60 protein-coding genes, 1 tRNA gene and 1 riboswitch (2 of these 62 cut by a window edge) are annotated in these 57,671 nt (G+C 32.1%); of the genes, 48 read left to right on the top strand and 13 right to left on the bottom strand.

Annotated features, from left to right (window positions below; all coding sequences use genetic code 11):
- The 13 genes from B5D14_RS12335 to B5D14_RS00525 all read left to right on the top strand — a co-directional run.
- Positions 1-3,092, top strand: partial view of a beta strand repeat-containing protein gene (locus B5D14_RS12335; RefSeq protein WP_078710647.1) — the 3' end only. Its footprint begins 6,298 nt before the window's first position; only the last 3,092 of its 9,390 coding nucleotides appear in the window; the start codon falls outside the window, past its left edge; the stop codon is at positions 3,090-3,092.
- Positions 3,093-3,549: 457 nt separating this feature from the next.
- Positions 3,550-3,623 (top strand) — tRNA-Gly (locus B5D14_RS00580).
- A 141-nt stretch (positions 3,624-3,764) separates the two neighbouring features.
- Positions 3,765-4,274 (top strand): hypothetical protein, encoded by a 510-nt coding sequence (locus B5D14_RS00575; protein WP_078710646.1) that lies wholly within the window; start codon positions 3,765-3,767, stop codon positions 4,272-4,274.
- Between the two features lie 82 nt (positions 4,275-4,356).
- Positions 4,357-5,268, top strand: a complete 912-nt coding sequence (locus B5D14_RS00570; protein WP_078710645.1) for a transglutaminase family protein — start codon at positions 4,357-4,359, stop codon at positions 5,266-5,268.
- A 12-nt stretch (positions 5,269-5,280) separates the two neighbouring features.
- A complete protein-coding gene (locus tag B5D14_RS00565) occupies positions 5,281-6,312 on the top strand; it encodes a type II secretion system F family protein (RefSeq protein ID WP_078710644.1) in 1,032 nt (343 codons plus the stop codon).
- A gap of 2 nt (positions 6,313-6,314) precedes the next feature.
- Positions 6,315-6,620, top strand: coding sequence for a hypothetical protein (locus B5D14_RS00560; protein WP_078710643.1), 306 nt, complete (start codon positions 6,315-6,317; stop codon positions 6,618-6,620).
- 4 nt (positions 6,621-6,624) lie between these two features.
- A complete protein-coding gene (locus tag B5D14_RS00555) occupies positions 6,625-7,068 on the top strand; it encodes a DUF4860 domain-containing protein (protein WP_078710642.1) in 444 nt (147 codons plus the stop codon).
- Between the two features lie 2 nt (positions 7,069-7,070).
- The gene (locus tag B5D14_RS00550; RefSeq protein ID WP_078710641.1) at positions 7,071-7,442 is read left to right on the top strand and encodes a hypothetical protein; all 372 of its coding nucleotides are present in this window, start codon (positions 7,071-7,073) and stop codon (positions 7,440-7,442) included.
- 1 nt (position 7,443) lies between these two features.
- Positions 7,444-7,881 carry a hypothetical protein gene (locus tag B5D14_RS00545; protein ID WP_078710640.1) on the top strand — a complete coding sequence of 146 codons (438 nt, stop codon included), beginning with the start codon at positions 7,444-7,446 and terminating at the stop codon, positions 7,879-7,881.
- A 13-nt stretch (positions 7,882-7,894) separates the two neighbouring features.
- Entirely contained in the window at positions 7,895-8,959 is a 1,065-nt protein-coding gene (locus B5D14_RS00540; protein ID WP_078710639.1) for a type IV pilus twitching motility protein PilT, read from the top strand.
- A complete protein-coding gene (locus B5D14_RS00535; RefSeq protein ID WP_078710638.1) occupies positions 8,956-10,131 on the top strand; it encodes an AfsR/SARP family transcriptional regulator in 1,176 nt (391 codons plus the stop codon). Before B5D14_RS00540 ends, B5D14_RS00535 begins: the two co-directional genes overlap by 4 nt.
- Positions 10,132-10,201: 70 nt before the next feature.
- Positions 10,202-11,422: a GGDEF domain-containing response regulator gene (locus B5D14_RS00530; protein ID WP_078710637.1), complete on the top strand. Its 1,221-nt coding sequence runs from the start codon at positions 10,202-10,204 to the stop codon at positions 11,420-11,422.
- Positions 11,423-11,424: 2 nt separating this feature from the next.
- A complete protein-coding gene (locus tag B5D14_RS00525) occupies positions 11,425-11,775 on the top strand; it encodes an Hpt domain-containing protein (protein ID WP_078710636.1) in 351 nt (116 codons plus the stop codon).
- Here B5D14_RS00525 and B5D14_RS00520 read toward each other — a convergent pair.
- Positions 11,772-12,656 carry a LysR family transcriptional regulator gene (locus B5D14_RS00520; RefSeq protein WP_078710635.1) on the bottom strand — a complete coding sequence of 295 codons (885 nt, stop codon included), beginning with the start codon at positions 12,654-12,656 and terminating at the stop codon, positions 11,772-11,774. The two genes, B5D14_RS00525 and B5D14_RS00520, sit on opposite strands and share 4 nt — an antisense overlap.
- A 110-nt stretch (positions 12,657-12,766) precedes the next feature.
- Between B5D14_RS00520 and B5D14_RS00515 the strand changes: the two genes are divergently transcribed.
- The 9 genes from B5D14_RS00515 to B5D14_RS00475 all read left to right on the top strand — a co-directional run bounded on the left by B5D14_RS00515 (position 12,767) and on the right by B5D14_RS00475 (position 22,507).
- On the top strand, positions 12,767-13,357 hold the full coding sequence (locus B5D14_RS00515; protein WP_078710634.1) for a chromate transporter: 591 nt from the start codon (positions 12,767-12,769) through the stop codon (positions 13,355-13,357).
- The gene (locus B5D14_RS00510) at positions 13,354-13,929 is read left to right on the top strand and encodes a chromate transporter (protein ID WP_200804725.1); all 576 of its coding nucleotides are present in this window, start codon (positions 13,354-13,356) and stop codon (positions 13,927-13,929) included. Before B5D14_RS00515 ends, B5D14_RS00510 begins: the two co-directional genes overlap by 4 nt.
- Before the next feature lie 84 nt (positions 13,930-14,013).
- Complete coding sequence (locus B5D14_RS00505; RefSeq protein WP_078710633.1) at positions 14,014-15,675, top strand: sensor histidine kinase; 1,662 nt, start codon at positions 14,014-14,016, stop codon at positions 15,673-15,675.
- Position 15,676: 1 nt separating this feature from the next.
- Positions 15,677-16,456 (top strand): response regulator transcription factor, encoded by a 780-nt coding sequence (locus B5D14_RS00500; protein WP_078710632.1) that lies wholly within the window; start codon positions 15,677-15,679, stop codon positions 16,454-16,456.
- Positions 16,457-16,565: 109 nt separating this feature from the next.
- The gene (locus B5D14_RS00495) at positions 16,566-17,609 is read left to right on the top strand and encodes an ABC transporter substrate-binding protein (protein WP_078710631.1); all 1,044 of its coding nucleotides are present in this window, start codon (positions 16,566-16,568) and stop codon (positions 17,607-17,609) included.
- Between the two features lie 24 nt (positions 17,610-17,633).
- Positions 17,634-18,740 carry an ABC transporter ATP-binding protein gene (locus B5D14_RS00490; RefSeq protein ID WP_078710630.1) on the top strand — a complete coding sequence of 369 codons (1,107 nt, stop codon included), beginning with the start codon at positions 17,634-17,636 and terminating at the stop codon, positions 18,738-18,740.
- Positions 18,730-20,382 carry an ABC transporter permease gene (locus B5D14_RS00485; RefSeq protein WP_078710629.1) on the top strand — a complete coding sequence of 551 codons (1,653 nt, stop codon included), beginning with the start codon at positions 18,730-18,732 and terminating at the stop codon, positions 20,380-20,382. The genes B5D14_RS00490 and B5D14_RS00485 overlap by 11 nt, the downstream gene beginning before the upstream one ends.
- Positions 20,383-20,505: 123 nt before the next feature.
- Positions 20,506-21,006: a flavodoxin family protein BilS gene (gene bilS, locus B5D14_RS00480; protein ID WP_159443668.1), complete on the top strand. Its 501-nt coding sequence runs from the start codon at positions 20,506-20,508 to the stop codon at positions 21,004-21,006.
- Positions 21,007-21,124: 118 nt separating this feature from the next.
- Positions 21,125-22,507, top strand: coding sequence for a polysaccharide deacetylase family protein (locus B5D14_RS00475; protein WP_078710627.1), 1,383 nt, complete (start codon positions 21,125-21,127; stop codon positions 22,505-22,507).
- A gap of 27 nt (positions 22,508-22,534) precedes the next feature.
- Here the strand turns inward: B5D14_RS00475 and B5D14_RS00470 are convergent, their stop codons facing one another.
- Complete coding sequence (locus tag B5D14_RS00470; RefSeq protein WP_078710626.1) at positions 22,535-23,068, bottom strand: hypothetical protein; 534 nt, start codon at positions 23,066-23,068, stop codon at positions 22,535-22,537.
- Positions 23,069-23,206: 138 nt separating this feature from the next.
- On the opposite strand from B5D14_RS00470, the gene B5D14_RS00465 reads away from it, so the two are divergent.
- The 5 genes from B5D14_RS00465 (at position 23,207) to B5D14_RS00445 (ending at position 27,785) form a co-directional block, all read left to right on the top strand.
- The gene (locus B5D14_RS00465; RefSeq protein ID WP_078710625.1) at positions 23,207-24,493 is read left to right on the top strand and encodes a patatin-like phospholipase family protein; all 1,287 of its coding nucleotides are present in this window, start codon (positions 23,207-23,209) and stop codon (positions 24,491-24,493) included.
- The gene (locus B5D14_RS00460) at positions 24,493-24,999 is read left to right on the top strand and encodes a dCTP deaminase/dUTPase family protein (RefSeq protein ID WP_200804724.1); all 507 of its coding nucleotides are present in this window, start codon (positions 24,493-24,495) and stop codon (positions 24,997-24,999) included. Before B5D14_RS00465 ends, B5D14_RS00460 begins: the two co-directional genes overlap by 1 nt.
- Positions 25,000-25,085: 86 nt before the next feature.
- Entirely contained in the window at positions 25,086-26,390 is a 1,305-nt protein-coding gene (locus B5D14_RS00455; RefSeq protein ID WP_078710623.1) for a M18 family aminopeptidase, read from the top strand.
- Positions 26,391-26,394: 4 nt separating this feature from the next.
- Entirely contained in the window at positions 26,395-27,258 is an 864-nt protein-coding gene (locus tag B5D14_RS00450; protein WP_078710622.1) for a methionyl aminopeptidase, read from the top strand.
- Between the two features lie 11 nt (positions 27,259-27,269).
- A complete protein-coding gene (locus B5D14_RS00445; protein WP_078710621.1) occupies positions 27,270-27,785 on the top strand; it encodes a nitroreductase family protein in 516 nt (171 codons plus the stop codon).
- On the opposite strand, the gene B5D14_RS00440 is transcribed toward B5D14_RS00445, so the two are convergent.
- Both B5D14_RS00440 and B5D14_RS00435 read right to left on the bottom strand, forming a co-directional pair.
- Positions 27,778-28,080: an AzlD domain-containing protein gene (locus B5D14_RS00440; protein ID WP_200804723.1), complete on the bottom strand. Its 303-nt coding sequence runs from the start codon at positions 28,078-28,080 to the stop codon at positions 27,778-27,780. The genes B5D14_RS00445 and B5D14_RS00440 overlap by 8 nt on opposite strands.
- Entirely contained in the window at positions 28,073-28,774 is a 702-nt protein-coding gene (locus tag B5D14_RS00435) for an AzlC family ABC transporter permease (RefSeq protein ID WP_200804722.1), read from the bottom strand. Before B5D14_RS00435 ends, B5D14_RS00440 begins: the two co-directional genes overlap by 8 nt.
- A gap of 120 nt (positions 28,775-28,894) precedes the next feature.
- On the opposite strand from B5D14_RS00435, the gene B5D14_RS00430 reads away from it, so the two are divergent.
- From B5D14_RS00430 to B5D14_RS00365, 14 genes are all read left to right on the top strand, one after another.
- A complete protein-coding gene (locus B5D14_RS00430) occupies positions 28,895-30,526 on the top strand; it encodes a putative manganese-dependent inorganic diphosphatase (protein ID WP_078710618.1) in 1,632 nt (543 codons plus the stop codon).
- Positions 30,527-30,703: 177 nt separating this feature from the next.
- Positions 30,704-32,344, top strand: coding sequence for a peptide ABC transporter substrate-binding protein (locus B5D14_RS00425; protein WP_078710617.1), 1,641 nt, complete (start codon positions 30,704-30,706; stop codon positions 32,342-32,344).
- 61 nt (positions 32,345-32,405) lie between these two features.
- Positions 32,406-33,341 carry an ABC transporter permease gene (locus tag B5D14_RS00420; RefSeq protein WP_078710616.1) on the top strand — a complete coding sequence of 312 codons (936 nt, stop codon included), beginning with the start codon at positions 32,406-32,408 and terminating at the stop codon, positions 33,339-33,341.
- Position 33,342: 1 nt separating this feature from the next.
- Entirely contained in the window at positions 33,343-34,359 is a 1,017-nt protein-coding gene (locus B5D14_RS00415; RefSeq protein WP_078710615.1) for an ABC transporter permease, read from the top strand.
- Between the two features lie 13 nt (positions 34,360-34,372).
- Positions 34,373-35,467 carry an ABC transporter ATP-binding protein gene (locus tag B5D14_RS00410; RefSeq protein WP_078710614.1) on the top strand — a complete coding sequence of 365 codons (1,095 nt, stop codon included), beginning with the start codon at positions 34,373-34,375 and terminating at the stop codon, positions 35,465-35,467.
- The gene (locus B5D14_RS00405) at positions 35,460-36,386 is read left to right on the top strand and encodes an ABC transporter ATP-binding protein (RefSeq protein WP_078710613.1); all 927 of its coding nucleotides are present in this window, start codon (positions 35,460-35,462) and stop codon (positions 36,384-36,386) included. The genes B5D14_RS00410 and B5D14_RS00405 overlap by 8 nt, the downstream gene beginning before the upstream one ends.
- 130 nt (positions 36,387-36,516) lie before the next feature.
- A riboswitch (cobalamin riboswitch) is annotated at positions 36,517-36,689 on the top strand.
- A gap of 112 nt (positions 36,690-36,801) precedes the next feature.
- On the top strand, positions 36,802-37,302 hold the full coding sequence (locus B5D14_RS00400) for a hypothetical protein (RefSeq protein ID WP_078710612.1): 501 nt from the start codon (positions 36,802-36,804) through the stop codon (positions 37,300-37,302).
- A 22-nt stretch (positions 37,303-37,324) separates the two neighbouring features.
- A complete protein-coding gene (locus tag B5D14_RS00395) occupies positions 37,325-37,786 on the top strand; it encodes a hypothetical protein (RefSeq protein WP_200804721.1) in 462 nt (153 codons plus the stop codon).
- A gap of 1 nt (position 37,787) precedes the next feature.
- Positions 37,788-38,216 carry a DUF4430 domain-containing protein gene (locus B5D14_RS00390; RefSeq protein WP_078710610.1) on the top strand — a complete coding sequence of 143 codons (429 nt, stop codon included), beginning with the start codon at positions 37,788-37,790 and terminating at the stop codon, positions 38,214-38,216.
- Between the two features lie 107 nt (positions 38,217-38,323).
- On the top strand, positions 38,324-40,579 hold the full coding sequence (locus B5D14_RS00385; RefSeq protein WP_078710609.1) for an anaerobic ribonucleoside triphosphate reductase: 2,256 nt from the start codon (positions 38,324-38,326) through the stop codon (positions 40,577-40,579).
- Positions 40,566-41,066 carry an anaerobic ribonucleoside-triphosphate reductase activating protein gene (gene nrdG / locus B5D14_RS00380; RefSeq protein WP_078710608.1) on the top strand — a complete coding sequence of 167 codons (501 nt, stop codon included), beginning with the start codon at positions 40,566-40,568 and terminating at the stop codon, positions 41,064-41,066. The genes B5D14_RS00385 and nrdG overlap by 14 nt, the downstream gene beginning before the upstream one ends.
- Before the next feature lie 49 nt (positions 41,067-41,115).
- Positions 41,116-42,171, top strand: coding sequence for a low-specificity L-threonine aldolase (gene ltaE / locus B5D14_RS00375; protein ID WP_200804720.1), 1,056 nt, complete (start codon positions 41,116-41,118; stop codon positions 42,169-42,171).
- Positions 42,171-42,785 (top strand): HAD family hydrolase, encoded by a 615-nt coding sequence (locus B5D14_RS00370; RefSeq protein WP_078710607.1) that lies wholly within the window; start codon positions 42,171-42,173, stop codon positions 42,783-42,785. Before ltaE ends, B5D14_RS00370 begins: the two co-directional genes overlap by 1 nt.
- A 28-nt stretch (positions 42,786-42,813) precedes the next feature.
- On the top strand, positions 42,814-43,791 hold the full coding sequence (locus tag B5D14_RS00365; protein ID WP_078710606.1) for a PHP domain-containing protein: 978 nt from the start codon (positions 42,814-42,816) through the stop codon (positions 43,789-43,791).
- A gap of 22 nt (positions 43,792-43,813) precedes the next feature.
- Here the strand turns inward: B5D14_RS00365 and B5D14_RS00360 are convergent, their stop codons facing one another.
- Complete coding sequence (locus B5D14_RS00360) at positions 43,814-45,040, bottom strand: pyridoxal phosphate-dependent aminotransferase (RefSeq protein ID WP_078710605.1); 1,227 nt, start codon at positions 45,038-45,040, stop codon at positions 43,814-43,816.
- A gap of 119 nt (positions 45,041-45,159) precedes the next feature.
- Between B5D14_RS00360 and B5D14_RS00355 the strand changes: the two genes are divergently transcribed.
- Positions 45,160-45,495, top strand: a complete 336-nt coding sequence (locus B5D14_RS00355; protein ID WP_078710604.1) for a hypothetical protein — start codon at positions 45,160-45,162, stop codon at positions 45,493-45,495.
- Positions 45,496-45,530: 35 nt separating this feature from the next.
- Here the strand turns inward: B5D14_RS00355 and B5D14_RS00350 are convergent, their stop codons facing one another.
- Positions 45,531-46,163 (bottom strand): YggS family pyridoxal phosphate-dependent enzyme, encoded by a 633-nt coding sequence (locus B5D14_RS00350; RefSeq protein ID WP_078710603.1) that lies wholly within the window; start codon positions 46,161-46,163, stop codon positions 45,531-45,533.
- 58 nt (positions 46,164-46,221) lie between these two features.
- Here B5D14_RS00350 and B5D14_RS00345 point away from each other — a divergent pair, with 58 nt between their 5' ends.
- Together B5D14_RS00345 and B5D14_RS00340 are read left to right on the top strand one after the other, a co-directional pair.
- Complete coding sequence (locus tag B5D14_RS00345) at positions 46,222-47,100, top strand: PHP domain-containing protein (RefSeq protein WP_159443667.1); 879 nt, start codon at positions 46,222-46,224, stop codon at positions 47,098-47,100.
- A 29-nt stretch (positions 47,101-47,129) separates the two neighbouring features.
- Positions 47,130-48,248 (top strand): CapA family protein, encoded by a 1,119-nt coding sequence (locus tag B5D14_RS00340; RefSeq protein WP_078710601.1) that lies wholly within the window; start codon positions 47,130-47,132, stop codon positions 48,246-48,248.
- On the opposite strand, the gene B5D14_RS00335 is transcribed toward B5D14_RS00340, so the two are convergent.
- Positions 48,241-48,801: a folate family ECF transporter S component gene (locus tag B5D14_RS00335; RefSeq protein WP_078710600.1), complete on the bottom strand. Its 561-nt coding sequence runs from the start codon at positions 48,799-48,801 to the stop codon at positions 48,241-48,243. The two genes, B5D14_RS00340 and B5D14_RS00335, sit on opposite strands and share 8 nt — an antisense overlap.
- A gap of 279 nt (positions 48,802-49,080) precedes the next feature.
- Between B5D14_RS00335 and B5D14_RS00330 the strand changes: the two genes are divergently transcribed.
- Genes B5D14_RS00330 through B5D14_RS00315 form a run of 4 tightly spaced genes read left to right on the top strand, consistent with a single transcriptional unit; the run spans position 49,081 to position 53,657 of the window.
- Entirely contained in the window at positions 49,081-49,968 is an 888-nt protein-coding gene (locus B5D14_RS00330) for a peptidase U32 family protein (protein WP_078710599.1), read from the top strand.
- Positions 49,969-49,975: 7 nt separating this feature from the next.
- Complete coding sequence (locus B5D14_RS00325) at positions 49,976-51,181, top strand: peptidase U32 family protein (RefSeq protein ID WP_078710598.1); 1,206 nt, start codon at positions 49,976-49,978, stop codon at positions 51,179-51,181.
- Between the two features lies 1 nt (position 51,182).
- Positions 51,183-51,914 carry a TrmH family RNA methyltransferase gene (locus B5D14_RS00320; RefSeq protein ID WP_078710597.1) on the top strand — a complete coding sequence of 244 codons (732 nt, stop codon included), beginning with the start codon at positions 51,183-51,185 and terminating at the stop codon, positions 51,912-51,914.
- Between the two features lie 36 nt (positions 51,915-51,950).
- Positions 51,951-53,657 (top strand): hypothetical protein, encoded by a 1,707-nt coding sequence (locus tag B5D14_RS00315; RefSeq protein ID WP_078710596.1) that lies wholly within the window; start codon positions 51,951-51,953, stop codon positions 53,655-53,657.
- Between the two features lie 14 nt (positions 53,658-53,671).
- Here the strand turns inward: B5D14_RS00315 and B5D14_RS00310 are convergent, their stop codons facing one another.
- The 6 genes from B5D14_RS00310 to B5D14_RS00285 all read right to left on the bottom strand — a co-directional run.
- Entirely contained in the window at positions 53,672-54,136 is a 465-nt protein-coding gene (locus B5D14_RS00310; RefSeq protein WP_078710595.1) for a GNAT family N-acetyltransferase, read from the bottom strand.
- 53 nt (positions 54,137-54,189) lie between these two features.
- Positions 54,190-54,525, bottom strand: a complete 336-nt coding sequence (locus B5D14_RS00305; RefSeq protein WP_078710594.1) for a hypothetical protein — start codon at positions 54,523-54,525, stop codon at positions 54,190-54,192.
- Positions 54,526-54,811: 286 nt separating this feature from the next.
- Positions 54,812-55,558, bottom strand: coding sequence for a hypothetical protein (locus B5D14_RS00300; protein ID WP_078710593.1), 747 nt, complete (start codon positions 55,556-55,558; stop codon positions 54,812-54,814).
- A gap of 29 nt (positions 55,559-55,587) precedes the next feature.
- On the bottom strand, positions 55,588-56,109 hold the full coding sequence (locus tag B5D14_RS00295; protein WP_078710592.1) for a hypothetical protein: 522 nt from the start codon (positions 56,107-56,109) through the stop codon (positions 55,588-55,590).
- Between the two features lie 233 nt (positions 56,110-56,342).
- Entirely contained in the window at positions 56,343-57,611 is a 1,269-nt protein-coding gene (locus B5D14_RS00290) for a GHKL domain-containing protein (RefSeq protein WP_078710591.1), read from the bottom strand.
- Positions 57,608-57,671, bottom strand: the 3' portion of a protein-coding gene (locus tag B5D14_RS00285) for a LytR/AlgR family response regulator transcription factor (protein WP_078710590.1). It continues 638 nt past the right edge of the window; the window shows 64 of its 702 coding nt (coding positions 639-702); its start codon lies off the right edge, out of view; its stop codon occupies positions 57,608-57,610. Before B5D14_RS00285 ends, B5D14_RS00290 begins: the two co-directional genes overlap by 4 nt.

The following is a 57,671-nucleotide window of genomic DNA, read 5'->3' as shown; positions in this document are numbered from 1 at the left end:
CTGATGTTGGAACATATGAAATATCATATGTCGCAAAGCAACCAAATCATAACGATAAGATGGGTATTGCAACGATTAAAATATTACCTAAAGAAATTGAAGCTACAGCAGATTCTATTAATAGTAAGGTTTATGATGGAGCAGTAAATACTACAGGCACATTGAAACTAATAGGTGTTCTTTCTAAAGATGAAGCAGATATTCGTGTTGAAGGAGCAATTGAATTTGTTGACAAGAATGTTTCAACAAATAAGAATGTGAATTTAAAAAATTTAGTTTTAAGTGGTAATCAATCATCAAATTATGTATTAGAAGAAACAAATAAGAATGATGTGGCTACAACCGCAAGTATTACTCCTCTTGAAGTTTCGTTGGTTTGGAGTAATTATACTAGTCGAATTTATGATCAAAGTTCAAGTAATGTAATGGCTAGTATAGATAATCAAATTGCAAATGATGATATTGAAGTTGTGGTAACCAATGGTAATAGAATCCATGCTGGAACATACAAAGCGATTGCAGTAGATTTAGATGGAGATGATAGTAATAATTATGTGCTACCATCAAATCCGAATCAAGAATATACAATAGTACCAAAAGAGTTAACCTTATCTTGGGAAAATACAGAGAATTTAATTTATAACGGATTAGAAAAAAATGTAGTAGCAGATGTAACAGGTGTAATAACAAATGACACAGTCAACGTAACAACCAAAGATGGAAATCAAGTTCATGCAGGAATTTACAGTGCTAGTGCAAGTATTGATAACCAAGACTATAAATTACCAACAGCAAATACAAAAACTTACACAATTGGTAAAGCACCTTTGCAAGCAAAATATGATGGCGAAACAATTACTTATGGAAATAATCCAACATTCCATATAACTGTTACAGGATTTGTAAATGGTGAAGAACCAGGATCAAATGATGAAGATAAGCGGCCATTAGATTACTTACAACCTGTTATCATAAATAACAACACAAACGTTGGAACTTATGTGCTTACCCCTCAAGATGGAAGTGCAGCGGATTATGAATTTACTTATCAAAGTGGTAATCTCGTTATTCAAAACGCAACATTATCAGTATTAATTACTGGCTATAACGATGTTTATACAGGTGAGAATCATGGACTAAATACTCAAATACCATCTGATGCACTGATTATGTATGGTACTACAGATGGAACTTATGATTTAGTAGATTCTCCAACTTTGAAAAATGCTGGTTCAATTACAGTGTATTACAAAGTGACTAAAAACAATTATGAAGATTTAATGGGAAGTGCAGTGATAACTGTTGGAAGGAAAACAGTAAACCCTACTGTATTCACTGTTGATGATAAAACATATGATGGCTCAACTACTACAAAGGGTTCTATATCTTTAACAGGAGTAGTTTCAGTGGATGAAGTTAAGGCATCAGGAGTAATTAACTTTGCAGATAAAAATGCGGGTGAAAATAAAACAGTTCATGTAAATAATATTCAATTAAATGGTGTTGATAAAGATAACTATACATTGAGTACCACGGAATTATTAAATCAAGTTTCAACAGCACAAATTCATAAGAAAGAAATTTCGTTGTTATGGAATAATAATGAAAGTCTATCATATGATGGAACAGAACATCAATTTACTCCTACATCAATAGATTTTGTAGAATCTAATGATGCATATCTTGAAGTGTTAGGTGATAAAGGAACTCATTCTGGATCTTACAATGTAATTGTGAATGATATTAAAGGGAATGATAAAGATAATTATGATTTACCAGCGAGTACAGTGAAAAACTATACAATTGCAAAAGCAGTTCTAAACGCAAACTATATTAATGAAACTGTAGTGTTCAATGGAACTCCAAAATTTGAAGTAAGTGTAAGTGGTTTTGTGAATAATGAGACACCATCAACTATCAATGGTTATGTGAAACCAACTGTTTCAATTAATGATTGGAATGCAGGAATGACATATCAATTAACTCCTTCTGGTGGAAATCCAGGAAATGATTATTCATTTGCTTATGGAACAGGTGTATTAACCGTTACATACGCTAACATGAATGATGCGGTAGAAGGAAAAGATGTTGAAGTAAAATATGATGGAAACTCACATACTATAGATATTTTAGCACCTGAAGATAGTACAATAACTAGAGCTTATTATACTGAACCAGGAACTTATTCAATCAATTGGAAAGTAGAGAAAGAGGATTATGAACCAGTAATTGGAACAAATACGTTAACAATCTTAGCGAATACGCCAACACCGACAGTAATCCCAACAACAGAACCAACATCAACACCAACACCAAATCCTACTTTAGCACCAACAAAAAAACCAACAGTAACACCATCGGGAAGTACTGCAACACCTACAACTACACCGAATGCAAGTAATAAAACACGTATGGGTTCAATACAAGGAGGTGCATTCTATTTCAATGATCCAAATCAAGTAATTGAAGTAAAAGATGATTTGAAAATCGAATTGGATCAAGGCGAGATTATGTTACTGATGAATCGTGGTAATTTGAAGAATACATCAATAGACAATGGTGAAGATTTGATTAATGATTTATTTAGTCAAGAACAATTAAATAAAATTGCAAAAGGCTCGAAAGCTGAAGTCATGATTGAAATTGAAGCAAAGGATTACCAAGAAGTAGAAATGATGCAAAATTTCAATAATCAGTTGCAAGAAGAAGATATGGAAATATGCAATGTCTTGGAAGTTGAATTCAATGTTCGACTTGACGATGAAGAGTGGCAATCAGTTACAAGTTTTAATGATCAATATTCCATTAATCTACAGATTGATATTTCAAAGATATTACCTAGTTATGAAGAATTTAGAATATGGAAAATTAATGACTCATCATTAATTGAACTAACTCAGTTTAAACAAACCGATGATATAATTGAGCTTAAGATTAATGAACCAATGACAATTCTCTTTACATGCGATACCAATTTAATCGTTAAAGAAGAGAAATCAACGATAGACTATTCTTGGATATTAATTCCAATTGGGATTATTATCATTGGAGGAGTAATTGTTCTTATAGCTAAGAGAAGAAAATCTAATTAGCTTAATTATAAAAAGTGCTATTAAATTTTAAGAGCCTATATCCATTGGATATAGGCTTTCTTTTACCAGAACAAAGACAAGGTAATCATACTTATAAAAAAGGTAGTTTATCTTCTCTAACTACTTAGAACATGGTGAGAGAATTAAAGGGTAGTTCACATATACTTTGGCATCTAGTGTAGAGGAAGCCAAAATAAATTACACTTGTTTTTGAAGATAAAGATACACATCCAGTGTTGGGTTGTTTTGTAAGGATACGTTAATTGAAATTATCGGAGGTATATTAATAAATCACGTTTCAATTTACCCAAAAAGAAGATGTAAACTAAAGCAGTTAAGAGGAAAAGATAGTACTAACTTCCAGTACTGTTTTTTAATAAAAATTATAAAAAAATTAGAAAATCACCTTGTTTCGATTTAGAAAATATGCTAGAATACAAAAGCAGTAAGTTGCTATGCAGATGTAGTTCAATGGTAGAACGCGACCTTGCCAAGGTCGACACGAGGGTTCGATTCCCTTCATCTGCTCCATTTATCAAATAAACCGAATTATCGGTTTTTTTTATGTGTTTTTAGGGAAAAGTACTATTGATGCAATAAAATGATGCGTTTATGGATTTATAACCATGATATAACCGCTTTGATACATACTAATACCATGAGGTAAAGATTATGAAGAAATTGTTGGTAGTATTATTTTTGGTTATTGGAGCAATGTTTTCAACAATATCTCCACTAGCTGAAGAAAAAGCAGAGGTTGTTGAGATTGAAGATGAACAAACACCAGAAGCTTATCGTAGAAAGAATGAACAAGATTTAATCGTGAAGTTTGCGATTTTTAGTGGCTTTGTAATTGTCGTTGGGGCAATCGTAATAAGTTATCGTAATAAAAAGGCATTTAACCTTTATGCTACAGAAATGAATGATGATGGAAGCTTTACAATTACAGTTCGGAGTAGAGAAATTAAAAAAATGATACAGAATCCAGATGATGTTCATGTCATCATTCGCAGAGGAAGTTGCATCTTTCTTAAAAAACTAGACTTTTCTAACACCAAATTGACTAAAAATGATGACTTGTTTGTTGCGGTTGTAAACCGTAAGAGTATTATTGAATTTATCTATAAAGATGAATCATTAGTAGTTGATGGAGAAAAAATTCAGTCGTCTACTGTAAAATAAAGAAAAGGCGCTGCATTTGTAGCGCCTTTATACATAGTATTATAACAGAAAATTGTTTATAATTAGTAATATAGGTGGTGCCATGAAGTTAATTAAATGTTTGGTGACTTTACTCTTATTATTAGTTGGATGTTCACAAACTAACCCAAGTAATGACAAAGCTAAATATCCAATTATCGAGCAATCAGAAGAAGTAAAAATCCCTACTCAAGAAGATATTAAAATACCAGAATCTCCTGGTATTTTGGTAATGGAAAATGATTTAGTTAGTATCGATTATTCGAATTCAAACCTAGGGTACATCATGGTAAAGACTCTAAAAGATGATCATAAGCGAATAAAAGTACAAATTATAAAAGATGATGAAACCTACAATTATGATCTATCAAAAGATAATGAATACATTTCCTACCCATTAAATATGGGAGATGGAAAATATGATATTCAGGTTAGAGAGAGTGTTAAAGATAATACGTATGCATTTGTTTTAGGACAAGAAATTGATGTTAAACTGGATGATCCTAACTATCCTTATCTCTATCCAAATCAGATTATTGACTATGATTTACAAACTGCTGCAATAAGTAAGTCATTTGAACTTTGTGAAGGTGCGACAACTGAACTAGAGCGAGTTTATCGCATTTACACTTGGATTGTAGAAAATATTGATTATGATTGGGATAAAGTTGAAGAAGTCCAAAATAAGTTTGTTGTTCCAATTATCGATGAAACATTGGAGATCAAATCAGGAATTTGTTTCGATTATGCAGCACTCATGACGTGTATGTTGCGTGTACAGCAAATCCCAACAAAATTAATTACAGGGTATGTTGAAGAAGGATATCATGCGTGGGTGGAAGTATACATTCATGATGTGGGGTGGGTAGATCCCAATATTTACTTTAATTCAGAAGAATGGAAGTTAATGGATCCAACATTTGCAGCTGCAGAACAAAACTACAAAGGCTCTTATGAGTCGAAATATAATTATTGAGGAGGAAGTCATATGATTACATACCATGAAACATCATTATTTTGTGAACAATTAAGTATGATTTTAGATTCGGGATTGACACTTCAAGAAGGTTTAGAAGCAGTAGTTGAAGAAATTGATAATCATGAATTTAAACAAGCTGTATTAAAGATGAAAGAAGAGATATCTGTTGGAGAGAGTTTCTACCATGCTGCAAACTCAGTAGGAATCTTTGATTCATATTTTTTAGAAATGATCCAAGTTGGGGAGAAAACAGGATATTTAGATCAAGTTATGAATCAATGTGCTATCTATTATAATCGAATTGATTCAATGCAAAATAAAGTGAAAGATGCACTGTTTTATCCAACTATTTTATTAGTCATGATGATTTTACTAATGGGAATCTTGGTTATTAAAATATTACCTATCTTCAGAGAAGTGCTCAACAGTATGGGTGTTGACTTATCCGCTACCTCATTAGTTCTAATGCAAGTCGGTCAGTTTTTAGCTCAGTATGGTTTTATTGCACTCTTAATTGTTGTGGTAATTATTTTCATTGTCTATTTATATTACAAAGTAAAATTCAAAAATAATGCGATTACAGAATTCTTAACTGCTTTTCCACTTACGAAAAAATTAATGATTAACATAGAAACAAGCAAAGTGGCTTTTGCACTTAGTCTATTGATAAATAGTGGAATGAACTTGAAAGAATCCTTTGCATCTTTACATAATCTTATTCATCAATCAGATATGATAAAGAAAATTAATGAATGTAGTAAACTGATTGAAGAGGGTCAAGATACAATGGATGTAATTGTTAACTCAACTATTCTAAAACCGGTATACACGAAAATGCTTCGTTTGGGGTTAAAGTCTGGTAAATTAGATGAAACTATGTCAAAGGTAGCTAGAGAATATGAAATAGAATCTTCAAATTCGATTAATAAATTCTTAAATGCGATTGAACCAATCATGATGATGAGTTGTGTATTCATTGTAGGAATTATCTTATTATCAGTTATGTTACCATTAATGAGTATCATGAGTAGTTTGGGGTAATTATGATTAAGAAGAGAAGAGAAGTAAGTCGTATTCTCTACTTGGTAATATTCTTTGTTGTTGCGGGATGGATGATTATTTCATTAACACAACTACAAAGTAAGTTGAATCAAGAAGGAGCCAAACGATTAGAAGAAGCATTGGGACGAGCTGCTATTTCGTGCTATAGCATGGAGGGAATTTATCCATCATCATTAGAGTATTTGCAACAAAATTATGGAGTCTACATTGATGAGCAAAAATACCACGTATTTTACGAAGTAATTGGAGAGAACATCAAACCAGAAATAAAAGTATATCAAAGGTAAAAATATGAAAAAAACAAAAGTTATTGAAATTCTATGGACTTTAACTTTACTTGCATGTGTTGTTGTAAGTTGTTTTTACTTGCTCTTATTAGGTGGGAAATGTTATCAGTCAGTTATCAACAATACAAATCAAGCGGAGGATCAAAGAATTCCAATTTCATTCATTGCCACTTCCATAAGACAATCAAATAAAAATCAAGTGAGTATTCAAAAAGTTGGTGGTGTAGAGTGTTTAGTCATCTCCTATGATGATTATTCAAAATATATTTACGCTTATCAAGGGGAATTAAAAGAGATGGTTTCATTACCTGATACTGAGTTTAAATTGGCAAGTGGTGAATTGATTGCGAGTGTAGATTCTATTGATTTTGAGTTAATAGACAATGAATTAAATTATCAAATTAATATAAATAATCAAAGTTATGATATGAAGATCGTGATGAGGTAAATATGAAAGTTGAAAGAAAATCAAAATTTTATATATTCTTAATTGAAATTTTGTGGGGAATTCTTTTCTTTGCGCTTTCAAGTATTGTTTGTGTTAATTTTTTTGTTAAGAGTAATCAATATTCACAAGAAACAATTCAAAAAAACAAGGCAATGTTAATTGGTGAAAGTGTTGCGGAATCAATGAAAAAGTATGATGGTAACCTTGAAGGATACAATAAGATTGCTGAAAACCAATATATGACCAACATAGATGATTATGTGGTTCAAGTTACATCAGAAAATCTTGAATTAGATTATATGATGCATCATATTCAAATTTCATACTATGAGAATGTATTGATTGAATTTGATGTTATGTCAGGAGGTAACTAAAATGCGTAATTCGAAGAACTTTGGGTTATCTGTAGGTTATTCATCAATTTTAATCGTATTTGTTATTTTAGTATTTGTATCTTTTTCTACTCTTAGTTATAAACAAGCTGAAACAAGTTTAAACCGTGTAAATAAATCGATAGCGATTTTAACAGAGAATTATGATGCGGATACAAAAGCAATGGAAGTTCGCTATGAGATTGATCAAATACTAGCAAGGTCAAATAGCATGGATGAAGCAAAAATAATACTAACAAATACATTGGATAATATAAATTTATTGGATAATACGGTCGATTATACTATAATGATAAATGATAATGCTCGTCTTGAAGTAAAATTGAATTTAAATGTAGAAGAGATGAATAGTGAAATTCTATCATGGATAGTGGTTACTAATAATGAGGGTGATTATTCACAAAAAGGTTTTAATTTCTAATGGGAGGAATGCTATGTTGATTCAAGAGATTCTTCAAAAAGCTGTAGAAAAAAATGTATCGGATATTTTTATCATTGCGGGAAGCCCAATATCATTTAAAATAAATGGTAGTGTGACACAAATGGACACAAATGTAATACGTCCAGATGAGGCGCGTACAATTATTGATGAAATCTATAGTCTAAATAAGAATAGATCGTTTGATCGTGTAAATGAAATGGGTGATGACGATTTCTCTTTTTCTATTTCTGGCTTAGGAAGATTTAGAGCAAGTGTCTATTTTCAACGTGGATCACTATCTGCAGTGCTAAGATTTGTAAAACCAGATTTACCAAATCCTGCGGAATTATCAATTCCAAGTACGGTGATTCAATTTTCAAAATTGCTAAAAGGTTTGGTTCTAGTTACAGGTAGTGCGGGCTGTGGAAAATCAACAACGCTTGCTTGTATAATTGATGAAATAAATAAAACAAGAAAAGCACATATTGTTACAATCGAAGATCCTATTGAATATTTACATCGACATAAACAATCAATTGTTTCACAAAGAGAAATTGGAAATGATGCAAGAGATTATGCTCAAGCACTTCGAGCAACATTGCGTCAAGCTCCAGATGTAATCTTGGTTGGAGAAATGCGAGATTATGAAACAATAAAAATTGCATTATCAGCAGCAGAAACTGGACATTTAGTGCTATCAACACTCCATACATTAGGGGCGGCTGAAACAATAAATCGTATTATTGATGTTTTTCCACCAGAACAACAACGACAAATTCAAATTCAACTTTCTACTGTGTTACAAGCAATTGTTTCTCAACAATTATTACCAACAGTAAATGATGAATTAATTCCAGCTTTTGAAATCTTACTATCAAGTAATGCAATACGAACCCAAATAAGAGATGGTAAGACCTATCAAATCGACAATTATATTGCAACTGGAAAACAAGATGGAATGATATCCATGGATGAATCAATTTATACGTTATTTAAGGAAGGTAAGATCTCTAAAGAAACTGCGATAACTTATGCAGTGAATACTGAAATTATGGAGAAGAAGATAGGTAAGTTATGAATACAATAGAATTTAAAACATTGGGGAAATTCTATATCGAAATATCAGGGAGTACGATCGATGCTGCTGATGTATTGGGTAGACAACTATCAAGCTTATTAGCCTATTTTGTATATCATAGAAATCGCATTATATCGAAAGATATGTTAATTGATTCATTTTGGCCAGAAAGTGAAAACCCAAATAGTGCTATTAAATATGCGATATTTAGATTAAGAAATGAATTGGCAAAAATATGTGAGTATGATTGGATTATTACTTCTAAAATGGGATATATGTTGAATCCTGCTTTAGAGGTAAAAGTTGATTTGGATGCTTATGAAAATGATTATAAAAAGATTACTGAATCTAGAGATTTAAGCTTATTAGGAAATGTTGATGCAAATTATGGACAATTTCTTGCAGAATTTAGTGATGAATGGATTTTATCAATTCGTGAATACTTTAATGAACTATTCAATAAGATGATTGTTACTGTTTGTTCAGACGAACTTGAAAAGAAAGACCCAGATTATAAAACATTAATTGAAGTTTGTAGAAAATCATTAGATAAAGATCCTTTCTCGGAAACTCTTATTTTATATTATTGTAAAGCATTGATTGAAACTAGAGAATATAACAAGGCACTTACTTACTTTGAAAAGATGTCTAGAAAATTCAATGAAGAACTAGGTATCCCATTAGGTGATAACATTCGCAGCTTGTTTATGGGAGATCAACAAACTGCAAAAGCAGTACATATTGAAGAAATTCCGAAGGAATTTGAAGAAGATCTTATTGCAAATGGACCATTATTTTGTTCGCAACTTACATTTAAAAAGTTATATCAAGTCTATGTAAGAAAATCTAGAAGAGATAAAGCAAATTATCACATTATAGTATTTGAACTAAAAGATATTAAGGGAAAACAAACTCATCTTCATGAAACTTTTGAAAATGTTATATTGGATACTTTAAGACGAACTGATATTTATACAAGTTTTGTAACAAATAACTTTGGTTTATTAGTGGAAGTTAAGAATTTAGAAGATATATTTGTCGTAATTGATCGTATTCAAAAGAAATTTTATAGTAAGGTGCCAAGTAAAAATGCTAGAGTTTATTACTATGAAAAATCATTGAATGCTGTAGATGATGTAAATCATTTACCAACAATTGAAACACATGAATAGACACAAAAAAGGTGTCTATTTTTTTAACTTGTAGTATAATTATTACAATAGAACTCTAGCAGGAGACCACATGAAAGATACAATTTTAATCGTTGAAGATGTTGATGTAAATCGCAAAATTTTAATAGAATGTTTGACTAATAAATATAATTATTTGCAAGCTTCAAATGGAAAAGAAGCTTTGGATATTCTTGAAGATAATTATCAAGATATTCATGCAATTTTATTAGATATTGTGATGCCAGTAATGGATGGGTATGAATTTTTAGAACAATTTAAGAAGATTAAAGAATACCAAGAAATTCCAGTAATTGCTATGACTGGAATTGAATCAAAACATGTTGAAGAAAGAATCATTGAAGCCGGTGCTATTGATTTTCTTGAAAAACCATATAATCCAGCAATTATCCGTAATCGCTTGAAAAATACATTGGAATTAACACGTGCAATACGCGCTGGTAGAACAGATGGACTTACGGGCTTATTAAATCGTGCAGCTTTTCGACATGAAATAGAAACATACCTTATAGAATCAAAGAAACCTGCGGCACTCATGATTATTGATATTGATAATTTTAAACGGGTAAATGATGTATATGGACATTTCTTTGGTGATAAAGTATTAATCGAGTTTGCGAATATCATGCTGGATGAGTGCCATGGTGAGCATGCGATAGGTCGACTTGGTGGTGATGAATTCATTGTTTTATTAAAAAACATAGAATATAAAGAAAAAGCAAAAGAAATAGCTGATGGTATCATTCGAACTTTTAATAAATCAATGTCACAATATGAAGGTGAAGTTCCATCTTGTTCAATTGGAATATCTTATTATCCAGAACATGGTACTTCACGTAGTGAAATTTACCTGCATGCAGATGAAGCATTATACAATGCAAAACGATTGGGTAAATCGAAGAGTTGTTTTTATTTAGAAGGTCAAGAAATATTATCACGATGTGAATCATTTGTTGGAAAAGAATGGATTCTAGATGCATTGAATGCTTATATTTATATATCAGATATGGAAACAGGATATATTTATTATGCAAATAAAAAAATTGCTTCAATCATTCGTGATAAAGCAGAGTTTGTAGAAGGTGATATTGCAACATATTTTAGACTTCAAAGTGTAATTAACAAGATTAATAAAGAAATTCGAGACAAAGAGGAATTGAATAAAGAATTCTTTGTAGGAGATAAGAAGTACATTTTATTAGCTTCTAGAACTCATTGGGGAGTTTCTAATTGTGCAAAGGTTCAAGCAATAATTGAGGTGGAGAGGGAATAATTATGGATTATTTAACTTATTTGAAAGAGCAAGGTTGTGATACACAAGCTGCACTTAATCGACTAAATAATGATGCAGAATTTTACCGCAGTTGTATTGAACTTATACTAAATGATCAAAATCTAAACGAGTTAAAGAAGGCAATTGAAGAACAAGATATTAAGAATGCATTTTTTAAAGCACATACTTTAAAAGGTATTCTTGCGAATTTGAGTTTTACTCCATACTATGAAAAAATATCTCAAATTGTTGAGATATTAAGAAATAGCTCTTTTGATGGAGTCAAGGATAGGGTAGATGACTTTGATCAATCCTATACTGAATTTATTGAAGAATTAGGTAAGAAAATCTAGTCGAGTGCTTTAAAATTTTCATTTAAAAGTTCATAGAAATCAAGAAGGTGATTTGTTTGCGGATCACCTTTTCTAAATACAAAATGAAATGGATGATGTAAATTAAAATCTTTTATATTTACTCTTTTTAAAGTACCATGAGCAAGTTCATTTTGAACAACACCTTCATATAAGAATGTGACTGCATTTGAGTTCAAGACTATTTCTTTTATTAAGGTAAAACTTCCAAGTTCAATAATTTCTTTAAAAGATTGGCAACAATCATTTTTAGACGCTAACCAATTTTCTAATATTTCTCTTGTACCCGATTCAGGTTCTCTTAATACAAGCGGATATTCATGTAATTGATTAAGGCTAATTGTTTTTCCAGCGAGCGGATGTGTAGAGGAAACAACCGCAATGAAAGGTACTTCAATTAATATTCTGGTGTTAAACATTTGATTATTGAAAAGACCTTCAACCAAAGCACAGTCCAATTCTCCAGTATGTAGTTTGTGAATAAGGGACGTAGTGTTTTCGACGGAGATACGAGTTCGTTCGTTATCAGTAGAAAATTTCTTTGTCATCAATCGTGATAAATAGAAATCAGCGATTGATAACGATGCTCCGACACAAAGAGGTTGTTTTGTTTTATGCAACATACTCATAAAATGTTTTTCGTTTGCTTGTTGAAGGCTAAGATATTCATAAAGTAAATTTCCTGCATCTGTTAATTTAATTGATCGCTTAGAACTATCAACAAGTTTGCAGCCATAATAATCTTCAAGTTTATGAATGTGTTGTGTTACTGCGGGTTGAGTCATGTGTAATTCTTGTGCAGTTGCTGTATAACTTTCGTATTTCACAACTGCTAAAAATGTTTCAATTTTAGAATCTAACATTGTACCTCCTCATATAACAAATATTTATATAATATAATATATCATAATTAGTAATTATATAAAAGCCATGGTATATTTATCACATTGATAAACAATAAGGGGAGATAGAAATGAAGAAAAAGGCTGATAAAAAGATGCTTTGGCAACTATTTTGTTCAACATTTATGTTAAGTGCTTGTACATTTGGTGGAGGATTTGTCATCGTATCTTTAATGAAAAAAGAGTTTGTTGAAAAACTAGGTTGGCTAGCAGAAGATGAAATGTTAGATGTTACCGCAATAGCACAATCATCACCAGGGCCAATACCTGTTAATGCATCAGTAATATTGGGATATAGAATGGGTGGGATTTTAGGTTCTTTTGTAGCAGTTTTAGGTACAATTATTCCGCCATTTGTCATCATTTCAGTTATTGCTGTATTTTATGAACAATTTAGATCAAATGTATACATTGCAACTGCTCTTCAAGTAATGCGTGCTGGTGTTGCAGCTGTAATCTTCGATGTAGTATTAAATCTTGCGAAAAATGTATGTGCTACACAACGTGTACTTTACATTGGACTTATGGGGACTGCTTTCTTTTGTGCAGTTGTCTTAAATATAAGTGCAATGATTATTATTCTTGCGTGTTTAGTTATAGGAATAATTGATTTACTTTTCAATTTATATGGAAATAAGGGGAAGGTTGGTGTCACTGAATGATTTTATTATTCAAGCTATTTATCAGCTTTATTCAGGTAGGGTTGTTTTCAGTGGGCGGCGGATATGCAGCTATTCCACTAATTCAAAATCAAATTGTAAATGTTCATCAATTAATGACAATGGCTGGGTTTACGGACTTAATTACTATTGCAGAAATGACCCCTGGTCCAATTTCAATTAACTCAGCTACATTTGTTGGAACTCAACTTGCAGGACCAATTGGAGCACTCATATGCACTATAGGTTGTGTAATTCCAGCATTCATTATCTGTTTATTACTTGCTCATTTCTATTATAAATATCGTAATTTTAGTGGCGTTCAAACTGTTCTTGCAGCTCTTCGTCCAGCTGTTGTTGCAATGATTGCTTCGGCTGGCTTATCAATTCTTGTGTTGGGTTTATTCAACTCAGACTTAAAATCAATTGTCTTTGGTAATTTTAGAGTCATTGAATTCATCTTGTTTATTGGTGCTTTGTTTTTACTAAGAAAGTACAAAATGAATGCAATCACAATTATTTTTGGAACAGGGATTATCGGAACACTGGCTTATTTACCTACTATTTTAAAATAAAAGTTCTACGGAACTTTTTTTTTCTAGTTTGCACTCACTCATTAAAAATTATAAAATGGATGAAAGTAGTAAACAGGGGAAATTATGAATAAGAAGAATCGATTCGAGGAAAAACTACGAAAGCAAATCTTAAAGAATACGCTTGTGATTGTTTTGGGTGCAATTGTTATTTTTACTATTGTTGCGAATTATTATGAAAATTACAACAATGAAAGAAAACTTAATACAAGCAATGATACAATACGAAATCAATTTAATTCACTAGTAATTTCCTGCAATGAAAGCATTGCGAGCATGAATCAAAGTGATGATATTTTATTCTTTTTAAATCATCCAGAAGATGATTCAATTATTTATAAAGAGCTTTATCATATAAACAACATTACGGAATTTAATTTTGATTTAGTTTTATTGAATACGGATATGGAAATTGTTTTTACAAGTTTTCAAAATGAAAGCTTCGATGCAGTAAATAGAAGCTATCAGAAGTTAATCTATCGTAATTTAGAGAATGAAAACGATAATGTAACATTAAATTATTATGCAAAAATCAATGGGAATTATCATGAATTTACTGTTGTTGCAGGGAAACTTCCAAACAATACTATTGCGTTATATTATATGAAGGATTCTAATTTGATTAATTACATTGAAAGAAAACCAGCAGATCATTTTGTCATCTTGGATTCCAAAAATCAAGTTGTTGCGAGCACTGAGAGCCAATTAGTAAAACAGATGCGAAAGATATCATTTAACATTGATGATACCATGGTTAAAATTAATAATTTAAATTATGCAACGAAAATTAAATCGCAAGATGGTTATAAATTTATTAGTTTATTGTATAAAGAAGATATGATTGATCGAGGAACTTTTGTGATTTTCATCCTTCTAGCTATCGGTGCAATTGCCTTTTTACTGGATTACTATGCAAAACGTATTTCACAAAATACAACCAAATCTTTATCAATCTTATTAAATGAAATGGATAAAGTAAAAAAGGGAGAGATTCAAGAAATTGTTATTTCTACGGATGATGAATTTGAAGTCATTGCGAATGAGACCAATGACATGATTAAGGAAATCCATCATTTAGCTGAAAGAAATGAACAGTTGTTGGATTTAAGAAGACTAATGGAAATTAAACAACTTCAAGCACAATTCAACCCTCATTTCTTATACAATACACTGGAGACAATTCGTTATACAATGATCATGGATCAAAATGTTGCGAGTGACTTGATATTTAAATTGACTAAAATCTTACGTTATAGTATATCCAACGGTGAAGATAAGGTTTCTATAAGAGAAGATATTGAATATATACGTAGTTTTCTTGATATCAATAAAGTTAGGTTTCAAGAAAGATTTGATTATACAATTAAGATAGATGAAAGTTGTTATGATTGTGTAATACCTAAACTAATTATCCAACCATTAATTGAAAATAGCATAAAGCATAACTTTAAAACAAAGAATACCTTATCCATTTGGATTACTGCAGATATTATTGATGACCAATTAATCATTGAGGTAGAAGATAATGGGGAAGGTATGAATGGTGAAGAGTTAAGTAAAATTAATGAGATTATTAATTCCAAAGAAATTAATCAAACAAGTCATATCGGACTTGCAAATGTCGCGAAGCGATTATATCTTCAATATAAAGATAGTTCTAGTTTAACAATATCTTCACGGGTAGGTATTGGTACAAAGATTGCGATTCATATTAGGTTGGAGGAATAAGATGTATAAAGTATTGATTGTTGAAGATGAAGCACTTATTCGTAAAGGTTTAATTTATTCAATTAATTGGGCTGATTTTGACTGTAATGTTGTTTCAGAGGCTGAGAATGGTTTAGAAGGAATAGAGAAAATAAAAGAACATCATCCAGATATTGTATTGGTAGATATCAACATGCCAATTCTTAATGGATTTGAAATGATCAAACAAACTTCAGAAGAATTCAATTACAGTGCAATTGTAGTTTCAGGTTATAATGAATTCGATTATGCTAAACAAGCCATTCGTTTCGGTGTAAGTGAGTATTTACTCAAACCTGTAGATCATCAAGAGTTAAAGAATGCTTTAATTAGAGCAATTGAACAAATTGAAATGCGAAAGAGTTACTTGTATCAAATATCAAAGAAAGATGAGATTACAGAAAGTAATGTATTGGATGATAGTCTATTAATTTTAAGTGATAAATCAGTTGTTGTGGCACAAATGATTGAATATATTCAACAAAATTATCCTAATAAAATAATTATGTATGATTTAGTGGAAAAACTTCAATGTAGTGCTACCTTATTAAATAATAAGTTTAAAAGTGAAACAGGAACGACATTCAATGATTACCTAAACCGTTATCGAATACTAGTGGCTGTTAAGCTAATTAAAGAGAAAAAGCAGCCAATTTATAGAATTGCTGAGTTAACGGGATTTAAAAATTATAAGTATTTTAATATTGTATTCAATAAGTATATTGGGTGTTCACCAAAAGAATTTGCGAAGGCTACTTGTTAGTAGCTTTTGTTTTGGTTTTTGAAAGTGGACAAATTTGTAGAATAATACCATATGAAAGCGTTTGCAACCTTTTTATAATTAGGGTAAGAAACAGGAGGGAAATCTAAAAATGAAAAAGTTTCTATCATTAGTTTTAATGGCAGCGATGTTATTGTCTGTTGCAGGATGTTCAAGTCCAGCAAAACCAGCAGAAAGTACACCAAGTGGAGATGCTGCAGCAACTGGTAAACTAGTTGTTTATTCTCCAAACAGTGAAGGGTTAATGAATTCAGTTATTCCTTTATTTGAAGAAACATACGGCGTAGAAGTTGAAGTTATTCAAGCAGGAACAGGTGAATTAATTAAACGTATTCAATCAGAGAAGGATGATCCATATGCAGATATCATGTTTGGTGGAGCTCACTCTCAATACATTTCAAACCCTGATTTATGGGAATCTTATGTATCTCCAGCAGATGCAACATTACCTGAAGCATATCAAAACAAATCAGGTTTCACGACAAGCTATGTTCTTGATGGTAGTGTATTAATCGTGAATAAAGATCTTATTGGTGATATTAAGATTGAAAGCTATGAAGATTTATTAAATCCTGCTTTAAAAGGAAAGATTGCAATGGGAGACCCTGCAACATCTTCAAGTGCATTTGCACAATTAACAAATATCTTACTTGCAATGGGTGGATATGAATCTGAAGAAGCATGGGATTATGTAGGAAAATTAATTGAACAACTTGATGGTAAAGTTGCTTCTGGTTCAAGTGCTGTTTACAAATCAGTTGCTGATGGGGAAATGATTGTTGGTTTATCTTATGAAGATCCATGTGCTCAACTTGTTCGTGATGGTGCTAATGTTGAATTAGTATATCCAACTGAAGGAGCAGTTTATTTACCTGCAACATCTGGAATTATCAAAGGTGCTAAGAACATGGATAATGCTAAAAAATTCATCGACTTTATCTTAACTCCAGAAGTACAAGATATTTTTGGTACAACTTTAACAAATCGTCCAGCATTAGCTGAAGCACAAACAGCTGATTACATGACTCCAATTGCTGAAATTACAACAATTGATGAAGATCGTGAATGGGTAAATAGTAACAAAGATGCACTTGCTACAAAATATACTGATTTATTCGCATCACTACAAAAATAATAATTAAATAAAGGAGACAGAAAGATGAGCGTAAATATTAAAATCAAAGGTGCAGTAAAGAAATATGGTCAAAATACGGTCATCTCGAACCTTTCTGTGGATATTAAGAAGGGTGAATTATTCACCCTTCTTGGTCCATCTGGTTGCGGGAAAACAACACTTTTACGTATGATTGCAGGATTCAATAGTATTGAAGGTGGGGACTTTTATTTCGGTGATACTAGAATTAATGAAATGGATCCAGGGAAACGTAATATTGGGATGGTTTTCCAAAACTATGCAATTTTTCCACATTTAAGTGTTAAAGAAAATGTTGCCTTTGGATTGAAAAATAGAAAAGTTCCAAAGGAACAAATAGAAGCAGATACTGAAAAATTCTTAAAAATAGTACAAATTGATTCTTATAAAGATCGTATGCCTGAAAGACTATCAGGTGGACAACAACAACGTGTTGCTTTAGCACGTGCATTAGTTATAAAACCAGATGTACTTTTAATGGATGAACCATTAAGTAATCTAGATGCAAAACTAAGAGTTGAAATGCGTACTGTAATCAAAGATATTCAAAATGAAGTTGGAATCACAACTGTCTATGTTACACATGATCAAGAAGAAGCAATGGCAATTTCTGATCGTATTGCAGTTATGAAAGATGGTGTTATACAACACATCGGTACTCCAAAAGACTTGTATCAAAGACCAAGTAACTTGTTTGTATCTACATTTATTGGACGTACGAATATTATGCAAGGAAAACTATCCATAAGTAATGGAAAAATAGTCTTAAATATTACTCCAAATTATGTTGTAGAATTAGATACAGTTAGTCAAGAACATCAAAAAGATCAAAATGTGCAAATTTCAATTCGTCCTGAAGAATTTGTGATTCATCATGGACAAGATGGATTGGATGCAATTGTAGATTCAAGTGTATTCTTAGGTTTAAATACACATTATTTTGTGCATCTTGAAGAAACAGGTGAAAAAGTAGAAATTATACAAGAATCATCAATTGACAGTATCATTGCACCTAAAACAAAAATTAAGTTAACAGTTAAACGTGAAAAAATAAACATCTTCAATGAAGATGGATCGTATAACTTAATGGTAGGTGTTAACGATGAAAAATAATCATAAATTCAAGTTAGATATTTGGGGAATAATCACACTTACTATACTTGGTTTATATATCTTATTTTTGGTCTTACCATTAGGGACAGTTTTATATCAAGCGGTAATTAATAAAGAAACAGGTGCAATCACACTTGATTATTTCACAAAATTCTTTGGTAAAAAATATTATTCAGATACATTAATAAACAGTTTTCAAGTTAGCTTTTGGACAACGATTTTAGCTATTGCTATTGGAACACCATTGGCTTATTTCTTTACCATGTTCAAAATCAAAGGTAAAAAATTCTTGCAAATCTTGATTATCCTTGCAAGTATGTCAGCACCATTTATTGGGGCGTATTCTTGGATTTTGTTGTTAGGTAGAAATGGTGTCATTACTAATTTCTTTAAAGGAGTTGGTATTGCAATCCCAAATATTTATGGATTCGCAGGAATATTATTGGTTTTAGTATGTCAATTGTTCCCACTCATTTTCTTGTATATCCAAGGAGCATTGAAGAATGTAGATAACTCTTTGGTTGAAGCAAGTCAAAATATGGGCTGTGGTGGTATTAAATTATTTTTAAGAGTTATCATTCCGTTAGTTATGCCAACCATGCTTGCAGGTGGCTTACTAGTATTTATGCGTGCATTATCTGATTTTGGTACACCGATGTTAATTGGGGAAGGATTTAGAACATTCCCAGTATTGATATTTAATGAGTTCATGAGTGAAGTTAGTGGTGATGATGGGTTTGCATCAGCAATCGCAATTGTATCGATTGTAGTGACTGCAATCATCTTCTTGGTTCAAAAATATGCAAGTAATCATTTCTCATTTACAATGAATGCAATGCATACAATTGAAGAAAAACCATTAAAAGGAATGAAGAATTTCCTCGTTCATTTGTATTCGTATTTGGTCATTGGAGTCGCTATTTTACCTCAATGTTATGTAATTTATACATCGTTTAAAAATACAAAAGGATTATTGTTTACAGAGGGTCACTCTTTAATGAGTTATGAAGCAGCATTTAAACGTATGGGTAATACGATTGTAAATACCTTTAAGATTCCAGGTATTGCTCTTATTATCATTATTTTCTTAGCTGTTTTGATTGCTTACTTAGTTGTTCGTAGAAGAAATAAACTGACGAGTACAGTCGATGTAATGAGTATGATTCCATATATCATTCCAGGTTCTGTTGTAGGGATTGCATTTGGAATTACATTTAGAAATAAATTCTTTTCGATTGGTGGATTAGCATTAATGGTTATTGCACTAGTTATTCGAAGACTTCCTTATACAATTCGATCTAGTGTAGCAATTCTTCAACAAATACCAATGTCTATTGAGGAAGCAAGTATTTCACTAGGTGCTAGTAAACTTAAAACGTTCTTTAAGATTACAATGCCCATGATGGCTTCGGGAATTATTTCAGGTGCTATTCTTAGCTGGGTAACATTAATAAGTGAATTATCAACTGCCATCATACTTTATACGACAAAAACAAAGACACTGACAATTGCAATCTATACAGAAGTACTTCGAGGTAATTATGGTATAGCCGCTGCATTAAGTACAGTGCTAACCGTCGCAACCGTGATTTCACTACTCATTTTTATGAAGATATCCAAAGGAAAAGATATAACAATATAACTCGGTATATAACCGAGTTTTTATATATTGTTGTAAAATTCCGTATTTTTTTACATATTCAATATGTGTTCGTTGACTACTAAATTAAGAAAAGTTATAGTAAAAGAAAGGTGGAGGTGTAGAATGGAGTACGCAATAGTGTATGTTTCTAAAATGGGTAACACAAAAATGTTGGTGGATGTAATTAAAAAATGTGTTCCAGGAGAGTGTGTTTATGAAGGAGATATTACAAAATCAGATCATTTGCCAGAATTGATATTTGTAGGGTCAGGAGTAGATAAAGGTAACTTTTATCCTTCGGTTCTGGATTTTTTGAAAAACATGAGAGATAAGAAAGTATTCTTATTTGGAACAGCAGGTTTTCAAAAAACCCAAACATATTACGATCGTATAATAAAAATCGTAAGATCAAGTGTTTACCCAGGAAATAAAGTTATCGGTGATTTTATGTGTCAAGGGAAAATGCCAATTTCAATAAAGGCGAAATGCGAAAAAATGGATCGCAAAACAGCACGATTTGATGTTGATTTATTTTTGAAAAATTTTGATGAAACTTTACTTCATCCAAATGAAAACGATTTTAAGAATTTTGAACGAATTTTATACACGATATTTCCAAAGTGATTGGTAAGAGCCAATCACTTTTTTATGAAAATCTAAAGAAATTCTAAAAATTTGAAACTGAGGCAAATCTAATGCATAACTATGGTAAAATAGAAGAGGCTTTGGGAGGGCAATAAACATGGTATCGAATTCTACAGTAAGAAATAAAAAAATCGCAATTGTTTTTGTTTTAATTGCAATTATATGCGGAATTAGTTTAAGTATAGTATTAATTAATAGCTATATACCTGAGCCTTTGAAACAAGTTAGTGAGCATTCAGAAAAAGTAAAGCTTCTTAAAAAAATAGGGAATGACTTTTCAGTTGTTGTATATTATCCACAGTTAGATAATAATCTAAATGAAATTTCAACAAGTAAAGCGAATGAAATCTACAATTCAATCATAAGTAATAAAGAGCAGTATTTAGAAGATTCAAAATCAGTTATGATTCTTGTAGATTACAACATTGAAGATTTATCTGATTCAATAGCACAATTACAATTTACTATAAGAGTAATGAAAAATGATACAGAATCACAATTTATCGAATCCACAATGATTGATAAAGCAACTGGCTCTGTGGTGGATACAACTCAAGTTTTTGATGATGTCGCGTTACGCTTAATGAAGCAAAACTTAAGGAACATGGTAAAGGCAGATGAAAATCTAAAAGAATTAGGTTTTTCAAAAGAGTTTTTAGAAATAACAGCAGCAGATACTTCCATTTTCTCTAATTTCACAATTGAAGGAAAAGATTTAGTATTCCATATTGATGCTTTTGAAGGCTATCCAATTCTTTTTAGACAAAATGGTGAAGAAATAGCAAATCACATTAATTTGAATTTGGGAATGACTCAAACAATAGATGATCCTGTGATTTATATTCCAACACGATATATAGATCCAAATCGACCAATGGTTGCGTTGACATTTGATGATGGCCCTCATGTTGAATATACTCCTGAAATTCTTGAAGTATTACGTCAGTATGATAGTGCTGCAACCTTCTTTATCTTAGGTAATCGTATTGGCAAGAATTCTAGATATACAGTTATTAATACCATTGAATCTGGAAGTGAAGTAGGAAGTCATTCATGGAGTCATCCAAATCTTGTGAAGACAAAAGACAAAGACTTAGATACACAATTCTATGGTACATCAACAAAAGTATATGAGGATGTCAGCGAATGGTGTTATCAAATCAAACTATTTAGACCACCTTATGGTGCAGTAAATAATCGTGTTTCTGAAAAATCACCATATCCATTTATTATGTGGAGTATGGATACATTGGATTGGAAAACTCGAGATGTGCAATCAACAATTGATACAATTATGAATGATGTAAAAGATGGTGACATTATATTAATGCATGATATTCATTTTGAATCAAAAGAAGCTGCGAAACAAGTTATACCGATGCTTATTGAAAAAGGATATCAACTTGTAACAGTCAGTGAAATGATGGCAGCAAAAGGGATTCAAATGGAGAATGGCGTTAAGTATAGTAGAGCAAGATAAAAGGAGCAATGGCTCCTTTTTGTTTACTTATTTTGTGGTAGTAAAGCAATACTCGCCATCTTTCTCAACGATATAAATAGGACCAAAACGATAGCCACCTAATTCCTCTACCATGAGTGTATTCTTACAATCTTGCTCTGTTAAATCAGAAAAGATAGCTTTGCATTTAAAATAAGTGTAATCCATATCACTTAATTGTCCCTCACCTCTAGTTTCCAATGTTATGGATGAAGTCATTGGCTCAAGATGTTTTTCATTAGGATTTGCAATTGTACCATCACTAGATCTTGAAGCAGAACCACTTAACATCTTTCCACTTGCATCTTGTCGCTCTAATCGATATCCAATTGCACTCTCAGTAATCATATAGAGTTCAAGTTCAGAGTAATATTCATCGTTGGATTCAGTTGGATTAGCTGGATTGTGGTGAAGTTTGATATCATCTTGCACCTCTATTTCAGGATTTGATACTGCAAGATCTGTGGAAACTGATTCATCTTTTTTATCTGAACAGCCTGAAAATATGAACAGAAATAAGACAAAAATATATAATTTTCGCATAGGATTTTCCTTTCTCTACACTTGCCAACAATAATATAGAATTAAGGTCTACGCTTGTAAACACAGCTTCAGTTATTTCTTTTCTTAAAAATAGTAAGATGATTTATTGTATAATAATTAAGGAAAGAGGGAGATACAATGAAAAGAGCAATTGCATTAGCTGGTGGAGGAACAAAAGGTGCCTACCAAGCTGGTTTTGTTAAGGCAATCCAAGAATTGGGAATTCAATATGATATCGTAACAGGTACATCCATTGGATCATTAAATGGTGCTTTACTTGTTCAACATGAGGAAGACCGACTTATTGATTTATGGGAACATATGGAAATGAATCGTGTTCTTGCAGAAGACATGCCAATAAAATTAAATGTTGATGAGTTTTTAAAGGAATCAAATCGAGTAGCTTCTTTCTTTAAAAAATATGTAAAAGAACAAGGTGCAGATATTACACCTTTTAAAGAAATGATTCATGAATATTATAATGAAGAAAAATTTATGAAATCCTCAATTCAATATGGCTTGGTTACAGTTGAGTTTCCAACACTTAAATATAGATATATAACGAAAGATGATATGAAAGAAGGAAAAGGGGAAAAATTCTTGTTGGCAAGTGCTTCTTGTTTCCCAGCTTTTCCACGATGCATATTTGATGGTTGTGAATTTGTGGATGGTGGGTATTATGATAACTTGCCTATTGAACTTGCTTTAAGATTAGGTGCAGATGAAATCATAGCTGTTGACTTGGATGATAAACCGATTCATCGTCAATTTGTAAATAAACCAAGTATTATCTATATTCATCCAAGTTTTTCACTTGGCTCCTTCTTAGATTTTGATCCAAAGAGAATCACTCAGAATATTTTGTTAGGTTATTTTGACACCATGAAAGCATTTAGAAAGTTGGATGGAATTCGCTATGCATTTTATCCAGAGGAAAATGTGCCTCAAATGTTTCAAGATTTTTATTTACGTTTATTGATCTTTGATCATAAGTTAACAAAACTGATGTTGATTTCTGATGAAGATGCTGTTTCAACAAAATTATGTAGAGAAAGTCAACGAGCATTCTTATCAATACGTGAAATGAATTTTGCAATGATTGATTCAATTATGGTGATGTTGCAAATGAGTCCATATGAACTTTATCATTTAAATCAAGTTATCGATACAATTCAAAAAGAATTTGAACCTGCATTTTCAAAAGACTTTGAAGTTTTACCAGAACTAAATGTTAAAGAAATTATAAAAACTTTAGAGACAATGAACAAAAAAGAAATTGTCATGAAATTGATTTATTGTTTACTATATCCAGAAGCAAGCAAGATACCTTTGCGTTTGATTATCAATGTATTTGGATATGAAACTGCAATGGCATTGTGGATTATTACAAGTAAAGGAATCGAATTAGAATGGAAGGAAATGTAATGAAAGTAGGAAAATTTGAAAAAGTTAGTTTTGAACAGTTTAAGAAAGACTGGGTAAAACAATTCAATGATAATGATGAGAAGATAAAAGAAATTTATGATGCGATTAAAATTCCAAAAAGAGCTACACAGGGATCTGCAGGATATGATTTCTTTAGTCCCATTGATCTTCACTTTGAGCCAAAGGCAAAAATAAAAATACCAACAGGTATTCGTGTTCGTATTGATGAGGGTTGGGTACTTCAAATATTTCCAAGAAGTTCACTGGGATTTAAATATGGACTACGTTTAGGAAATACAACAGGTATTATTGATTCGGATTACTACGGCTCAGACAATGAAGGGCATATGTTCATGTCTCTTGTATGTGATAATGATGAAAATATCGCATTTGATCTTACTGCAGGATCAGCAATTGTGCAGGGTATCTTCATTCCATTTGGAATTACAGTGGATGATGAAACAACTGAGATTCGCAATGGTGGATTTGGAAGTACAAATAAATAAGTGTGTTGTCATACCATTGTGGAAGACAATTGTGTAAAATATAAGAAAGATTAGAAGGGAGTATAGCGTAAGCTATAGGACATAAAATGGAAAATACAAAGAAAATGTTATCATTTATTCAATCATCACCAACGAGTTACCAAGCGGTGGATACAATTAAGGGTGAATTGGATAAGTTAGGATTTATAGAATTAAAAGAGGGTGAAACATTTAAACTTGAAAAAGGAAAATCATATTATGTTACACGTAATTATTCAAGCATCATTGCATTTAAAGTAGGTACTCGTTTGGATCGTATGAGCTACCATATTGTAGCATCGCACAGTGATGCACCTTCATTTAAACTTAAACCTAAAAATAAAAAGAACAACAGTGGTTATGAAGTAATTAATACTGAAGTATATGGTGGACCAATTTACAATACATGGATGGATCGTTTGTTAAGTATTGCAGGTCGTGTCATTGTGAAGGAAAACGATCAAGTTGTGATTAAACCTGTACACATTAAAACACCAATGTGCATCATACCTAACTTAGCGATTCATATGAATCGTAGTGTTAATGACGGTGTGAAGTTGAATCCTCAAATCGATTTATTACCAATGGTATCAAAGAATCAAAGCTTTGATGTTATGGATGTTGTTGCAAAAGAAGTAAATGTAAATAAAGAGAATATATTAGATACTGATTTATTTTTGTACCCTGTTGATCAAGGCGCAGTGTGGGGTGACAACAATGAATTTGTTTCGATCTATCATTTAGATGATTTGCAATGTGCATATACAACATTACAAGGATTTATAAAAGGATCAAATCAAGATACAGTTTCGGTGTATTGTTGCTTCGATAATGAAGAGGTGGGAAGTGGTACAAAACAAGGGGCTGATTCTACTTTCTTAATGGATACATTACAACGAATTAATTCAGGGCTTGGCAACAATGCAGAGCAACTTCAACAAGCACTTGCATCTAGTATGATTGTATCAGCAGATAATGCACACTCAATTCATCCTAATCATCCTGAGAAATCAGATCCAACCAATGTGGTTTCAATCAATGATGGTATCGTGTTGAAATACAATGCAAATCAACACTATAGTACGGATGGTTTATCAGCAGCACTATTTAAAGAGATTTGTCATGATGAGCAAATAAAATTTCAGTCATTTACAAACCGTTCAGATGAACGTGGTGGTGGAACGCTTGGAGCAATAAGTACTTCGCATGTAAGTATTTTGTCAGTGGATATTGGCTGTGCTCAACTTGCGATGCATTCTGCTTTTGAAACTGCTGGAGTACAAGATACAGATATGATGATATTGGCAATGGAAAAATTCTTTAGTGCTCATTTAGTAAGTGATGCAAATCATCAATATAGAATTGAGAGGTAATGAAATGGAAGATTTAGAGAAGTGTTGGTGTGGTAGTGGAAAAGACTATGCATCTTGTCATAAAGAAATAGATATGAAAATCAAAGAATACGAAAGAAAAGGTTGTATTGTACCACCAAGAAGTTTAATTAAAACACCAGCACAGATTGAGAAAATCAAAGAAAGTGCAAGAATTAATACCGCTGTACTTGATCATGTTGCAGAGCATATTTGTGAAGGTATGAGCACAGAAGAAATAGATATTTTAGTCAGTGAATTTACTAAGAGTAAAGGAGCTATTTGTGCTCCTTATCAATATCAAGGATTTCCTAAAAGTGTATGTACATCAATTAATGAAGAGGTGTGTCATGGTATTCCGAATAAAAGAAAAAAACTGCAACAAGGTGACATTGTCAATGTTGATGTATCAACAATATTAGATGGCTATTATAGTGATGCCTCAAGAATGTTTTGCATTGGTAAAGTAAGTCCTGAAAAACAAAGATTAGTTGATGCAACAAAAGAGTGCTTAAGAATTGGTATTGAAGCTGCAAAGCCTTGGGGTTTTGTGGGTGATATTGGTGAGGCAATTAGTAAATATGCTCATCAACAAGGATACTCTGTGGTAAGAGAATTAGGTGGACATGGGGTAGGATTAGAATTCCATGAAGATCCATTTATCGCACATGTAGGAAAAAAGGGAACAGGGATGCTGCTGGTTCCTGGGATGATTTTTACAATTGAGCCTATGATTAATGAGGGTGGAGCAAATGTTGTTATTGACCGATATAATGGTTGGACAATTTATACAGCAGATGGTAAACCTTCAGCACAAGTTGAACACATGATTTTAATCACTGAAGATGGAAATGAAATTTTAACATATTAGGAGAACATAAAATGGATGACTTAAGAAAAGCGTTATTTCAAGATCGAAGAAGTATTCGAAGTTTTGAGTCAAGACAAATATCGAGTACTGATTTACATGAACTTTGCAGTGCTGCTCAACTTGCAGCAAGTGCTATGAATGAACAAGCATGGTTTTTTGTTATAATACAAAAAGAAGAAGTAATTAAAGAAATAGCGGTATTGGCTACAGGAATTGAAGAATCACCTTATTATAATGCCCCTACAGTTATTGTTGCATTTGCAAAAGATGATGCAATTGCGCCTGTTGAAGACTGCGTTCTTGCGATGTCTAATATGATGTATGCAGCAGTCTTAAATGATTTAGGTACATGTTGGATTCATGCAACAAAAAATGTATTTAATAATCCAAAGTATGCAGCATTAAAAAAAGCATGTGGAGTACCTGAGGGTTACACATGCGTTGGATCGCTAGCTGTTGGCTATCCTTCGGGAAAACTGCCAGAAGCAAAGACAAGAAAACAAAATGTATTCTCTGTGATTAGATAAATCGTTCTACAATAAAAACAACAACACAAGCACTTAGGGCTACTGTCAGTAGTCCTTTTTCTTTGTAAGCAAGAAGTAGTGCAGTGGCTAGTCCTGCAAGAGCTGAGTAGATGGATGAGGTACATGTAAGAATTGCTGGAAATGTCATTGCACTTAATACTGCATAAGGCATATAAAATAAAAAGCTAGAGAACCATTTATTTTTGATTTTTCCTTTTATAAATAGAAGTGGAATAACTCTTAATAAATAAGTTGTACCTGCAGTTACAAGTAAATATAATATAAAATTATTCATATTCATTTGCCTCCACTGGAAAGAAGGTTGCACTAATTGCAGATGCAATTAAAGTACAAATGATAATTGAAAATCCATCAGATATAAAATTTAAGAAAGGAATCCATTTAAACATAGAACTTAATACAATTGAAATCAAGATTGTAAACGCAACAGTTTTAACCTTTTTTGCAACAGGTAAAATGATTGCGATAAACATTCCGTAGAGTGCAATTGAAAAAGCGGATTGAAGTGAGGCTGGAAGCAAAGAATTAAATGTTCCCCCAAGGAATGTACCTAAAGTCCATCCAATAATGGGAGTTGTCATGAGTCCAACCATATAGATAAACTTATTGGGATCACTTTGTGATTGAGCTACTGCATAGATTTCATCTGTATTTCCAAATGCTACAATGCATTTTTCTCGTAATTTCATTTTAGAGTCCAATTTTTGAGATAGTGAGATGGACATTAATACATATCTAAAATTAATAATAATTGTAGCTAAGAATACCTCGAGTACTGGTGCTTGAACTGCCATTAGTTGAATTGCTGCAAATTGTCCAGCAGAAGTTAAATTAGCTAATGAGAGTAAGGTTGCTTCAAATGTTGATAATCCTTGGGCTGTAGCAATCATGCCAAATGTAAAAGATACTGAAAGATAGCCCAAACCAATGGGTAAACCATCTTTTATGCCTTTTTTAAATAGTTCCATTTCTATCACCTTGATTTAGTGTACCTCGTGAAAAATTAAACTTCAATAGAATTTGTTACTTTATTTGAAATTGATCCTATAATCAAGTAAAATAAATGTACTATAGAAAAGGTGAAAGAAATGGACGATAAACTATATGTAGTTGGTCATAAGAATCCAGATTCTGATTCGATTTGTTCAGCACTAGCTTATGCAAATTTAAAGCGTGAGCTTGGGGAAGATGCAATCGCATGCAGATTGGGTCCTTTAAATGATGAAACTAAATTTATACTAAAGAAATTTAACTTAGAAAATCCATTGTTGTTAAAAGATGCAAGAAGTCAATTAATGGATATTGAAAAAGATAATGCTAATTTGATTAATGAATACAACACAATGAAAGAAGCTTGGAGTGAAATGCTTGGAGCTAGTAATCGTAGTTTAGCAGTAATTGATGATGCAGAAAATCTTGTGGGTATTGTGTCAACATCAAATTTAGCGATGACAAGATTAATGTTGCCAGAAGAGATTGAATACTTGATGCGTTCAACAAACTTGGAATCAGTTTCAAAGACTGTAAATGGTAAAATCGTATTGCAGGCTAAGGATTTTGAACTCAGTGGTAAAGTGTTCATTATCACTTTAATTAATATGGAAAACTTTGAGGATAATCTAGAACGTAGTATTTGCATTATGTCAGATGGTATTCTTAAGCAAAGACAATTAATTGAAGCAGGCGCCAAGTGTTTAATCATTACTTGTGGTCAAGATGTTGATGAAAGTGTATTGCGTCTTGCAAAAGCAAGTGATTGTGCAATTGTTCAAACAGATTGGGATACAATGAATGTAGCGAAAGTAATCAATGAAGCATTTCCAATTAAATGTATCATGACACCACATGCAATGACATTTAATGAAAATGAATTTGTTGATGATGTGGCTAAGAAAATGATGAACACTCGTTTTAGAAGTTATCCTGTATTGAATGATGAGGGTAAAATTGTAGGGGCAGTATCACGCTATCATTTACAAAATTACCGTCGTAAGAAATTTATCTTAGTAGATCATAGTGCTAAAAACCAAGCAATTAATAATATAGAAGAAGCTGATATTCAAGAAATTATTGACCATCATCACATTGGTAACATTGAAACGGATCATCCTATTTATTATCGTAATCAAAGATGTGGATGTACTGCGACTATCATTTCGCAATTATATCAAGAGAATCATGTAACGCCTAATGAGCAAATGGCAGGAATATTACTGAGTGCAATTATATCGGATACCTTGCATTTTAAATCGGCAACAACAACGGAATTAGATAAGAAGACAGCAAAGTGGCTAGCAGAACTTGCGAATATTAATATTGAAACATACGCTATTGAAATGCTTAGTGCTTCGGTGGCTCTAAAAGATGCAACACCTTCACAAATATTGAATCGTGACTTGAAGAGTTATGATATTGGTAAATATCACTTAGGTATTGGTCAAACGAATTATCATAATATAGAAGATCTTCAAAAGATACTTCCAGAGTTTAGGAAAAATCTAGAGGTTGAGTTGCAAGATAAGAAATTGGATTTGCTGGTTATGATGTTTACACATGTTATGGCAGAAGGAACAATGTTCGTCTACTGCGGACCATTGTCTTATATTATGAGCAACATTATTGAAACTCAGTTTGATGATAATTCTGGTTATGACCATGATATCATTTCAAGGAAGCAACAACTTATGCCTAAACTATCTTCAATGTTAAAGAATATGTAAAAAAATAAATCTTACTCAAAAAAGGGGTAAGATTTTTTATTTTAGTAACGAATGTAACAGTTTTCATGAAAAAATATGTAAAATTTATCATTTTTGATGTAAAATGTTTCATTTTGGCTTGACAGTGGAATTTGATGCAACTATACTTGTAACATATTTTGAGAGGGGGATTTAAAAATGAAGAAACTCAAATTATTGATTGTTTCTACCCTGGTATTTGCTCTTGTTGCAGGATGTTCGTCTAAACCAGCAACTAACGGTGGTACTGAAGGTGGGAATACAGATGGCACAGGCAATAGCAAAGTTGTCGTTGCTACGGACACAGATTTGTCCACGATGGACCACCACCTAGCAACTGATGGAACTTCCTTTATTGCTCAAACTTTAGTATTCTCTGGACTAACTGAATTGGATGAAAATAACATGCCGATTCCAGAGATTGCTGAGAGTTGGGATATAAATGAAGATGGAACAGTGTATACTTTCCATTTAGCTGATGCAAAATGGTCAAATGGTACACCTGTAACAGCAAATGATTTCGTATATGGATGGCAACGTCTAATTGATCAAGCTACAGCAAGTGAATATGCATTCATTCTTTCAACAATTACTTTGAAAAATGCTGATGCAGTAGCTGCTGGTGAATTACCACTTGAAGAATTAGGTGTTAAAGCGCTTGATGATAAGACTTTAGAAGTAACTCTAGATGCTCCATGTGATTTCTTACTTGGATTACTAGCGTTCCCTAGTTTCTTTCCTTTAAACCAAGAGTATTATGAAGCTCAAGGTGATCAATATGCTAAGACTCCACAAAACATGATTTATAATGGACCTTACTTAATGACAGCTTGGACTCCAGGAAACAGTTATGCATTTACTAAAAACAATGATTATTTTAAAGCAGATACAATTGATGTAAATGATATCGACTTTAAATTTATTCAAGATACTCAATCAGCAATGCTTGAATATCAATCAGGAAATTTAGATGTAGTTAAATTAAGTGGTGAAATGGTTGATGCTTATAAAGATCAAGAGGGATTCACAAATCGTTTACAAGGTTACTTATGGTACTTGTCATTGAACTTTGATATTCCTGAACTTCAAAACCAAAATTTACGTAAAGCAATGATGTATGCAGTTGATCGTGAAACAATTGCGAATAACGTATTAAAAGATGGATCAGTAGCAGCTGATGGAATTATTCCAATTGAATTAGCTACAGGACCTGATGGTAAAGAATATCGCGCAACAGCTGGTAAGATTACTGAATACGATCCAGCAAAAGCAAAAGAATATTATGAAAAAGCAAAAGCAGATCTTGGTAAAGATGTAACAATTGACTTATTATTTGAAGATACTGAAGCAGGTAAATCAGTTGCTGAATATATCCAAAATAATTTAGAAACAAATTGTCCAGGTATGACTGTTACATTAAACAGTAAACCTAAGAAGACTCGTTTACAAATGATGCAAAATGGTGAATATCAAGTTGCATTACATCGTTGGGGACCAGACTACGCTGACCCTCAAACTTACTTGGATTTATTCTTAGTAGGTGCATCAAACAACTATGGTAAATACGAAAGTCAAGCTTACCAAGATTTAGTTCTTGAAGCGACTCAAGGTGAATCTGCAAAAGATTCTCAAGCTCGTTGGGACTTATTAGTGCAAGCTGAAAAAGTATTAGTTGGTGATGATGCTGGTGTTATTCCAGTTTACCAAAATGGTGGTGCAATGATGATTACTCCTGCAGTAGAAGGAATTGAATTCCATAGTGCTGGTGTTGATAGCTATCGTCATATGACTAGAAAATAAAAATAGTTTAGGGCGAGAGAGAATCTCTCGCTCTCTTCTTTAAAAGAAAGGGATAGGGGATATGAGTAAATATATATTAAAAAGAATACTGATAAGTTTAGCGACACTATTTGTAATTCTCTTTGTTTTATTCTTAATGTTAGAATTTATGCCCGGATCACCTTTTAATGATGAAAAATTAACAGAGGCACAACGTATTCTATTGAATGCAAAATATGGTTTAGATCAACCTTTCTTTGTCCGCTTCTTTAATTATGCTGGAAATATGTTAAAAGGAGATTTTGGTGTTTCGTATGTTATAAATAAAAACTTTGCAGTAACTTCTATGGTTGTAGATCGTTTCTTTGTTACAATTCGTATTGGGTTACAAGCCATGATTCTTGGAAGTATAGTTGGATTGGTTCTAGGAATTATTGCTGCAATTAAACATAATACATGGGTAGATACGCTATGTTCGGTAATATCCATTATTGGTGTCAGCGTACCTTCGTACGTTTTTGCCTTGGCACTTGCTTACTATGTGGGATTCAAAATGGGATTATTTCCAATTTTGTATAATCCGGCGATACCTGAACAGTCATCGGTGCTTCCTACAATTGCGTTGTCGCTTTTTACTATAGCGAACGTAGCCCGTTTTACTCGTTCTGAAATGATTGATGTATTGGGTTCAGATTATGTTCAACTTGCACAATCAAAAGGAATTAAAGAATGGAAATTAATTATTAAACATGCACTTAGAAATACATTGATTCCAATTATTACAGTTATGGGACCTTTGCTAGTAGGATTACTTACTGGTTCAATGGTAGTTGAAAAAATATTTGGTATTCCAGGACTTGGTTCATTGATGGTTCTTGCGATACAAAACAATGACTACAATGTTGTTATTGCATGTGCGTTTATTTATTCAGCGTTGTATATTTTCACAATGCTCATTGTTGATATCTTATACGGCGTAATTGATCCTCGTATTAGAGTAGCAAAGAAGGGAGCATAGTATGACACAAGTTAAAGACATAGAATTTAAAGATGATGATTTTACATTTGCCCATGAAACAAATGAAAAGATCATAGATAAAACATACAACACTTCTTCTTATGCTAAAGATGTATGGTCTCACTTTATTAAAAATAAAGGAGCTGTTATTGGAGCAGTCATTATTATTTTAATTGTGATTATGGCAATTGTTGGACCTCACTTAACAGGGCATACATATAAATCGATTATTATTGAGCATGCATCACTTACACCACGTATTCCTTTCTTGGAAAACTTTGGACTATTTGATGGTACATTCCATGGAAAAAATATCTATGTTGAAAAAGGATTTCAAGATATTTATTACTGGTTTGGTGCTGATACACAAGGTAGAGATATTTTCACACGTGTTTGGGAAGGTACTCGTATTTCATTAATCATTGCTGTTACAGCAGTATTGATTGATATATTTGTAGGGATGGTTTATGGATTAATTTCGGGCTATTTTGGTGGCAAGATTGATATGGTTATGCAACGTATAGCTGAAATATTAAATGGTATACCAACTTTAGTTATTGTTACATTGCTAGGATTAGTATTACCACGTGGTATTGCATCCATTATCTTTGCATTGATGATAACAGGATGGATAGGAATGAGTCGAATTGCTCGAGCTCAAGTATTAAAACTAAAAGAACAAGAATTTATATTGGCATCAAAAACTTTAGGTGCTAAAAACTTTGCGATTATTTTCAAAGATATACTGCCGAATATATTTGGACAAATCATCATTATGAGTATGTTTTCAATTCCAAATGCAATCTTTACTGAAGCATTCTTATCATTTGTTGGTTTAGGTGTTCCTGCACCAATGGCATCTTTAGGATCCCTTATTTCTGAAGGGTATAAATCAATGACAATCTATCCACATATGATGATGAGTGCAATTATTGTACTTGCACTATTGATGTTAAGTCTTAATTTATTTGCGGATGGTTTGCGTGATGCATTCGATCCAAAGATGAAGCAGATGTAAGGGGGAATCGATGATGACTGAAAAGAAAAATAAAAAAGATCGTGTTTTATCGATTCGTGATTTAAGTATTTCATTTGAAACTGGATCTGGAATTGTTAATGCAATTCGTGGTGTTCGTCTAGATTTATTTAGAGGAGAAACAATTGCGATAGTAGGTGAATCAGGTTCAGGTAAATCTGTAACAGTAAAAGCAATCATGGGTATTTTAAGTAGTAATGGGAAAATTGATGAAGGATCAATCATCTTTAATTATAAAGATGCTCATGGTGAAGAAAAATCAGTTGATTTAGTAAAAATGAGTCCAAAGCAAATTCGTTATCAAATTTGTGGTAAGAAAATTGCGATGGTATTCCAAGATCCAATGACATCACTTGATCCAACCATGACGATTGGAAAACAAATCATGGAAGGAATGATTGAACATGAGAAAATATCGCATGCTGAAGCAAAAGAAAGAGCACTTAACTTATTAACTTATGTTGGTATTGAATCACCAGAGAAAAGAATTAACCAATATCCACACCAATTATCTGGTGGTATGAGACAACGTGTGGTAATTGCGATTGCTTTATCATGTAATCCAGATATCTTAATTTGTGATGAACCAACGACTGCACTTGATGTTACAATTCAAGCTAAAATTCTTGAGCTTATTAAAACGGTTCAAGCTGAAAAAGGAATTTCTGTTATTTACATTACACATGATTTAGGAGTTGTTGCAAAAGTAGCGGATTATGTTGCGGTTATGTATGCCGGAAAGATTGTTGAAAAAGGAAATATAAATGAGATTTTCTATGATCCACGTCATCCATATACATGGGGGTTATTAAGTAGTATGCCAGATGTTGATACGGATAGTCATCGCTTGTTTGCGATTCCTGGATCACCACCAAACTTATTAGAGAAGATTAGTGGCGATGCATTTGCTCCAAGAAATCCATTTGCTTTAAAAATTGATTTTGAGGAGGAACCACCCATCTTTGATGTAGGTGGACAACATCGTGTATGTAGTTGGCTTTGCGATCCACGTGCACCTAAAGTGAGTATGCCAGAGCAATTAAGAATAAGAATTGAAAAAATGAAAAAGGAGGATTTAGCGAATGGATAACCGTGCTCCTTTACTTCAAGTAAAAAACTTAAAACAACATTTTAAAATTAGTAGAAAATATACAACAAAGGCAGTTGATGGAATTAGTTTCGATATTTATCCTGGTGAAACATATGGATTAGTAGGTGAATCAGGTTCTGGTAAATCAACAACTGGACGATCTATTATTCGCTTATACACACCAACTGATGGCGAAGTAGTTTTTGATGGACGTAAAGTTAGTGGTAAGTTATCAAAAGAAGATGAAAAATATTTGCGTACTAACATGCAAATGATATTTCAAGATCCTATGGCTTGTCTTAACCCAAGAAAAAAAGTAAAAGAAATTATAGCACAAGGATTGGAAATACATCATCTTTATAAAGATAAAGCAGACCTAGATGAAAAAGTAGATCGAATTCTAGAGCGTGTTGGTTTGTCAAAAGAGCATGCAACTCGTTTCCCACATCAATTTTCAGGTGGTCAACGTCAACGTATTGGTATCGCTAGAGCATTAATTATGAATCCTAAATTAGTTATTGCAGATGAAGCAATATCAGCACTCGATGTATCAATTCAAGCCCAAGTAGTTAATCTAATGAAGGATTTACAAGATGAATTAGGTACTACTTATTTATTCATAGCCCATGACTTATCCATGGTCAAATACATTAGCAACCGAATAGGTGTTATGCATCTTGGTCACATCGTGGAAACTGGAACAACTGACGAGATATTTCACAACCCAATCCACCCGTATACGAAATCTTTGTTGTCAGCGATTCCTCATCCAAATCCTGTGGTTGAGAAGAAACGTGTAGCGATGGTCTATGATATGGAGAAAGAGGGCGTTGATTATACAAAAGGCAAATTGTTTCAACTAACTCCAACTCATTCTGTTTTAGCAACAGATGATGAATTTGTTCGCTGGAGCAAATAAAACAATAGAACACTTGGTTATTCCAGGTGTTTTATTTTGCTCTTCTTGTGAAAAAAATAGTAATGATAGGTTTTACAAAATGTAACAAATTTACATTGGGCATAACCGTTTTACTATGAAAAATCTATGCTATAATAAGAAAGCAATATGGTGAATAACCTTAATAGGGAATAGAGTAAATCTCTAGCTGCCCCAGCAACCGTGATGCGGACAAGATTTTCGATAACCACTGTACAAACGTACGGGAAGGGAAAATCAAGGATGATGCTAAGCCGGTAGACCTGCCTGTTGCAAAATTTTACGATTCTTCTGGGTGAAAGATGTCGGCGATTTAAACAGATTTTTTGTTTAATTACGTACTTATTCACTCATTCATCGAAGAATGAGTTTTTATTTGGTTGAAGGGGGTGAATTAATGAAAGATACACGTGCATGTGCTTATTCGTTTCTCTATGAATCATCATCACTATGTGATTATGAAATAGCAACGGATGAGTTGGCTTCACAAATTGGTTTAGCAATGCATTATGTAAAGCATCATGATTTGAGCAAGTTAGTTGAACTTGTCTATCATGCAAATGGCTCTATGCGTGCAAAAATCGCAATAAGTGAAGAAGACATTCAATACCTTAATCAATTGTATGACGATACACTGAAACAGGTTGGAGCATGTAAGTACTTTGTTTTACCACAAGGATCAATTGGGGCATGCCATCTACATTGCTTGCGGAGTAAAACAAAATCAATTATTCGATTAATCCATCAAATAGATCAAGAAGAAAATAGAGAAAAAAGATATATTCTCCACGACTTCTTCAATCTTCTATCAAATATTTTCTTATTAATGGCTTTAGTTGAGAATAAAAATGAAAATGTAGAAGAAATGCAATTCATTTCAAAAAGTTATGAATGTTAGAACACTGACAAAAATAGCGATAATGGCAAGCATTCAAAGCGTTGTCTTTACAATATTTTCTCAAGTATTGTATTTGGAAGGAATTACGTTTACTGTGTGTTTGTTTGCTTGTGCATTTAGGAAAAATGAGGCAATTCTTGCTTCATTTATCTTCGGTATGGTAAACATGCTTGTCCAAGGTATCAACATTTGGACAATGATGTATGTTTTGATTTATCCAACCTATAGTTTCATTGTTTCATCTTTAAAGCCAATATTATTAAAAAGATTAGGTTTAATGGTATTTGTATGTGGTGTATTATCATTTGCAACTGGACAATTACTAGATTTGCCATTTATCTTATTTTCAAAAGAAGTAACAATATTCTATATTTTATTAGGATTAAAAACTTCTTTAATACAAGGATGTCTCAGTGCATTGATGTGCTTACTTATCTTTGAACCATGTTTAAAAGTATTGAATAAAATCGAGGGGGAATATTAAAATGAAAAAGAAAATAATTATAGCATTAAGTATAGTAGCAGTAATCTTATTAGCAGGATTTGGATTTAATCAATTAATGCCAAAACAAGAAGCACAAATAGGCGATAAAGCAATTAATATAACAGTTGTGGATAAAGTGAATGATGCAGAATTATATAGTGGTACAATTCATACCGATGCAGAAACATTAGGTGATGCATTAGCTGAAGCAGAAGAACTTAAAATGAAAACAGAAGACAGTACTTATGGAAGATTTATTGTATCTTTGTGTGATGTTGAACAAGGACCACAAGAATCTGGACCTTGGTGGTTATATGAATCAACAAATAATGAAACATGTAAATCACAAGGAATGTGTTTAGGCATTGATGAAACTATGATTAAAGATGGTGATGATTTCACATTTAATCTAGTTGATAGTTTTAATTAAAAAGATACAAATCAAGTTTAGAATTAACCTAGTGATTGTGGATGAAGAGAAATAAACTAATCACGTGTAACTAGGGTTCTCATATTTTGGAAAAGGAAGAATAACATATGGAAAATATTGAAGTAATCAAGCGAGATGGTAGGATCGTTCAATTTAATCGCGAAAAAATTGAAACAGCAATCGAAAAAGCATTTGTAGAAAGAGATAATATTCAAGGCAGTATTGATACAATTTGTAAGAGTGTCATGAATAAAATTCAAGATTTAAATGTTAACAAAATAGAAATCGAAAGAATTCAAGACATCGTGGAAGAATCTTATGTAGAGAATCATTTTGTGGAGGAATACAAACGATTTAAACAATATCGTCAAAAAAGAACATTGGCACGTGAATGTTTCTCATCAAAAGAACATAAGTTGATGAAGACATTAGAAAACTTTGGAATAAAAGAAGCAAGTGAAGTTGATGAAAAAAGAGAAAATGCCAATATCAATGGCGATACAGCCATGGGTTTAATGTTAAAGTATGGAAGTACTTTATCAAAAGCATATACATCGGCATATTGTTTGGATAAACGATATGGGGATGCTCATGATTTTGGAGATATTCATATTCATGATTTGGATTTCTATCCAATGGGAACAACAACTTGTCTTCAAATTAATTTGGAACAATTATTTAAAGATGGCTTTAATACAGGTCATGGTTTTTTAAGAGAGCCTAAGAGTATTGGTTCCTATGCATCATTAACAGCAATTGCAATTCAATCCAATCAAAATGATCAACATGGTGGCCAAGCAATACCTTTATTTGATTACTATCTTTCTAAGGGTGTACTTTGTTCATTCAAGAAAAATTATCATCAAGTATTAATAGACTATCAAGATTTTACAAGTAAGTATAGTGATGAAGAGTTACATCAAATTAATGAAAAAATAGAAGCGTTAGAAGATTTGTGTGGTGTAGAGAACGCAATGCAAATTTTTGAAAAAGTTGTTCAAAAAACGGAGAGAGAAACTTACCAAGCGATGGAAGGTTTAATTCATAATTTGAATACAATGCATTCTCGCGCAGGTGCTCAAGTACCATTTAGTTCAATTAACTTTGGTACATGCATCAGTGAATCAGGAAGAATGGTAACGCGTAATCTATTACTTGCAATGGAGAGTGGATTAGGTAATCACGAAACACCAATATTCCCAATTTTAATTTTCAAAGTAAAAGAGGGAATTAATTATAATCCTGAAGATATTAACTATGATTTATTTAAACTTGCGATTCGTTGTTCATCAAAAAGAATGTTTCCTAACTTTGCGTTTATTGATGCACCATTTAATAAGCAATACTATCAAGAAGGAAGACCTGAGACAGAAATTGCTTATATGGGATGTAGAACACGTGTTATTGGAAACTCAGCATGTCCAAATGATGAAGTTGTCGTAGGTAGAGGTAATTTGAGTTTCACTTCAGTTAACTTACCAAGACTTGGAATTAAACATGGTTTGGGTAGAGATGATATTGATGGTTTCTTTAATGAATTAGAAGATAAAATGGAACTTGTTAAGGGACAATTAATTGAGCGATATAAAGTTCAATGTCAAAAGAAAGTAAAGAACTTTCCTTTCTTAATGGCACAAGGCAACTGGAAAGGTTCTGAACAATTGGATATGGAAGATTCAGTTGAATCAGTTCTTAAACAAGGGACGCTTACAATTGGGTTTATTGGTTTAGCAGAATGTTTAGTAGCCCTTACTGGTAAACATCATGGTGAGAGTGAAGCATCACAAGAGTTAGGTTTACAAATTGTAAAAAGAATGCGTGAGTTATGTGATGAATTTAGTAAAGAAACAGGATTGAATTTTTCGCTGATTGCTACACCAGCAGAAGGATTATCAGGAAGATTTATTAAAATCGATAATGAAGTTTATGGTCCAATTCCAAATGTTACAGAAAGAGATTACTATACGAATTCTTTCCATGTACCTGTTTATTATCCAATCAACATCAAACGCAAACTTGAGATTGAAGCTCCTTACCACGAATATACAAATGGTGGACATATCTCGTATGTTGAAGTTGATGGGGATATGGCGAATAATTTAGATGCATTTGAAAAAATTGTTCGAATTATGAGAGAAACGAATATTGGATATGGAGCTATTAATCATCCTTTAGATCGTGATCCTGTTTGTGGCTATAATGGAATCATCAATGATGAATGTCCACAATGTCACCGCGTAGAAGAAGAAATTCCATTTGAAAGAATTCGCCGTATTACTGGTTATTTAGTTGGTACGCTAGATCGTTTTAACAATGCTAAACTACAAGAAGTAAAAGACCGTGTTAAGCATGGACAAAATTAGACTTGCAGCACCATTGCAATCAGATAGTATCGTAGATGGCCCAGGACTTCGACTTGTAGTATGGACTCAAGGATGTCCACATCACTGTGCTGGATGTCATAACCCAAAGTCACATAGTTATGAGGATGGAGAAGAGAAAGATATTGCAGCATTATGTAATGAGATAAAATCACTAGATTATCATACAGGTATTACTTTTTCGGGTGGAGAACCTATGGAACAAGCTGAAGCATGTTTAAAAATTGCACAGTTTTGTAAAGAAATGGGTTTAAATATTTGGTGTTATACAGGGTATACCTTCGAACAATTAACACAAGCAAAAGATGATGCCACCATGAAATTTCTTGGGTGTATTGATGTACTTGTCGATGGCAAATTCAAGCAAGAACTTAAATCATTAGAATTAAAATTCAAAGGTTCAAGCAATCAAAGATGCATTGATGTACAAAAAACACTAAATCAGCATGAAATAACTTTAATTTACTAAAGACAATCTTCGGGTTGTCTTTTATAATAGTAAGAAAAGGAGAATTCTAATGCGTAAAGAGAAGAATGGAATGAAATCTGTAGATTTTAGAAGTGACACCGTTACATTTCCTACTCAAGAAATGAGAAATGCAATGATGAATGCAAAGGTTGGAGATGATGTTTATGGTGATGATCCAACTGTCATTGAACTAGAAAATTTAGCAGCAAAAATGTTAGGTAAAGAAGCAGGACTTTTTGTAAGTAGTGGAACAATGGGGAATTTATTATCGATTTGGGCTCACACCAACCGTGGGGAAGAGATTATTACTGGTTGGCACAATCATATTATTGTCCATGAACAAGCTGGTATAGCACAAATTTGCCAAGTAATGCCCCATGTTATTTGTCATGAAAATGATTTTATTTATCCAGAGGATATTGAAAAAAATATTCGTCCAGATGATATTCACGAACCTAAAACGACGTTAGTTAGTTTAGAAAATGCATTGTCTAATGGTTTAGTCATACCACTAGATATCATGAAAGCAAATTATGAAATGGCTAAGAAATATGGTCTAAAAGTTCATCTTGATGGAGCACGTATTTTTAATGCAGCAACATCTTTAAAATGTGATGTAAAGGACATTGCACAATATACAGATAGTGTAACTTTCTGTTTGTCAAAAGGGCTTGCGGCACCATATGGCTCAGTGATTGTAGGAAACAAGGAATTTATTGAACGAGCAAGACGTCATAGAAAAATGATTGGTGGAGGAACACGTCAAGCTGGAATGATGGCTGCATGTGGACTTGTAGCACTTAAGAAAATGACGAAGAGATTGAAAGAAGATCATGCGAATGCGAAATACATTGCAAGTGAATTAGCTAAACTTGATGGCATCTGTGTTGATGTTGAGAAAGTTCAAATCAACATGGTATTCTTTAAATTTGATAAAAAGAAATTCAATGATAAGAAATTTGTTGAACTTTGCAAAACAAATAATCTTCTTATTAATCCAAGTAATGATTGTGAATATCGTGTTGTAACACATTATTGGATTGAAAAGAAAGACTGTGATTTGTTGATTAAAACAATCAAATCTTGTTTAAAAAATAAAAAGTAATGAAGATAAATCAAATACAATGGGTATTCTTTGACATTGGTTCTACCCTAGTGGATGAATCATTTGCACTAGAAACTCAATTCAAAAAAACAATCGAAAAGCATGATATTTCTTATGATGAGTTTGTAAGTAAAATCGATGAATATACACGCTTAGGAAAACATGGTTATAGGGAAGCTTGCAAGTATTATGGATTAGAAACAAAGCCATGGTCAAGCGATAAAGAAAGATTATATTGTGATACAATCGAAGTTTTAGAAAACTTAAGTAAGAAAGTTAAACTGGGAATTATAGCCAATCAATTGCCAGGATTAAAAGAGAGATTAATAAAACTCAAGATAGCAGATTATTTTGAGGTGATTGTGTCATCAAGTGATGTTCAGTTAGAAAAACCAGATCATAAGATTTTTGAAATAGCGTTGCACGATGCAAAATGTGAATCCAATGAAGCGATAATGATTGGTGATAGAATTGATAATGATATTCTTCCTGCAAAGCAGTTGGGGATGAATGCGATTTGGGTGCAGCGTGATTTTGAAATGACAGACATTGGAAATCTTGCGGATAAGCATGTGACAAGTTTGCGTGAAATAATAGAAATATTTGTTTCTTAAATCGACATAGTTCGTAGAAAGACAACGTATGAAGAGAAGTATATTTAAGAATACTGGACAATGGTATAAGGGAAATCTACATTCACACACAACCTTATCAGATGGTAACCTGAGTCCAGTAGAGGCAAAAGAACTTTATAAGAAGTTAGGTTACCAATTTATTAGTTTTACCGATCATGATTTATATTATGATCATCGTAAAGAATTAGATGATGAACAATTTATAACACTTCCAGGAATGGAGTTGTCTGCAAGTTTAAGAAGTGAAGATGATAAAGTCACATTAAAGACACATCATTTAAATGGATTTCTTGGAACAGTAGAAATGCAAAATAACAAAAGGAATGTACCGATCGAAGGAAAGTATTTAACTCCAAGAAAATTTATTGGTAAGTGGGATGGAAAGCAAGTAGCACAAGAAATGTGTGATCAACTACGTGATTATGGCATGTTTGTGATGATGAATCATCCTGTTTGGTCAAGAGTTGATGAAGTAGAATTCATTGACACAAAAAATATTTGGGGTCTAGAGATTTACAATTATGGAACAGAACTTGAGAGTAATACTGGATTTGATTCGTTGCATTGGGATGTGTCATTAAGAAGAGGAGCAACTTTGTTTGCAACCGCAACGGATGATAATCATAACAATCCTTCATTACCTGATTCAGGTGGTGGTTATGTTATGGTTCGATCTGAAGCACTTACTCATGAATCAATTATTCAAAATCTATTGGAAGGGAATTTTTATTCATCTTCTGGACCTTCACTATTTGATTTTGGAGTTGATGAGGGATGTTTGTATGTTGAGTGTTCAAATGTTAAGGAGATTCGTTTTATTGTTGGAAACCGTGTAGGAGATGGACGTACTGTGCGTGCTGGTGAATCTGAAACAATTTGTCATGCTACTTATCCATTAAGAGGACATGAAGAATTTGGACGTGTTGAATGTGTTGATGAGACAGGTCATATCGCTTGGAGTAATCGTATTAAATTAAAAGGGTAGAAAATTTTCTACCCTTTACTATTTAATCAGCTAACATTTTAATTGCGGTGGCAAGACCTTTTGTTTTTTCAATACTACATGAGCAAATAGCAACTCTTATTCCCAAATTTACTTTTACCGTGAAGATGTGATGTTTAATCAATTTTTCATGAAGCTGGTCACGTTGATTGTTATCTTTACATTTAACTGTTACGAAAAATCCTTCTTTGTATGGATATACATCGAGTCCAACTTTATTTGCTTCTTCCATAAAAATGGAACTTCTTTGTTTAAGTAAATCAATATAATCTTGTTTCTCAGATAAGAAGTTAAAGTAATTATCAGTTGTAACCCATGTGAAATTATCCATTGCTGCATTTGGTATATTACTCCAAACAGCACGTGCATGTTTTTCAAACACGATTTCAACTTCACGAACACTTTCTTCTTTTTTAGCAAGAATAATTGCAGCACCACAACGTAAGCCATAAGATGTACATGTCTTTGAACAACTAAATGCGATACTAATAAGAACATTGTCAGAAATATGATTGAAAGCTTCCATGACTTTACGTGATTGTGGGATATCATATGCATAATCAATGTATGCAATATCATCGATTAATACAACAGGTCCAATCTCTGAACATTTATTCAAGAATTCAATAACTTGATCCCATTCACTTCTTGTCATTGAGTATCCAGTTGGGTTGTGACATGGATCATTGATGACGATTAGTAATTTTTTTTGTTGATTGAGTACTTCACTACAAACTGCTTTGAATGAATCAAGATTGAAGTGATCTTCTTCAAATAATGAATACGTTTGCACCTTGAAATTATTTTGTGTAGCCATTAATTTATAACTTCCCCATGCAATGTTTGGAAGAATTACTGTTTCATTTGCATCCAAAATATTAGCAAAAGTCATACTTACTGCACCACTACCACCTGGAGTCGCAATAACACGGTGTGCTAAATCAAGGTTTGCACCTTGTGTTACCCATTGATATACCTGTTGGCGATAAGAATCGTTACCTACAAAGCTTGCAGCGTATTTCGCTTTTGCTTTGTTTGAAATTTGATTGTAATGATCGAATACACTCTTGTATGCAACTAATTCACCATTTTCATCATATAAAGCACCGATTGTTGCATTAACCACATTTTCAGGGCCAATCTTCTTTGCTTCTTTGTTTGCCAAATCAACAACTGCAAAGACGGTATCTTCTATAGGAACTAAATCTGCTGCTTTTCTAGTAAATGTCATCTTGTTTACCTCTTCTATCTTATCTTTAAGTATAGAAGTACCAACCACCAAAATCAAGAATATGGTGGATAAAATATTCTAAATCATGTAAACTAATGAAGTATTTAAGGAGTGATGGTATGAATAATTTTTGGAGAAATGTGGGATATCCATTATGTATTATGATTATTGGCGGATTATTGGTTCGCTTTCTTAATCCATATGTCCCCAATGAAGTAATTATTATTTTGGTCGCAGCAACATGCTTTGCAGTGGGAGTAAGTTTACACTATGGTAAGAAGAGCAATGGCTGGATACAAAAATTTGTGATTGCATTCTTTTTCTTGTTTTTTATATTCTGGGATTTAGGTTATATCGTTTTACCCGAATTAAAAAATATATTTGATCTAGTTGGAATACAAGGATTTGTGATTCACTTATTCTATGTATTTTGTGGTTGGAGTTTCTTCAAATAAAAAGATGTACTTCAGATGGAAGTGCATCTTTTCTTTTACTCAAATAGTTTTGAACCAATTCGTACCATGGTTGAACCACATTGACAAGCAATTAAATAATCATCACTCATCCCCATGGAACACTCTTTTATCATATCATGACCAAATTTTTCTTGAAGCATATTAAAATAGGTTTGCGCTTCTTTAAAAACTGCTAGAATTTCTTCTGTATTTTCAGTGTGCGGACCCATACACATAATACCTTGAACTTTTACGTTTGGGTAGGTTAGGCATTGATTGATAAACGTAATTGCTTCTTCTTTATCAATACCACTTTTTGTGTCTTCTTGAGCAAAGTTAAATTGAATAAGAATTGGAATTACTTTGTCTAGTTTTTGAGCTTCTTTATCTATGATTTTTACAAGCTCAATACTTTCAACTGATTGGATATAGCTAACATAAGGAAGAATCATCTTTACTTTATTACGTTGTAAATGACCTATGAAATGCCATTCGATATCTTGGGGTAATTGTTTTGCTTTATCAATAAGCTCTTCGGCTCTGTTTTCACCAAAACATCTTTCACCCATAAGATAATACTGTTGGATTTGTTCTATACTTCTTTTCTTACTAACAACAATTAATTTTTGATTTGTTAAATCTTGTCTAATTTTACTATAATTACTCATCGTATCACCCACCAAATTGTATCACGATTGTGTTATAATTCCTATGGTGGTGATGAGTATGAAATGCGATTTACATTGTCATAGTATCTATAGTTTCGATAGTACACAGAGTGTTGCAGATGTTCTAGAAAGAGCGAAAAAAGCTCAGATTGATGTATTAGCCCTATGTGATCACAATACAGTTGAAGGTTCTTTAGAAGCTCAACTACAAAATGAAATTGAGATTATTTCGGGCATTGAAATTGATTGTTTTTGTAAAGATACAATTATTCATTTAACTGCATATGGGATGGATTTAAACCATCCAAAATTATTAGAATTAAAGAGTAATTATATTAAGGAACTAGATCGTGTTGGCTCTATTCGATTAAAACTTGTAGAGGATAAATATGGGTGTAAACTTGATGAGAATAAGATAAAAGGAATGACACATGGTGGTTATCCTTATACCAATGTTGAAATTGAAAAAGTATTACTTGAAGATATTGAACATCCAGATTTGAATATATATAAAACAGGATCTAAAAGTAATAGCCCGATTGCTAATTACTTTTGGGATCATCTTGCTATTGGTAAATGGGGTTATGTTGAAATGAAACTTCCCCACTATAAAGAAATCATAGAATTAGTTCATCGATTAAAAGGAGTAGTTATTTGTGCTCATCCCAAAGTAACAATTGCGCAAGATTTAGATTTGATTAATGAATTAATAGAATCAGGTATTGATGGTTTTGAAGCTTATTGTTCATACCATAATCAAGAAGATGCTCTTTTCTACAAAGAGATATGTATAAAAAATGATTTATGTATGACAATTGGTAGTGATTTTCATGGTTCTACTAAACCGAATATCCAATTAGGGGATACTGGATATGATGGTGATTGTACAAGGATAGTCCATGATTTAAAAAGAAGAATACAAGAAAAACAAAGATAAATTGTGTATAATGGAATAGAGGTGGTTGAATGAAAAATAAGAAGTTAGAGAAGGAAATCGTTGCACTTGTTTTAACGATTGTTTTTTGTATCATCGCTGTCAGTGTGGTGTTATTAATATTAATTAATACATTCAACGAAAAGCAAAAAGAAGAAATAATAGAAAAAACAAAACCACCAGTTGTAAGTAATTACAGTGCAAGCATCTTCTTTGGTGGGAAAGTAAGTGTTGATGATGATCTAATCAGTGAATATACAGTTGATGGAGTTCAAGATTTTTATCCGCTTATTGAAAATATTGAACCAGCAGTTAGTAATAATGAAGTGGCTTTATTTCAATTGGATGATGTTGTAGTTAATGACTACAAAGAAGAGGGAGTTCCTAAATCATTTGCGGATATGTTTTCTAGCATAGGATTTTCAATGGTTTCATTAGCAAGTGCTGATCAATTGGAATTAGGGGAGACACAATTATTAGATTCTCATACTTATTGGGATAATCAAATTATGTATACCTCAGGTAGTGAAGCACATGAACAGGGGACAACCGCTATCTATGATAAAAATGGTATAACCTTTGGATTACTTTCTTATACGATGCCTCAAAATATTGAAGGGATTACAATAACAAATCCATTTTTGTTGGATGTATACAATGATCAAAAAGCAGCAAGTGATATTATGAATTTAAGAAATCAAGTAGATATTATCATTGTTTATCTTGATTGGGGTGAAGTTGATTCATTTGAAGTAACCAATGAACAACATCGGATTGCTAAGTTATTAGCTGATTCTGGTGCTGATGTACTTCTTGGTACAGGAACAGGAAGTATCCAACCAATTGAATGGATTGATGATACAATTGTTTATTATTCATTAGGTAATCTACTGACAACAAATACCGATTTAGATGAACGAGTTGGGATGATAGGAAGTATATTCGTTCAGAAAACAGTTGTTGATGGCGTTGTGACAATAGAAAAAAGTCAACCCAAGGCTGACTTAATTTATACAACATCCAATTCTACAAAAATTATGATGTTCGATGAACTAACTGATGAACTTCAAAATAAAGAAAGTGTATATGAAAAGTATAGTGTTGTTCTTACGATGCTAGATGATTCCATCCGTATAGGTGGAATTAAATAAGTTTCATTTTAGAATCTTGTACAGGTACAAGGTTCTTTTTTTGTAGATAAGGTAAGAGTAGTTTAAACACAATAACTAACATGATAATTTCAATAGGTAATAATAAAGTATTCTTTACTAAACTTGCACTTGCATAGAAGATGAATCCTTTTGAATAGAGCATGGAACTCCATAGCGAACCTAAAAGTACATTACAGAAATAAGATACAACTGTTTTTGCAAGAATTAGTTTGGTAATGGTTATGCGTGTATTGTAAAGAAATAATGCATAGATAAAACAATTGAGCATAGCACTTAAGATATACCCTGGAAAAAATGCACCAAATGGAAATAACATAAACCCAACCAAGTCAGTAATAAACCCACTCACTAGTCCTGGGATAGGACCAATGATACAAGCCTCTACAGCGATTATAAGGAAGGTAAATGAAATTCTAAGGTTTTCACCCACTGGAATGAAAACGCCTGCCATAATCACTTTAAGTGCGATGAAAACGGCCATAATAGCGAGATAGTTAATCGATTTTAGATTTTGAGCTGATTTTTTGAACATAAAAAGTCTCCTTTCCTCCACAATGTGAAGAATGAGAGACTCAATTCACAGATGTGGGACTATAGTTGCACCGCAAGTTTCCTTTTCGTCCAATGCTTCCCAAGCACTAGCACTTAACGCACAACCAAGTAACTACCTTAAGAATATAAAGATGTGAACCCTTTGTCAAGAGATACAAATTATAATGTAGATGATTGATGTTTTATTTAAATGAACCAAGTGGCAATATCTTTATAAAATGAACAAAATAAGGTAAACTATACGAGGTAGGTGAGAAGAATGGAATTTATAGTAACAGTTGAAAAAATTGAAGACATAAACCTATTTTGTGAAGCAGGAGCGACAGTTCTTCTTTTTTGTGATGAGTTTCATGGAACAAGAGCTCCATCTAAGTTTAAGCAAGAAGAATTAATAGAAGCTTTTGGAAAAACACAGGAATTAGGACTTAAAGTAGCGGTTTATATGAATCGTATTTATACAGACAAAGAGTTAGAGCAAGCTGAAGAGTATATGAAGTTCTTGAAAGAACATGGAGTTGCATTCATTTATTACAATGATCCAGCAGTTTATATTCTTGCGGAGTCATTAGGGCTAGTCGGTCATCTAGTATATGAACCGGATACATTAATGACAAATTCGAGGGATATGCAATTTGTCTTGGATCAAGGTATTCATCATGCAGTACTTTCAACAGAAATCACACTAGATGAAATGAAGGAAATGTGTATAAATGTACATGGAAATACAGAAGCAATCCTTTTTGGTTATTTGAATATGTCATATTCAAAACGTCACTTAATTCAAAATTATTGTGATGAGATTGGTGCAGACAATACGTGTGTGAATAAGATGAATTGTGTATTAATAGAATCAACACGTGAAGGTAAGATGCCTATTCTTGAAGATGAACAAGGTACTCATATCTTTACTGACTATATCTTGGATGCATTTGATGAATTTAAGGTGTTAAAAGATACAGGATTAAAGTCAATGCGTATTGATGGAATATTTTTGCCTAGAGATTTAGTGGTGGATGCGTGCAAAGCATTTGTCATGATTGATTTAGGTATGGATAGTGAAGTCATAAGAAAGAAATTTGAAGAGAAGTACAGTGAGTATCCTTTTAGTAAAGGGTACATGTACCAAAAGACAAATTTAGTAAAGTAGGTGAAGTATGAATAAGAAAATAGAATTACTCGCACCAGCAGGCGATTTAGAGCGTGCTAAAGTTGCTATACGATTTGGAGCGAATGCAGTTTATCTTGGAGGCAAACGTTTTTCACTTCGATCTCGTGCCTCTAATTTTGAAATTTCTGATATAAAAGAAGCTTGCGATTATGCAAGAGAATATGGTGCTCATATTCATGTAACTATTAATATAATTCCTCATGATGAGGATTTTGATGGGTTGGAAGGTTATTTAAAAGAGTTAGAAAATGCAGGTGTTACTGCAGTAATTGTTGCCAGCCCAACCATCATTCAAACAGTAAAAAAAGTTGCACCTAAGTTAGAAGTTCATTTGAGTACTCAAATGTCGACCACAAACTTAAAGGCAATTGAATACTATCAACGATTAGGTGTAGACCGTATTGTTTATGCAAGAGAATGTAATTTAGAAGAAGTCTGTATGATTTCTAAAAATTCACCAGTACCTACAGAAGCATTTATTCATGGGGGTATGTGTGTCAACTATTCTGGGCGATGTACATTAAGCAATGCAATGACATTAAGGGATGCGAATCGTGGTGGGTGTGCTCAATCTTGTAGATGGAAGTATCACTTAATACAAGGTGAAAAAGAGATAAGCAAGGAAGATTGTTTGTTTTCTATGAGTTCAAAGGATTTAATGGCTGTTGATGTTCTATATGATTTAATGGATGCGAATGTAGCATCACTTAAAATAGAAGGTAGAATGAAATCTGCTTATTATATTGCGAGTGTGGTACATACTTATCGCAAAGCAATTGATGAAATAGCACAAACAGAGAAACCATTAGATGCAGAACGATTAGAATACTACGCAAATGAGCTTTCAAAAGCTGAAAATAGACCAACATCTATCGGATTCTATCGAGGACTTCCAACTGCAAAAGCTCATCTTTATGGAATCAATGGAGCAGGTGTTACTCATGATTTTGTAGGTGTAGTTATGGCATATGATCAAGATAGTCAAATTGCTAAAGTCCAAGTTAGAAATGTATTTGGTTGTGGTTATGAACTTGAAGTATTTGGACCCCACATTGATAATGAAGCCTTTGTGGTAGATTCAATCATCAATAGTGATAAAGAAAATATTGAAGTAGCCAATCAACCGATGACGATTGTTGAAGTTAAGATACCATTTATCGTAGAACCACAAGATTTAATTAGGAGAAAATAAGATGATTATTGAAGGGGCACTTAGTGTAAAAGCGGTATTATTAGCAAGAAATCGTAAAATCAATTGTATTATCATCGATCAAAAGAAGAAAGATAAAGATACAGGGTTTATCCTTGCTAGAGCAATGGATTTTGGTGTTGAAGTAAAACGCCTTGAGAGAGAAGAGGTTGATAAGATGGCAGATGGTAAAACGCACGGAGGTGTGTTAGCTGATGTCGAAAATCGTTCGTATCAATCAATTGATGATTGTTTAGAGGGAATTCCTTTTATTTGTGTATTGGAAGGAGTCGAAGATCCATTTAATTTAGGATATGCATTAAGAACGCTTTATAGCGCTGGATGTACAGCAGTATTACTTCCAAGTCGTGATTGGACTCGCAGTGAAAGTACAATTCTTAAATCAAGCGCAGGAGCAAGTGAGTATATGCCACTCATCTTAAGTGATGATATGGCAAGAGATATGTTGCTTCTTAAAAAGAAGTTTGATTGTAAAATTTATGCAGCTATGCGAAAAGATGCAAAGACATATTTTGAATATACTTATACTAGTCCGATCATTCTTGCGATTGGTGGAGAAATGAGAGGATTAAGTAAGGAAATTCTAGATATTGTCGATCATAATATTTATATTCCTTATGCAAATGACTTCAGAAATGCTCTTAATGCAGCTAGCGCAGTAGCGGCGATTAGTTTTGAAGTAGTTCGACAAAGAAGATATGGTATCAGTGAATAAGTTCGTGATATAATATTACGAAATGGAGGAAATTCTATGAAAGAAGCTTTTTATTTAAAAAATAACCTTGCAATCGTTAACTATACAACAAAGTATTGCAAAACTGGAAGTGAATTAATTTCATCTGAAGGATTTGATCAGTTTTTAGATGCTTATTTACAATTCTTGATGAAAGATAATCAAGATTTGTATTTATGGCTTACAAATAACGCATCAGAGGAAGAAGTAAAGTCTGAACTTATTCGTTTAGCTAAGATTTTATTAGTATTAGAAATGGATGAAATCAATCATCCAGCACTTAACGATCCAAAACGTTTACTTGATGTCATTGAGTCAATGTATCAATTTTGGCGTCAAACACAGCGTATTTCAATTGTTTATTCAAAGCATGATGAAGGGCTTCAACTGGCAAACTTCCTAGAAGCAGATAATGATTTTAATGATTTAGTATTAAAAACTTATCGTCGTGTTCAACAAAAAGTTCAAGGATCAAATAACAGAGTATTCCGTCAATTACAAGCAGGTACAAACGCAAGTATGATGTTATGTACATGTGATTGGGATATGCCAAAAGAATATGAAATGTTAAATAAAACACCATTTGTCCATACTTTAATGTTGAGAACACCCCTAATTATTCATCCTAAATCAAATAAACGTACTGGTACATTTACAGAAGTATTAGATAATCCAATTAGTGATTATGTGGATAACCATGAAGATTGGATTTGCTTTCCATGTAAAGTTGGATCATTACTTACATTTATCTTCTTCCACCGTGATTTCTCAGCAAGTGCTATCTCATTAGCAAACTTATTTGAACTTGCATCACAAGAAGAATGTATTGGGAAAAAACCAGATTGTATTATGATCTTTGGTAATGAAGATGGTAAGAAAGACACAGTTTTCTATCATGATAAACCAAACCAAATTTGGGTAGGTAAAATCTCTTATGAAGATAAGATTGAATACTTTGGTTACTTAAAGAAAATGGCATTAACACTTCATAACTTAGCAATGATGGAAAAGAATTGGTTACCAATTCATGGTGCTATGATTAACTTACATCTTAAAGATGGTACAAAAAAAGGAATTATGTTTATGGGAGATTCTGGTGCGGGTAAATCAGAAACAATTGAAGCTCTTACAAACTTAGCTAAATCAGAAATAGACTATCAAGAAGTTGTATTTGATGATATGGGTACTTTGCATCTTGACCACAATGGCAAGATTGTTGCTCAAGGTACAGAAATTGGTGCCTTTGTACGATTAGATGATTTGGATCGTGGTTCTGCATATCGTGATATGGACCGTTCCATCTTCTTTAATCCAGAAAGTTCGAACTCACGTGTTGTTATTCCAGCTGCGCCATATAGTGTTGTTACAACAAATCAAACAGTAGATATGTTCATGTATGCAAATAACTACACAGATAGTCGTGGATTAAGAATTATCGAAGATCAAGAAGAAGCAAAACAAATCTTTGTAGAAGGCAAACGTTTTGCCCTTGGTACTACACAAGAAAAAGGTTTATCAACTACTTTCTTTGCAAATCCATTTGGACCAATGCAAAAACAAGAACAATGTACAGTGCTTATTGATAAGATGTTTGAAGAACTTTACAAACAAAATATCTTAGTTGGTGAAATTTATACATGTCTTGGTTTACCTGATAAAGGAGACCACGGTATCGATGAAGCTGCAAAAGCATTGCTTGCTCTAGTAAAACAACATAAAGACTAAAAATGAGACCTTCTTTAATTAGAGGGTCCCATTTTCTTTTCCATTTTGTAATTTGTAAGTTCAATTCCATTGCATTGGACATGTTGCTCTTGAAGAACTTGATAGCCTCTTCTTTCAAAGAAGGGTCTAGCAGTGATTGAAGCATCTGTTTGAATAATCGGTGCAAGATGAAGTTCTTCGACTGTATCACTCAATAAAGTAGCGATACCTTGATGTTGGTAGTCTTTATGAACATACAGATGATCAAAATATCCACAATCATCAATATCAGCAAATCCAACTACTTTGTTATCTTCAATTGCAACATAAGTGTGATGAGATAGCAGCAACTGATTCCATTGGTTAGGAGTGCGATGATTATTAAGCCATGCATCTATTTGGATAGGTGTATAATCAAAACTATTTATAGATTTAATTGTGTCTTCAAAGAGTTGAATGATTTCTAAACAATCATCTTGTTTGTATTTTCTTATTTTCATAGTCAGCCTCCCATATAAAATAATTATAACTCAAAATTATTAATGTTTTTGAACTAATCTATTATTTTATTTTTAGATGACTCTTTTGAAAATAAGTAAAGTGATATTTTCGCTATTATTATTCCAAATAATGCTCCAATACTTGCTTTGACTAAAACTGTTAAAATATAGTTATCAATCAAATCAATGGGTGAAATAATAGCAATAAAACAAGAAATGGCAACTGATGATTCAAATAAATAGCCATAAAAGCATTGTTTGAAGTTTATTGTAAATCTTAAAGAATCAAACTCATAGGTAGTCAATCCGTTATTTTTGTTTTTTAGACATTGTTTAAGTTTTGCAAAATCATTTTTTGGGATTAAGATATTTTGTATTTGTTTTATCATATATTAACTCATACCTTTCTTAAATCATTGAAGATGTATTAGAGTTTAAGCAACTTTACAAAATACTCACCACTCATGTTATGAATAACCAATGGAATTCGTAAATAAACCGGTAGGCGTACATTTTAAAATAGTATTGAATAATAAATAAAGTTAATGTTTTAATTAAATGCGGTAAACTTTTGTAGGTAGAGTAAGAAATAATGACTAAATATTAAAGTACACCTTATAGTTTGAATAATCCAATTATAAGGCGTACTATTATTTTTTTGAAATTACTTATACTTTATTGCTCTTTTTTATATGAGTATTCTATTCTGTTTTCAAAAGTAGATCCAAAATCTTTTGATGTTTTTTCTTCAATAATACGATTTAACTCATCATAATAGAAATACGTAGTTAATATAACGGCTTCAGATGTGGAGATAGTTTGAACTAATTTGCCACTTTCATAAATATATTCTATTGTTGAAATAATTAAATCATTTAATATATATTCAATATTTGAAATATCCCCCATTTCATTGTAAGTGTATTTTGAGATATTCTTTTCACCTTTGTTATTGATACTAGTGACAATTAAAGGTTGATTATTATTATTGTATTCTATGTAAACTTCGGTAACAATATCTTCACTTTGGATTGATTTTGAGTATACTTGATTTCCATCCTTATCATACTCTTTGTCAATAGTTTCAAAAATTTTCCCGTCAGAAGATGTGCTTGTTGAATGAACTAGCAATCCTCCTTCGTCGTAATCAAACATAGTAATAAACTCATCAGATTCAACAGAAATACATAGCCCATCAATATATTTATACTCTATAACAGACTCATTAATTATTTTTTTTACTATTTGTTGATTGCTGGCAAAATATTCAGTAGTTTTAGAAATAATTTCATTGTTCTTGTTATAATTCACTGAGACTAAACTAGATTCAATTTTTAATTCATCAAATTTTGTAGTTTTTACATTGTTTGCGGTACAACTTACTAGAAATAAGCAAATAATAATCGCTTTTAACAACTTCATGATAAGAACACCTCCTTTTCTAATGCTAGTTAAACTGTAAATGTCTTTGTGGTATAGAAATATCCTCCACCAACAACACAATCGTAAATATTAGAAGCATTACTTCCGTAATATACATACATTGTTACATTGGTTGATCCTGTTTGATGCCAAACTGAGTTAACAGAAATATCCCAATTTTGCACACCTTGTATAGAGTATTGGATATTCACATTCGTAACTTTCTTTGTTGTTCCAACTGTTTCGATATCATATGAACCAGTAAACCTGATTTTAGCAGTAGCAGAACATGTTCCACTTTGATTTTGAAGAGGCAATGAGAATGTTCGATCAACGCCAATAGTAGCTATTGAACCTCTAGTTTGAATTGTGGAATTGTCGGATAGTAGAATTGGTAACTCTATCTCTTGAGTAGGTCGTGTAGGTAGACATCCTGAAGGTTCTGAATCTAGAGAACTTTCGTTGCCCGTATCTATTGATGCATAAATATTTAAAGGTAAATAAAATAGACAAATATTTAGCGTCAAAATTAATGCTATTATTTTTTTCATGGTATTTAACTCCTTCTAAATTTTAGTTGTACTTTTAAAGCGGGGTTGGTATAAACCTCTAGAAGATGTAATGGTAAGATTTCTCGCTTTAATATTGATGAGAAAAGATAGAAAAAATTTCTTAATTATATTCATATTATTACTCCTTGTCACTAGTGATAATTTATGTATAACAAACAATTGAAGAAATATCAATGAAATTGGGATAAGTGTATCAAAATAGGGATAAGTGTTTACATAGGAAGAATAATGGTACATATAAATGTAAAATCTTTACTTTCAAAATTAATTTTACCATTGTTTCTTTCACATATATTAATTGAGCTTTTTAGGCCAAAACCATGATTTCCATGAGTGGTTTCGCGATTTAAATCAATAAAGATTTTCTCATGCTCAGTTGAGTTTAGAATTGATATTTTTATGTACTCGTTTATTTCATAAATATCGATTTTTATATAGTTTTTTCCGCTGCAATATTTCATAGAGTTATCAAAAATATTACTTAATAAGATAAGTAAGTCTTGTTCATTCATGCTAAAATGCAATTTGGAATTAATAGTGTAAGTAATGTCTATGTTTTTTTTATGGCATTCACTTAGTAGAACATTTAAACAGTAATCTAAGACAGAATTATTAGAAATATATACAGATTTTACTGATTGAATAGTATTTAAATATTCAGATATTGTATATCTAGCTGTTTCTATTTTATTTTGTTCTAAATTTGAATCAATATATCTGAGAATATGTTTCATATCATGCTTTAATTCGGATATATGGTTATTGATTTTTTTAATTTCAAGAATATTATTTAATCGTTCATTATCAATTCTAATTTGTAATTCATCATCTTTTAACTTATTACTTAATTCAATAAATTTAAAGAATGATAAAACGAAGAATAGAGTAAATATCATAAGTGCAATTATTCCAATTGAAAAAAAACTAATAGATAATTCACCATTGTATAATATATTTTCAAAAGGTAAAAAAACTAAAATTAATAATATTGAGAAAAATAGTATTAATTTACTTTCAAACTCTCTTAAAAAATGTTTATATTCTGATCGAATTTTACTTACTTTACTTAAAACAAAGAATAGAATGATTTTAGATGCGATAGCTAAAAAATAATAATAGTTTGATTCCAATAATGTAGAAGAATCTAGAGAATGATAAACAAATATACTAGTTAGTACTACTAGTGATGAATTGATAAGTGAGATAATTAGGTAAATAAAAATATTTATAAATATTAATTCATATACATCATTATCTGAAAAGAAAAAAGAAAAAATGAAATTAGGAGTAATTAACATAAATATGAGCAATCCTTCATAACCACTGATTGTATTAATAATTGTTAATAGAGTAGCTGAAATTATTGTGAATAATACAATATACACCATTGAGTAATGATGATTTAATCGCAGGTATTTAGATAGAAATATGTAAATAAGAAGTGACTCTATAGTGTTTATTGCTATATCAAATATATTCATAATTTTTCACCCAACAAAAAGTTCAAATATAATGTTTCAACATGTTTAAACTTCCTATGG

The sequence above is a fragment of the Anaerorhabdus furcosa genome (assembly GCF_900167375.1).
Classification (GTDB): Bacteria; Bacillota_I; Bacilli_A; order Erysipelotrichales; family Erysipelotrichaceae; genus Anaerorhabdus; species Anaerorhabdus furcosa.
The sequence above is the reverse complement of the archived record's forward strand: the minus strand, read 5'-3'. Positions and strand labels throughout refer to the sequence as shown.

Bases quoted from the DNA above. Each gene is read 5' to 3' on its own strand.
- B5D14_RS00510 (WP_200804725.1), top strand. From the start codon at position 13,354: ATGATTTTATTATTCAAGCTATTTATCAGCTTTATTCAGGTAGGGTTG.
- B5D14_RS00400 (WP_078710612.1), top strand. From the start codon at position 36,802: ATGAAAGATACACGTGCATGTGCTTATTCGTTTCTCTATGAATCATCA.
- B5D14_RS00370 (WP_078710607.1), top strand. From the start codon at position 42,171: ATGAAGATAAATCAAATACAATGGGTATTCTTTGACATTGGTTCTACC.
- B5D14_RS00490 (WP_078710630.1), top strand. From the start codon at position 17,634: ATGAGCGTAAATATTAAAATCAAAGGTGCAGTAAAGAAATATGGTCAA.
- B5D14_RS00360 (WP_078710605.1), bottom strand. From the start codon at position 45,040: ATGACATTTACTAGAAAAGCAGCAGATTTAGTTCCTATAGAAGATACC.
- B5D14_RS00465 (WP_078710625.1), top strand. From the start codon at position 23,207: ATGAAAAGAGCAATTGCATTAGCTGGTGGAGGAACAAAAGGTGCCTAC.
- B5D14_RS00385 (WP_078710609.1), top strand. From the start codon at position 38,324: ATGGAAAATATTGAAGTAATCAAGCGAGATGGTAGGATCGTTCAATTT.
- B5D14_RS00545 (WP_078710640.1), top strand. From the start codon at position 7,444: ATGCGTAATTCGAAGAACTTTGGGTTATCTGTAGGTTATTCATCAATT.
- B5D14_RS00445 (WP_078710621.1), top strand. From the start codon at position 27,270: ATGGATGACTTAAGAAAAGCGTTATTTCAAGATCGAAGAAGTATTCGA.
- B5D14_RS00405 (WP_078710613.1), top strand. From the start codon at position 35,460: ATGGATAACCGTGCTCCTTTACTTCAAGTAAAAAACTTAAAACAACAT.
- B5D14_RS00410 (WP_078710614.1), top strand. From the start codon at position 34,373: ATGACTGAAAAGAAAAATAAAAAAGATCGTGTTTTATCGATTCGTGAT.
- B5D14_RS00365 (WP_078710606.1), top strand. From the start codon at position 42,814: ATGAAGAGAAGTATATTTAAGAATACTGGACAATGGTATAAGGGAAAT.
- B5D14_RS00575 (WP_078710646.1), top strand. From the start codon at position 3,765: ATGAAGAAATTGTTGGTAGTATTATTTTTGGTTATTGGAGCAATGTTT.
- B5D14_RS00450 (WP_078710622.1), top strand. From the start codon at position 26,395: ATGGAAGATTTAGAGAAGTGTTGGTGTGGTAGTGGAAAAGACTATGCA.
- B5D14_RS00540 (WP_078710639.1), top strand. From the start codon at position 7,895: ATGTTGATTCAAGAGATTCTTCAAAAAGCTGTAGAAAAAAATGTATCG.
- B5D14_RS00495 (WP_078710631.1), top strand. From the start codon at position 16,566: ATGAAAAAGTTTCTATCATTAGTTTTAATGGCAGCGATGTTATTGTCT.
- B5D14_RS00290 (WP_078710591.1), bottom strand. From the start codon at position 57,611: ATGAATATATTTGATATAGCAATAAACACTATAGAGTCACTTCTTATT.
- B5D14_RS00315 (WP_078710596.1), top strand. From the start codon at position 51,951: ATGAAAGAAGCTTTTTATTTAAAAAATAACCTTGCAATCGTTAACTAT.
- B5D14_RS00530 (WP_078710637.1), top strand. From the start codon at position 10,202: ATGAAAGATACAATTTTAATCGTTGAAGATGTTGATGTAAATCGCAAA.
- B5D14_RS00435 (WP_200804722.1), bottom strand. From the start codon at position 28,774: ATGGAACTATTTAAAAAAGGCATAAAAGATGGTTTACCCATTGGTTTG.
- B5D14_RS00560 (WP_078710643.1), top strand. From the start codon at position 6,315: ATGATTAAGAAGAGAAGAGAAGTAAGTCGTATTCTCTACTTGGTAATA.
- B5D14_RS00475 (WP_078710627.1), top strand. From the start codon at position 21,125: ATGGTATCGAATTCTACAGTAAGAAATAAAAAAATCGCAATTGTTTTT.
- B5D14_RS00500 (WP_078710632.1), top strand. From the start codon at position 15,677: ATGTATAAAGTATTGATTGTTGAAGATGAAGCACTTATTCGTAAAGGT.
- B5D14_RS00485 (WP_078710629.1), top strand. From the start codon at position 18,730: ATGAAAAATAATCATAAATTCAAGTTAGATATTTGGGGAATAATCACA.
- B5D14_RS00345 (WP_159443667.1), top strand. From the start codon at position 46,222: ATGAAATGCGATTTACATTGTCATAGTATCTATAGTTTCGATAGTACA.
- B5D14_RS00355 (WP_078710604.1), top strand. From the start codon at position 45,160: ATGAATAATTTTTGGAGAAATGTGGGATATCCATTATGTATTATGATT.
- B5D14_RS00330 (WP_078710599.1), top strand. From the start codon at position 49,081: ATGGAATTTATAGTAACAGTTGAAAAAATTGAAGACATAAACCTATTT.
- B5D14_RS00425 (WP_078710617.1), top strand. From the start codon at position 30,704: ATGAAGAAACTCAAATTATTGATTGTTTCTACCCTGGTATTTGCTCTT.
- ltaE (WP_200804720.1), top strand. From the start codon at position 41,116: ATGCGTAAAGAGAAGAATGGAATGAAATCTGTAGATTTTAGAAGTGAC.
- B5D14_RS00440 (WP_200804723.1), bottom strand. From the start codon at position 28,080: ATGAATAATTTTATATTATATTTACTTGTAACTGCAGGTACAACTTAT.
- B5D14_RS00515 (WP_078710634.1), top strand. From the start codon at position 12,767: ATGAAGAAAAAGGCTGATAAAAAGATGCTTTGGCAACTATTTTGTTCA.
- B5D14_RS00335 (WP_078710600.1), bottom strand. From the start codon at position 48,801: ATGTTCAAAAAATCAGCTCAAAATCTAAAATCGATTAACTATCTCGCT.
- B5D14_RS00320 (WP_078710597.1), top strand. From the start codon at position 51,183: ATGATTATTGAAGGGGCACTTAGTGTAAAAGCGGTATTATTAGCAAGA.
- bilS (WP_159443668.1), top strand. From the start codon at position 20,506: ATGGAGTACGCAATAGTGTATGTTTCTAAAATGGGTAACACAAAAATG.
- B5D14_RS00300 (WP_078710593.1), bottom strand. From the start codon at position 55,558: ATGAAGTTGTTAAAAGCGATTATTATTTGCTTATTTCTAGTAAGTTGT.
- B5D14_RS00295 (WP_078710592.1), bottom strand. From the start codon at position 56,109: ATGAAAAAAATAATAGCATTAATTTTGACGCTAAATATTTGTCTATTT.
- B5D14_RS00535 (WP_078710638.1), top strand. From the start codon at position 8,956: ATGAATACAATAGAATTTAAAACATTGGGGAAATTCTATATCGAAATA.
- B5D14_RS00310 (WP_078710595.1), bottom strand. From the start codon at position 54,136: ATGAAAATAAGAAAATACAAACAAGATGATTGTTTAGAAATCATTCAA.
- B5D14_RS00455 (WP_078710623.1), top strand. From the start codon at position 25,086: ATGGAAAATACAAAGAAAATGTTATCATTTATTCAATCATCACCAACG.
- B5D14_RS00395 (WP_200804721.1), top strand. From the start codon at position 37,325: ATGGCAAGCATTCAAAGCGTTGTCTTTACAATATTTTCTCAAGTATTG.
- B5D14_RS00460 (WP_200804724.1), top strand. From the start codon at position 24,493: ATGAAAGTAGGAAAATTTGAAAAAGTTAGTTTTGAACAGTTTAAGAAA.
- B5D14_RS00550 (WP_078710641.1), top strand. From the start codon at position 7,071: ATGAAAGTTGAAAGAAAATCAAAATTTTATATATTCTTAATTGAAATT.
- B5D14_RS00520 (WP_078710635.1), bottom strand. From the start codon at position 12,656: ATGTTAGATTCTAAAATTGAAACATTTTTAGCAGTTGTGAAATACGAA.
- B5D14_RS00430 (WP_078710618.1), top strand. From the start codon at position 28,895: ATGGACGATAAACTATATGTAGTTGGTCATAAGAATCCAGATTCTGAT.
- B5D14_RS00555 (WP_078710642.1), top strand. From the start codon at position 6,625: ATGAAAAAAACAAAAGTTATTGAAATTCTATGGACTTTAACTTTACTT.
- B5D14_RS00340 (WP_078710601.1), top strand. From the start codon at position 47,130: ATGAAAAATAAGAAGTTAGAGAAGGAAATCGTTGCACTTGTTTTAACG.
- B5D14_RS00350 (WP_078710603.1), bottom strand. From the start codon at position 46,163: ATGAGTAATTATAGTAAAATTAGACAAGATTTAACAAATCAAAAATTA.
- B5D14_RS00325 (WP_078710598.1), top strand. From the start codon at position 49,976: ATGAATAAGAAAATAGAATTACTCGCACCAGCAGGCGATTTAGAGCGT.
- B5D14_RS00505 (WP_078710633.1), top strand. From the start codon at position 14,014: ATGAATAAGAAGAATCGATTCGAGGAAAAACTACGAAAGCAAATCTTA.
- B5D14_RS00525 (WP_078710636.1), top strand. From the start codon at position 11,425: ATGGATTATTTAACTTATTTGAAAGAGCAAGGTTGTGATACACAAGCT.
- B5D14_RS00415 (WP_078710615.1), top strand. From the start codon at position 33,343: ATGACACAAGTTAAAGACATAGAATTTAAAGATGATGATTTTACATTT.
- B5D14_RS00420 (WP_078710616.1), top strand. From the start codon at position 32,406: ATGAGTAAATATATATTAAAAAGAATACTGATAAGTTTAGCGACACTA.
- nrdG (WP_078710608.1), top strand. From the start codon at position 40,566: ATGGACAAAATTAGACTTGCAGCACCATTGCAATCAGATAGTATCGTA.
- B5D14_RS00390 (WP_078710610.1), top strand. From the start codon at position 37,788: ATGAAAAAGAAAATAATTATAGCATTAAGTATAGTAGCAGTAATCTTA.
- B5D14_RS00565 (WP_078710644.1), top strand. From the start codon at position 5,281: ATGATTACATACCATGAAACATCATTATTTTGTGAACAATTAAGTATG.
- B5D14_RS00470 (WP_078710626.1), bottom strand. From the start codon at position 23,068: ATGCGAAAATTATATATTTTTGTCTTATTTCTGTTCATATTTTCAGGC.
- B5D14_RS00570 (WP_078710645.1), top strand. From the start codon at position 4,357: ATGAAGTTAATTAAATGTTTGGTGACTTTACTCTTATTATTAGTTGGA.
- B5D14_RS00305 (WP_078710594.1), bottom strand. From the start codon at position 54,525: ATGATAAAACAAATACAAAATATCTTAATCCCAAAAAATGATTTTGCA.